This is a genomic window from Paenarthrobacter sp. NPDC089988, from assembly GCF_044748465.1.
GTDB lineage: Bacteria > Actinomycetota > Actinomycetes > Actinomycetales > Micrococcaceae > Arthrobacter.
In genome coordinates, this window is record NZ_JBIVGD010000005.1 from 171,840 (window position 1) to 222,305 (window position 50,466).

At 65.1% G+C, this 50,466-nt stretch carries 39 protein-coding genes, 1 tRNA gene and 1 pseudogene (1 of these 41 cut by a window edge); 23 read left to right on the plus strand and 18 right to left on the minus strand.

What is annotated here, in order from left to right; all coding sequences use genetic code 11:
• A protein-coding gene (locus ACIPV6_RS08985; protein WP_400270532.1) for an AAA family ATPase crosses the window boundary here: on the minus strand, positions 1-841 show its 5' portion. 245 nt of this gene lie to the left of the window's left edge; the window shows 841 of its 1,086 coding nt (coding positions 1-841); the start codon lies at positions 839-841; the stop codon falls past the left edge of the window.
• 173 nt (positions 842-1,014) lie between these two features.
• Here ACIPV6_RS08985 and ACIPV6_RS08990 point away from each other — a divergent pair, with 173 nt between their 5' ends.
• The 5 genes from ACIPV6_RS08990 (at position 1,015) to ACIPV6_RS09010 (ending at position 7,098) form a co-directional block, all read left to right on the plus strand.
• Positions 1,015-1,911 (plus strand): TatD family hydrolase, encoded by an 897-nt coding sequence (locus ACIPV6_RS08990; RefSeq protein ID WP_400270533.1) that lies wholly within the window; start codon positions 1,015-1,017, stop codon positions 1,909-1,911.
• A 292-nt stretch (positions 1,912-2,203) separates the two neighbouring features.
• Positions 2,204-3,349: a transglycosylase family protein gene (locus ACIPV6_RS08995; RefSeq protein ID WP_400270534.1), complete on the plus strand. Its 1,146-nt coding sequence runs from the start codon at positions 2,204-2,206 to the stop codon at positions 3,347-3,349.
• Between the two features lie 26 nt (positions 3,350-3,375).
• On the plus strand, positions 3,376-4,257 hold the full coding sequence (gene rsmA, locus ACIPV6_RS09000; RefSeq protein ID WP_400270535.1) for a 16S rRNA (adenine(1518)-N(6)/adenine(1519)-N(6))-dimethyltransferase RsmA: 882 nt from the start codon (positions 3,376-3,378) through the stop codon (positions 4,255-4,257).
• Positions 4,254-5,237 carry a 4-(cytidine 5'-diphospho)-2-C-methyl-D-erythritol kinase gene (locus tag ACIPV6_RS09005; RefSeq protein ID WP_400270536.1) on the plus strand — a complete coding sequence of 328 codons (984 nt, stop codon included), beginning with the start codon at positions 4,254-4,256 and terminating at the stop codon, positions 5,235-5,237. Before rsmA ends, ACIPV6_RS09005 begins: the two co-directional genes overlap by 4 nt.
• Positions 5,238-5,268: 31 nt before the next feature.
• Positions 5,269-7,098: an ABC-F family ATP-binding cassette domain-containing protein gene (locus tag ACIPV6_RS09010; protein WP_400270537.1), complete on the plus strand. Its 1,830-nt coding sequence runs from the start codon at positions 5,269-5,271 to the stop codon at positions 7,096-7,098.
• Positions 7,099-7,250: 152 nt separating this feature from the next.
• Here the strand turns inward: ACIPV6_RS09010 and ACIPV6_RS09015 are convergent.
• Positions 7,251-7,648: pseudogene (locus ACIPV6_RS09015) on the minus strand (VOC family protein).
• Positions 7,649-7,882: 234 nt separating this feature from the next.
• Positions 7,883-8,578 (minus strand): TetR/AcrR family transcriptional regulator, encoded by a 696-nt coding sequence (locus tag ACIPV6_RS09020; protein WP_400270538.1) that lies wholly within the window; start codon positions 8,576-8,578, stop codon positions 7,883-7,885.
• A 179-nt stretch (positions 8,579-8,757) separates the two neighbouring features.
• On the opposite strand from ACIPV6_RS09020, the gene ACIPV6_RS09025 reads away from it, so the two are divergent.
• From ACIPV6_RS09025 to sufU, 10 genes are all read left to right on the plus strand, one after another.
• Positions 8,758-8,829 (plus strand) — tRNA-Gln (locus ACIPV6_RS09025).
• A gap of 122 nt (positions 8,830-8,951) precedes the next feature.
• On the plus strand, positions 8,952-10,457 hold the full coding sequence (gene glmU / locus ACIPV6_RS09030) for a bifunctional UDP-N-acetylglucosamine diphosphorylase/glucosamine-1-phosphate N-acetyltransferase GlmU (protein WP_400270539.1): 1,506 nt from the start codon (positions 8,952-8,954) through the stop codon (positions 10,455-10,457).
• Positions 10,454-11,434 carry a ribose-phosphate diphosphokinase gene (locus tag ACIPV6_RS09035; protein WP_400270540.1) on the plus strand — a complete coding sequence of 327 codons (981 nt, stop codon included), beginning with the start codon at positions 10,454-10,456 and terminating at the stop codon, positions 11,432-11,434. Before glmU ends, ACIPV6_RS09035 begins: the two co-directional genes overlap by 4 nt.
• A 293-nt stretch (positions 11,435-11,727) precedes the next feature.
• Positions 11,728-12,330 carry a 50S ribosomal protein L25/general stress protein Ctc gene (locus ACIPV6_RS09040; RefSeq protein ID WP_400270541.1) on the plus strand — a complete coding sequence of 201 codons (603 nt, stop codon included), beginning with the start codon at positions 11,728-11,730 and terminating at the stop codon, positions 12,328-12,330.
• Positions 12,331-12,443: 113 nt separating this feature from the next.
• Positions 12,444-13,028: an aminoacyl-tRNA hydrolase gene (pth, locus tag ACIPV6_RS09045; RefSeq protein WP_400270542.1), complete on the plus strand. Its 585-nt coding sequence runs from the start codon at positions 12,444-12,446 to the stop codon at positions 13,026-13,028.
• A gap of 135 nt (positions 13,029-13,163) precedes the next feature.
• The gene (locus ACIPV6_RS09050) at positions 13,164-15,908 is read left to right on the plus strand and encodes a LuxR C-terminal-related transcriptional regulator (RefSeq protein WP_400270543.1); all 2,745 of its coding nucleotides are present in this window, start codon (positions 13,164-13,166) and stop codon (positions 15,906-15,908) included.
• A 35-nt stretch (positions 15,909-15,943) separates the two neighbouring features.
• On the plus strand, positions 15,944-18,604 hold the full coding sequence (locus tag ACIPV6_RS09055; protein ID WP_400270544.1) for an AAA family ATPase: 2,661 nt from the start codon (positions 15,944-15,946) through the stop codon (positions 18,602-18,604).
• A 469-nt stretch (positions 18,605-19,073) separates the two neighbouring features.
• Positions 19,074-21,503, plus strand: a complete 2,430-nt coding sequence (locus tag ACIPV6_RS09060) for an AAA family ATPase (protein ID WP_400270545.1) — start codon at positions 19,074-19,076, stop codon at positions 21,501-21,503.
• 78 nt (positions 21,504-21,581) lie between these two features.
• Complete coding sequence (locus ACIPV6_RS09065) at positions 21,582-22,907, plus strand: cysteine desulfurase (RefSeq protein ID WP_400270546.1); 1,326 nt, start codon at positions 21,582-21,584, stop codon at positions 22,905-22,907.
• Positions 22,908-22,948: 41 nt separating this feature from the next.
• Positions 22,949-23,401, plus strand: a complete 453-nt coding sequence (gene sufU, locus ACIPV6_RS09070) for a Fe-S cluster assembly sulfur transfer protein SufU (RefSeq protein WP_400270547.1) — start codon at positions 22,949-22,951, stop codon at positions 23,399-23,401.
• Positions 23,402-23,439: 38 nt separating this feature from the next.
• Here sufU and nhaA read toward each other — a convergent pair whose 3' ends face one another.
• The 4 genes from nhaA to ACIPV6_RS09090 form a co-directional block, all read right to left on the minus strand.
• Positions 23,440-24,738: a Na+/H+ antiporter NhaA gene (nhaA, locus tag ACIPV6_RS09075; protein WP_400270548.1), complete on the minus strand. Its 1,299-nt coding sequence runs from the start codon at positions 24,736-24,738 to the stop codon at positions 23,440-23,442.
• Positions 24,739-24,887: 149 nt separating this feature from the next.
• Entirely contained in the window at positions 24,888-25,109 is a 222-nt protein-coding gene (locus ACIPV6_RS09080; RefSeq protein WP_400270549.1) for an SCO4848 family membrane protein, read from the minus strand.
• A gap of 1 nt (position 25,110) precedes the next feature.
• The gene (locus ACIPV6_RS09085) at positions 25,111-25,608 is read right to left on the minus strand and encodes a DUF2505 domain-containing protein (protein ID WP_400270550.1); all 498 of its coding nucleotides are present in this window, start codon (positions 25,606-25,608) and stop codon (positions 25,111-25,113) included.
• A 50-nt stretch (positions 25,609-25,658) separates the two neighbouring features.
• Entirely contained in the window at positions 25,659-27,251 is a 1,593-nt protein-coding gene (locus ACIPV6_RS09090; protein ID WP_400270551.1) for an SDR family oxidoreductase, read from the minus strand.
• A 41-nt stretch (positions 27,252-27,292) separates the two neighbouring features.
• On the opposite strand from ACIPV6_RS09090, the gene mfd reads away from it, so the two are divergent.
• On the plus strand, positions 27,293-30,916 hold the full coding sequence (gene mfd / locus ACIPV6_RS09095) for a transcription-repair coupling factor (RefSeq protein WP_400270552.1): 3,624 nt from the start codon (positions 27,293-27,295) through the stop codon (positions 30,914-30,916).
• Positions 30,917-30,921: 5 nt separating this feature from the next.
• A complete protein-coding gene (locus ACIPV6_RS09100; RefSeq protein ID WP_400270553.1) occupies positions 30,922-31,716 on the plus strand; it encodes a metal-dependent hydrolase in 795 nt (264 codons plus the stop codon).
• Positions 31,717-31,796: 80 nt separating this feature from the next.
• Here ACIPV6_RS09100 and ACIPV6_RS09105 read toward each other — a convergent pair whose 3' ends face one another.
• The 3 genes from ACIPV6_RS09105 to ACIPV6_RS09115 all read right to left on the minus strand — a co-directional run bounded on the left by ACIPV6_RS09105 (position 31,797) and on the right by ACIPV6_RS09115 (position 33,736).
• Positions 31,797-32,018: a hypothetical protein gene (locus ACIPV6_RS09105; RefSeq protein ID WP_387433475.1), complete on the minus strand. Its 222-nt coding sequence runs from the start codon at positions 32,016-32,018 to the stop codon at positions 31,797-31,799.
• Positions 32,019-32,071: 53 nt separating this feature from the next.
• Entirely contained in the window at positions 32,072-32,752 is a 681-nt protein-coding gene (gene deoC / locus ACIPV6_RS09110) for a deoxyribose-phosphate aldolase (RefSeq protein ID WP_400270554.1), read from the minus strand.
• 105 nt (positions 32,753-32,857) lie between these two features.
• The gene (locus tag ACIPV6_RS09115) at positions 32,858-33,736 is read right to left on the minus strand and encodes an FAD-dependent oxidoreductase (RefSeq protein WP_400270555.1); all 879 of its coding nucleotides are present in this window, start codon (positions 33,734-33,736) and stop codon (positions 32,858-32,860) included.
• Positions 33,737-34,107: 371 nt separating this feature from the next.
• On the opposite strand from ACIPV6_RS09115, the gene ACIPV6_RS09120 reads away from it, so the two are divergent.
• The 4 genes from ACIPV6_RS09120 (at position 34,108) to ACIPV6_RS09135 (ending at position 39,026) form a co-directional block, all read left to right on the plus strand.
• Positions 34,108-36,483, plus strand: a complete 2,376-nt coding sequence (locus ACIPV6_RS09120) for a hypothetical protein (RefSeq protein WP_400270556.1) — start codon at positions 34,108-34,110, stop codon at positions 36,481-36,483.
• A 4-nt stretch (positions 36,484-36,487) separates the two neighbouring features.
• Positions 36,488-37,144 carry a hypothetical protein gene (locus ACIPV6_RS09125; RefSeq protein WP_400270557.1) on the plus strand — a complete coding sequence of 219 codons (657 nt, stop codon included), beginning with the start codon at positions 36,488-36,490 and terminating at the stop codon, positions 37,142-37,144.
• Positions 37,145-37,791: 647 nt separating this feature from the next.
• Positions 37,792-38,247 carry a hypothetical protein gene (locus ACIPV6_RS09130; RefSeq protein ID WP_400270558.1) on the plus strand — a complete coding sequence of 152 codons (456 nt, stop codon included), beginning with the start codon at positions 37,792-37,794 and terminating at the stop codon, positions 38,245-38,247.
• A gap of 128 nt (positions 38,248-38,375) precedes the next feature.
• Positions 38,376-39,026: a hypothetical protein gene (locus ACIPV6_RS09135; protein ID WP_400270559.1), complete on the plus strand. Its 651-nt coding sequence runs from the start codon at positions 38,376-38,378 to the stop codon at positions 39,024-39,026.
• Positions 39,027-39,088: 62 nt separating this feature from the next.
• Here the strand turns inward: ACIPV6_RS09135 and ACIPV6_RS09140 are convergent, their stop codons facing one another.
• From ACIPV6_RS09140 to ACIPV6_RS09175, 8 genes are all read right to left on the minus strand, one after another.
• A complete protein-coding gene (locus ACIPV6_RS09140; RefSeq protein ID WP_400270560.1) occupies positions 39,089-40,435 on the minus strand; it encodes a patatin-like phospholipase family protein in 1,347 nt (448 codons plus the stop codon).
• A complete protein-coding gene (locus tag ACIPV6_RS09145; protein ID WP_400270561.1) occupies positions 40,432-40,881 on the minus strand; it encodes a hypothetical protein in 450 nt (149 codons plus the stop codon). The genes ACIPV6_RS09140 and ACIPV6_RS09145 overlap by 4 nt, the downstream gene beginning before the upstream one ends.
• Entirely contained in the window at positions 40,878-41,360 is a 483-nt protein-coding gene (locus ACIPV6_RS09150) for a hypothetical protein (RefSeq protein ID WP_400270562.1), read from the minus strand. Before ACIPV6_RS09150 ends, ACIPV6_RS09145 begins: the two co-directional genes overlap by 4 nt.
• Positions 41,357-42,322, minus strand: a complete 966-nt coding sequence (locus tag ACIPV6_RS09155; RefSeq protein ID WP_400270563.1) for an acetoacetate decarboxylase family protein — start codon at positions 42,320-42,322, stop codon at positions 41,357-41,359. The genes ACIPV6_RS09150 and ACIPV6_RS09155 overlap by 4 nt, the downstream gene beginning before the upstream one ends.
• Positions 42,323-42,326: 4 nt before the next feature.
• Complete coding sequence (locus ACIPV6_RS09160; RefSeq protein ID WP_400270564.1) at positions 42,327-43,373, minus strand: alpha/beta fold hydrolase; 1,047 nt, start codon at positions 43,371-43,373, stop codon at positions 42,327-42,329.
• Positions 43,370-45,430, minus strand: coding sequence for a hypothetical protein (locus ACIPV6_RS09165; RefSeq protein ID WP_400270565.1), 2,061 nt, complete (start codon positions 45,428-45,430; stop codon positions 43,370-43,372). Before ACIPV6_RS09165 ends, ACIPV6_RS09160 begins: the two co-directional genes overlap by 4 nt.
• A gap of 6 nt (positions 45,431-45,436) precedes the next feature.
• The gene (locus ACIPV6_RS09170; RefSeq protein ID WP_400270566.1) at positions 45,437-48,280 is read right to left on the minus strand and encodes a GMC oxidoreductase; all 2,844 of its coding nucleotides are present in this window, start codon (positions 48,278-48,280) and stop codon (positions 45,437-45,439) included.
• 76 nt (positions 48,281-48,356) lie between these two features.
• Positions 48,357-48,824 carry a hypothetical protein gene (locus ACIPV6_RS09175; protein ID WP_400270567.1) on the minus strand — a complete coding sequence of 156 codons (468 nt, stop codon included), beginning with the start codon at positions 48,822-48,824 and terminating at the stop codon, positions 48,357-48,359.
• Positions 48,825-48,907: 83 nt separating this feature from the next.
• Here ACIPV6_RS09175 and ACIPV6_RS09180 point away from each other — a divergent pair, with 83 nt between their 5' ends.
• Together ACIPV6_RS09180 and ACIPV6_RS09185 are read left to right on the plus strand one after the other, a co-directional pair.
• Positions 48,908-49,678 (plus strand): SDR family oxidoreductase, encoded by a 771-nt coding sequence (locus tag ACIPV6_RS09180; protein ID WP_400270568.1) that lies wholly within the window; start codon positions 48,908-48,910, stop codon positions 49,676-49,678.
• Positions 49,679-49,718: 40 nt separating this feature from the next.
• A complete protein-coding gene (locus tag ACIPV6_RS09185) occupies positions 49,719-50,312 on the plus strand; it encodes a dihydrofolate reductase family protein (RefSeq protein WP_400270569.1) in 594 nt (197 codons plus the stop codon).
• The last annotated feature ends 154 nt before the right edge of the window (positions 50,313-50,466 follow it).

Sequence of the window (50,466 nt, forward strand, 5' to 3'; positions counted from 1 at the left end):
GGCTGGCGCCCAGCCTCAGCCGTGCACTATCCCTGGTGGCGCGGCCAATAGCCACCGTGTATTCCTTGATGGCCGTGGAGACGTACACCTGTTGGACCGTGGCGATCATGGCCGCGACATCGTTGGCTGTGACAACGGGGGTGACCTTGGCCAAGGGGGAGACGGCCTGGTGCGTCTCCAGCATCTCGATCTCGGCTTCCTGGTCCGGGTAGCCCATGGAAATCCTGGCCATGAACCGGTCGCGCTGGGCCTCCGGCAGGGGATAGGTGCCCTCCATCTCAATGGGGTTTTGCGTGGCCACCACCATGAACGGCAAGGAGAGCTGGTAGGAATTGCCGTCCACCGTGACCTGGTGTTCCTCCATGCACTCCAGGAGAGCCGACTGGGTCTTGGCCGAGGCGCGGTTGATCTCGTCGCCGATCACGATGTTCGCGAAGACCGCGCCCGGCCGGAACTCGAACTGGCGCGAGGACTGGTTATAAATGGACACACCCGTCACATCGGAGGGCAGGAGGTCCGGGGTGAACTGGATGCGGGAAACAGTACAGTCCACCGTCCGGGCCAGCGTTTTTGCCAGCATGGTCTTGCCGACGCCGGGAACATCCTCCAACAGCAGATGCCCCTGGGCCAGCAGCACAGTGAGGGCCAGCTTTGCGGCGTCAGCCTTGCCGTCGATCACCTTGCCAATGGCGGTCAGGATCCGTTCGCTGGCATCGTGGAACCGCTCCGGGTCCATGACCTGCGGCTTGTGCCCGTTGAGGACGGCATCCCGGGGCGCGGCGGCGTATGCCTCGCCCTGGAAGGCAGCGGGTTCAACGGTGACGTGTCGCTTGGACTCCATGGATTGCCCTTCAGCCGTGGCCAACGTCCCCCGTGTGGCCTCCTTGTCCGTTCCAGCCTACCCAGAGTTTGGGTGTGGCTCACATAGTGGCAGGCGAATTTATGTACCAAGAGGAATCCATGCAAAGCGCTGGGGCGGCACGGGCGGGACCGCGGTCCGGTTAAGGTGGGATCATGTGCAACTCCCTCGCTCCTGCTCCCTACCGCAGCAACGTTGACGCGGCCGAGGCCAAGGATTCCCGCAAAGAGTACCCGCCGGCCCCGGAACCGCTGCCCATCCCAGTGATGGACAACCATACGCACCTCGACTTCCGGCATGGCCTGATCGAGGTCAACGTTGCCGACGCCATGGACTCCGCGGAAGCAGTCGGTGTCCAGGGGGCGGTACAGGTTGGCTGCGACCTGGAGTCCTCGCGATTTACCGTGGAGGCCGTGGAGGCCGACCAGCGCCTGCTCGGGGCAGTGGCGATCCACCCCAACGATGCCCCCGTCTACGCTGGCCGGGGCGAACTGGAATCGGCGCTCGCAGAGATCGAGGAACTGGCGCGCCACCCCCGCGTCCGCGCCATCGGGGAGACAGGTTTGGACTTCTTCCGGACGCACGGAGAGGGACTGGCCCATCAGCGGTATTCCTTCCGGAGGCACATCGACATCGCCAAGCGGCTGGGACTCACCCTGCAGATCCATGACCGGGACGCCCATGACGACGTGGTTCAGGTGCTGAGCGAAGAAGGAGCTCCGGAGACGGTTGTGTTCCACTGCTTTTCGGGCGGCGCCGAATTGGCCCGGATCTGCAACCAGAACGGTTGGTACATGTCCTTCGCCGGAACCATGACCTTCAAGAATGCAGACAACCTCAGGGACGCGCTCGCCATCGCGGAGCCGAGCCGGATACTGGTGGAAACTGATTCGCCGTTCCTTACCCCGCACCCTCACCGCGGCCGGCCGAATGCCAGCTACATGGTTCCCTACACCGTCCGTTCCATGGCGGATGTGACAGGAAGTGACCTGGCCGGGCTGTGTTCGCGATTGGCCGAAAACACCGTCAACGCCTACGGAACATGGGCCTGAGAGGCGGCCCTCCCCGCCCCACGGGGTCCCTGGGCTGAATACCCGGTATGCAGATTTCTTGGCCGCTTTATAACAGATCGGTTACTGTGTACAAGAAATAGCCGGGGTCGGGGAAGGCCTCCGGACAGCTGGTTCGGTTATTCCGGACACCCCAGTTGAATGTTTTTGGCGGCACAGATGCCCGCCGTGCGTGTGGGACCAGGCTCTTTGCCTGGCCCCGTTCCTGCGCGGCCGGGCATGTTTGTTCTGTGCTTATCCCCGTGCCCGGATCGTCTGAGAGTTATGGGCAAACGTGATCAAGTTCTTCACAACGGATGGAAAGTTCAGTTTCCTCAAAGTTGGTGCACAGGCACTGGTTTTGGTGGCCTTGGTGGCCGGCGTTGTTGCCTTTGTGGGCAACAACAAGACCGTCACCCTCAACGTTGACGGCAAAGTGAGCTCCATCCAGACCTTCGGCGGCACAGTTGACCAAGTGGTCAAGGCCGCCAAGGTGGAGTTGAAGAACGACGACCGCGTGACTCCTGCCCTGGACACCCGCGTGGAAAACGGTTCGGTGGTCAACGTCAACCTCGCCAAGGCCGTGTCCATCGAACTGGACGGCGCCCGCAAGACCGTGAACACGAACGCCCCCGACGTCGCCGGTCTGGTCAGCGAGCTCGGCGTGGCCAGCTCGTCCGAGATTTCCCAGCCCAAGGACGCTTCCCTGGCCGTTGAGGGTTCGTTCGTTTCCATCTCCACCCCCAAGACCATCAGCCTGGTGGCCGACGGCAAGGACACCAGCACCACCACCACGGCATCAGACGTTGCCGAGGTCCTCAAGGACGCAGGCATCACCGTAGGTGCCAGCGACCGTGTCTCCCAACCGGGCAACGCTCCCGTCATTCAGGACATGGTGATCAAGGTCTCCCGCGTGGACACCAGCAAGACCGCTGACGCCACCGAAGAAGTTCCGTTCGACAGCGTCCGCACGGACAGTGCCGACCTTTACAAGGGCGAAGAAAAGGTGACCCAGAAGGGCGTCGCCGGTTCCGTGGTGAAGACATTCAAGCTGGTCCTGGTGGACGGACGCGAAGCTTCCCGGACACTGGTTTCCAGCAACGTCACCACGCAGCCGGTCACTGAAAAGGTAGCCGTTGGCACCAAGGCCCGTCCCGCAGCCACCCCCGCCAAGGCTGTCTCCGGTGCCGCAACCGGCGCACCGAACGAGGCCATGTGGGACAGGATCGCCCAGTGTGAGTCCGGCGGCAACTGGGCCATCAACACGGGCAACGGCTACTACGGCGGGTTGCAGTTCTCCAGCCCCACCTGGCTGGCCAACGGTGGCGGCGCCTACGCCCCCACGGCAAACCTTGCCAGCAAAGCACAGCAGATCGAGATCGCCAACCGCCTCTACGCCAAGAACGGCCTGCGTGACTGGGGCTGTGCCGGCGCTGCCTGATCCCGCGCAGGCGATACGATACCTAGGTGACTGAACCGAATTCCGAACCCGCCGCCGTCGCGCCTTTGCTGGGCGCAACTGACATCCGACGGTTAGCCGAGGAAATCGGTGTCCGCCCCACCAAGACGCTGGGGCAGAACTTCGTGATCGACGGCAACACCATTCGCAGGATCGTATCTGCGGCCAACATTGATGCCTCCGAAACTGTCCTCGAAGTGGGGCCCGGCCTGGGCTCGCTGACGCTCGGGCTGCTTGACGCGGCGCGCGAGGTTGTCGCCGTCGAAATCGATCCTGTGCTGGCCCAAAAACTGCCAGAGACGGTGCGTGCCTGGCGGCCGCAAGCTGAAGACCACTTCCACCTGGTGCTCTCTGACGCCATGAAGGTGACTGAGCTGCCGGTTGAACCGACAGCCCTCGTAGCCAACCTGCCGTACAACGTGGCAGTTCCCGTTGTCCTGCACCTGCTCCAACACTTCCCGAGCCTGCGCCATGGCCTGGTGATGGTGCAGGACGAAGTGGCGGACCGACTGGCCGCGGGTCCCGGCTCCAAGATTTACGGAGTTCCGTCGGTCAAAGCCGCTTGGTATGGACAGATGCGCAAAGCCGGCGTGATCGGCATGAACGTCTTCTGGCCTGCCCCCAAGATCCATTCCGGGCTGGTTGCCTTCACCCGGCACGAGCCCCCTGCCACGCACGTGACCCGGGACCAGGTCTTCGCCGTGATCGACGCCGCTTTCGCCCAGCGCCGGAAAACCCTCCGCGCCGCCTTGGCCGGCTGGGCAGGCGGCGCCGTCGAGGCCGAACGGTGCTTGGTCGAGGCCGGCGTGGACCCCACTGCCCGCGGCGAAGTGCTGGACATCTCCGCCTACGTACGCATCGCCGAAGCCGGCCACCCAAGGGACGCATGAGCACGGGCACCCGTGGTTTGCCTTTCGTGGGGGAGCGGTTCCACCCGCGCACCGTCCGCGTGAAGGCTCCAGGCAAAGTCAACGTCTCCCTGAGCGTTGGCCCACTGAGGCAAGACGGCTACCATTCCGTTGCCAGCGTGTACCTGGCGGTGTCCCTGTATGAAGAAGTTGCCGCCACGAGCACTGAAACCCCGGGAATAACTGTCAGCATCAGCCCCGGAAGCACCTTGGACCTCGACGGCGTGGATATTCCGCTGGATGAGCGCAACCTGGCCTACAAGGCCGCAGCCCTCATGGCGGAGATGTCCGAGAAGCCTACTGGCGTGCATCTGGAAATTACCAAGCGGGTACCGGTGGCCGGTGGCATGGGTGGCGGATCCGCTGACGCTGCAGCCACGCTCCTGGCCTGCGACGCCTTGTGGGACAGTGGCCTGTCACGCGAAGAGCTTGCCCACGTGGCCTCCGAGCTTGGCGCCGACGTCCCGTTCTCGCTCCTGGGCGGGACCGCCGTCGGGCTTGGCGTGGGCGACAAGTTGTCGCCGGCCCTGGCAAAGGCACAAATGGACTGGGTGCTGGTGTTCGCCGACTACGGGCTCTCCACCCCCGAGGTGTTCCGGACGCTCGATGGCCTCCGCGACTCCGAGGGCAGCGAGATCCCGGAGCCTATGGACGTGGATCCCACCATCTTGCAGGCACTCCGGAACGGCGACCCCGAAACGCTCAGCCGGGTGCTGGTCAACGACCTCCAACGTGCGTCGATTGCCCTCGCCCCGGGCCTGCGGGACACGATCGGGCTCGGGGAGGCCCGGGGAGCGCTTGCCGGAATGGTCTCCGGTTCCGGACCCACCATCGCACTTCTGGCCCGGGATCCGGACTCCGCGGCCGTCCTCGCCGAAGAACTTTCGCACCGGGGCCACACGGCCATGCCGGTCCATGGCCCCGTGCCGGGTGCCCGGATCATCTCCGATACCCTCCTTTAGTACGCATTCCAGCTGTAGAAAGTAGTACCTCTTGGCCCACCTCCTTGGCGGCGAAAACCTGACGGTTTCCTTCGCGACCCGCACAGTCCTCGACGGCGTCACCCTCGGTTTGGAGGACGGCGACCGGATTGGCATGGTGGGCCGCAACGGTGACGGCAAGTCCACCCTCATGCGGCTGCTGGCGCAGCGCTCCACCCCGGATTCCGGCCGTGTGACCAAGCGCGGCGACGTCAACGTCGGCTACCTGGACCAGGGTGACGTGCTCGACGGCGACCTCACGGTTGGCGCTGCAATCGTCGGCGACCGCGCGGATCACGAATGGGCCGCCAACCCGAAGATCCGCGAAATCATGGGCGGCCTGGTGGGCGACGTCGACTGGCACGCGAACGTCCACTCCCTGTCCGGTGGACAGAAGCGCCGTGTAGCACTGGCCAAGCTCCTCATCGAAGACCACGACGTCATCATGCTCGACGAGCCCACCAACCACCTGGACGTCGAAGGCGTCGCATGGCTTGCCCGCCACCTCAAGTCACGTTGGCGTGCCAATCAAGGCGCCTTCCTCGTGGTCACCCACGACCGTTGGTTCCTGGACGAAGTCTGCAACTACACCTGGGAAGTCCACGACGCCATGGTGGACATGTTCGACGGCGGATACGCCGCCTACGTTTTGGCGCGCGCCGAGCGGGACCGGATGGCCGCCGTCGTCGAGAACAAACGCCAGCAGCTCGTCAAGAAGGAACTGGCCTGGCTCCGGCGAGGGGCGCCCGCCCGTACTTCCAAGCCCAAGTTCCGCATCGAGGCCGCCAACGAGCTGATCTCCGACGTTCCGGAACCACGCGACTCGGTGGCACTGAACAAAATGGCAACCGCCCGGCTGGGCAAGGATGTGCTGGACCTCGAGAACGTCTCACTCGATTTCCTCGACGGTGAAGAGGGCCAGAAACTCTTCAACAACATCACCCTGCGCCTTGCCCCGGGCGAACGGCTCGGCCTGGTGGGCGTCAACGGTGCAGGCAAGTCCACACTGCTGAAGCTGCTCAACGGGGACATCCAGCCGAGTGCCGGCAAGCTCAAGCGCGGCAAGACCGTGGTGACCGCCGTCCTGACCCAGGATGTGAAGGAACTCGACGAAGTCTCGGATCTGCGGGTCATTGAGGTCATCGAACGCGAAAAGCGGTCCTTCAACGTGGGTGGCAAGGAATTCACCGCCGGGCAACTCGTGGAGCAGTTGGGCTTCACGAAGGAAAAACAGTGGACTCCCGTCACCGACCTTTCCGGTGGCGAACGCCGTCGACTCCAACTCCTCCGCCTGCTGGTGGGCGAACCCAACGTGCTGATGTTGGACGAGCCCACCAACGACCTGGACACCGATACCTTGGCCGCCGTCGAGGACGTCCTGGATGGCTGGCCCGGAACGCTGGTTGTGGTCAGCCACGACCGCTACCTCCTGGAACGCGTCACGGACCACCAGATGGCGTTGCTCGGTGACGGCAAACTCCGTGGACTGCCCGGTGGCGTGGACCAGTACCTTGAATTGCGGGAAGCTGCGCTGGCTTCGGGTGCCGTTGTGGGTGGATCCACTGCGCCTACCGCAGCTGCCTCCGGTGGTACCTCACCTGCTGCCTCCGGACCCAGCGAGGCCGAGAAGCGCGAGGCACGCAAGGACCTCAACAGGATCGATCGCCAACTGGGCAAGATCGCGCAGCAGGAGGAGAAGCTCCACACCCAGATGGCCGCCAAGTCCGAATCCGGCGACTTCGACGCGCTCGGGGAACTCAATGCCAAGCTGCAGGAGTTGCTGGACGAGAAGGAAGGCCTGGAACTGGAGTGGCTGGAGGCCGCCGAGGTCCTCGGCGAGTAGGACGCTCTCTCACCGAATCGCCCGTTTTGCCGGATGCTCTCTCACCAAATCGCGCGTTTTACCGGGCGCTCTCTCACGGAATCGCGCGTTTTGCCGGGCGCTCTCTCACGAAATCCCCCTTGAGCCCAACGTTCTCTCATCAACGGGCGTTCCTAGCCGCGTTCGTAACCAATCAGCCAGTGCAAGCCATAGCGGTCGATTACCTGACCGTCGCTGGCTCCCCAGGGTTTAGGGCCCAGAGGATCGATGACCTTGCCGCCGTCGGCGAGCCGTTCGAACCATCCGTGCACTTCCGTTGGCGCGGCTGCGCCCAGCAGCGAGAGCATCAGCCCTTCTGTGCGGATGCTCGTCTCCCCTGCCGCCGCGTCTGCGCCCGCTAAGGCAACTGCTCCGCCGAAGACGCCGTGCGCGACTGCATCCTCGGGTCCATCGGTGCGCCCAAACTCTCCGTAGCTGTGGAGGGTGAGTTCGCCGCCGAAGACTCCCTGATAGAAGGCAAGGGCTTCACGGGCAGTTCCGGGGAAAGGACGTAAATCTGCAAGGAAGTCATGCGCCCGATCCTACTTCGTCGGTGAGCGAGGGTTGGGCGCTTTGGGGTGGTTTGGTGGGAGAGGGTTGGGCGCTTTGGGGTGGTTTGGTGGGAGAGGGTTGGGCGCTTTGGGGTGGTTTGGTGGGAGAGGGCTGGGCGCTTTGGGGTGGTTTGGTGGGAGAGGGTTGGGGGTTTGGGGTGGTTTGGTGGGAGAGGGTTGGACGGTTTGGGGTGGTTTGGTGAGAGAGGGTCGCTTTAGGTTTCGGTGCGGAGTTCGGGTTCCTTTTGCAGGCCGGTGAGGCCGTTCCAGGCCAGGTTCACCAGGTGTGCGGCGACGGCGCGTTTGTCCGGTTCCCGGCTGTCCAGCCACCATTGGCCCGTCATCGCCACCATGCCCACGAGCATCTGGGCGTACATGGCGCCATCGGCCGCGCTGAAGCCGCGACGGGCGAATTCGTCCGAGAGCAAGTGCTCCACGCGGGCCGTGACATGGGACAGCAACGTGGAGAACGCCCCCTCGGGTTGTGAGGGCGGGGCGTCGCGCATCAGGATCCGGAATCCGTCGGTGCGTTCCTCAATGTAGCCCAGAAGGGCCAAAGCAGCGCGCTCAACGAGGACCCGGGGTTTGGCGTCGGTGCTGAGGGCCTCGGTGATGGAGTCCAGCAGGATCCGGAATTCCGTGTCCACGACTTGCCGGTACAAGCCTTCCTTGGAGCCGAAGTGCTCATAGATCACGGGCTTGGAAACGCCCGCAGTGGCCGCAACTTCTTCGATGGTGGTGCCGTCCAGGCCCCGTGCGGCAAACAATGCCCGGCCGATGCCGATGAGCTGCGCGCGCCTCTGCTGGCCCGTCATCCTGGCCCTGACGGCCGAGCCTGCCACATGCCGGGTGCGGGGTTCCAGGGATCCGGGGACAGGGGTGTGCAGGGGGAGTCCGGTGCGCTTGCTCACTTGTCCATCATGCACCAAGGGCCGTGGCGGGACGCCGGACGCGCAGTTCACAACCCTGTAAAAGAGGGTCAAGTCGCGAAGCACGCAAAGGTCATGGCAAACTAGTTTCTTGTGTGTGCATCCCGGTGATCCGGGAACGCCTCCGGACCCTGCCGTCCGGACGTGGAAAGCATGCACGGTCCGCTCTGGTGTAACGGCAGCACCCCGGCCTTTGGAGCCGTGGAGTATAGGTTCGAATCCTATGGGCGGAACGGTCGGAAATGCGCTCCACTCTGTACCTGGAACGGCTTGAGCAGTGCCTGGGTCCAAAGCTTGGATGGCAGCATTCCGAAGCCGGAATATCCGGGACAAACCGAGCAAGGAGAGCCAGTACGTGAGCCCCGAAACCACCGGTCCCGCAGCGGTCATCGTCTTGGCGGCGGGTGCCGGAACGCGAATGAAGTCGCGGACTCCCAAGATTCTCCACGAAATCGGCGGCCGTTCCATGGTGGGTCACGCGATCCTCGCCGCCCGTTCGATCAACCCCCAGAAGCTGGCCCTGGTGGTCCGCCATGAGCGCGACCGCGTCGCCGAGCACGTCTCCGTGCAGGATCCCGCAGCCCTGATCGTGGACCAGGACGACATCCCGGGCACGGGCCGCGCTGTAGAGGTTGCCGTGAAGGCCCTGGACGCGGAGGCCGAGCTGAGCGGCACCGTGGTGGTCACCTATGGCGACGTCCCGTTGCTCACCGGCGAACTCCTGGCCGAACTGGTCAGTACCCACGAGGCCGAGGGCAACGCCGTGACCGTCCTGACCGCTGTGCTGGACGACGCCACCGGTTACGGCCGCATCCTCCGTGGTGAAGATGGCACCGTGCTGGGCATCCGCGAGCACAAGGACGCCACGGACCAGGAACGCGCCATCCGCGAGATCAACTCCGGCATCTACGCCTTCGATGCCGCAGTCCTCCGCAAGGCGCTGGAAAGCGTCACCACGGACAACGCCCAGGGCGAGATGTACCTGACCGATGTGCTCGGCTTGGCCCGAGACGCCGGTGGCCGGGTTGCCGCCGTCGTGACCGATGACCGCTGGCAGGTTGAGGGCGCCAACGACCGCATCCAGCTTTCGGCCCTCGGTGCTGAGCACAACCGCCGCATCATCGAGTCCTGGATGCGCGCCGGCGTCACTGTGGTGGACCCCTCCACCACGTGGATCGACTCCACCGTGACCCTCGACGAGGACGTCCGCCTGCTGCCCAACACCCAACTGCACGGTTCCACCACCGTGGCGAGGGACGCCGTCGTGGGCCCTGACACCACCCTCACCGACGTGAACGTCGGCGAAGGCGCCAAGGTGGTCCGTACGCACGGATCCGGTTCCACGATCGGTGCCAAGGCAAGCGTTGGGCCGTTCACCTACCTCCGCCCCGGCACCGTCCTGGGGGAGACGGGCAAGATCGGCGCTTTCTATGAAACCAAGAACGTGACCATCGGCCGCGGCTCCAAGCTCTCCCACCTGGGCTACGCGGGCGACGCCGAAATCGGCGAAGACACCAACATCGGTTGCGGCAACATCACTGCCAACTACGACGGCGAGAAGAAGCACCGCACGGTGATCGGCTCCGGCGTCCGGACCGGTTCCAACACCGTTTTCGTTGCCCCGGTGACCGTAGGCGACGGCGCGTACAGCGGCGCCGGTGCAGTGATCCGCAAGGACGTCCCCGCAGGTGCCCTGGCCGTGAGCCTCGCCGCGCAGCGGAACGCCGAGGGTTGGGTCCTGGCCAACCGCGAAGGCTCCATCTCCGCGCGCCACGCTGAGGCGGCCCTGGAACCGCGGCTCGCAGCCGCCCCCACATCCTCACCATCCCCGGCAACCACAGAAGAGGGCACACAGGCATGAGCGAAATTACCGCACACGGCGAGAAGAAACTGGTTCTCGCCGCCGGAAGGGCACATCCGGAGCTGGCGCAGGAAATCGCGAAGGAACTCGAAACCGAGCTCCTGCCCATCGACGCCTACGACTTCGCGAACGGGGAAATCTACGTCCGTTCGGCCGAGAGCGTGCGCGGCACCGACGCGTTCGTGATCCAGGCCCACCCGGCACCCCTGAACAACTGGCTCATGGAGCAGTTGATCATGATTGACTCCCTCAAGCGTGCCTCCGCCAAGCGGATCACGGTGGTTTCGCCGTTCTACCCGTACTCCCGCCAGGACAAGAAGGGCCGTGGCCGCGAGCCCATCTCGGCCCGACTGGTGGCGGACCTGTACAAGACCGCGGGTGCTGACCGCATCATGTCCGTGGACCTGCACACGTCCCAGATCCAGGGCTTCTTCGATGGCCCGGTGGACCACCTGATGGCCATCCCGCTGCTTGCCGACTACATCCGCACCAAGGTTGAAGCAGACAACATCACCGTTGTTTCTCCGGACACCGGCCGCGTCCGTGTTGCCGAGCAGTGGGCCGAGCGACTGGGCGGTGCCCCGCTGGCGTTCGTGCACAAGAGCCGCGACCTCACGGTGCCCAACCAGGCCGTGTCCAAGACGGTTGTGGGCCAGGTCGAAGGCCGCACCTGCGTGCTGATCGACGACATGATCGACACCGGCGGAACCATCTCCGGTGCTGTCCAGGTGCTCAAGAACGCCGGCGCCAAGGATGTCATCATTGCCTGCACGCACGCCGTGTTCTCGGACCCGGCCGCGCAGCGCCTGGCCGACTCCGGTGCCCGTGAAGTGGTGGTCACCAACACACTGCCCATCCCGGCCGAGAAGCGCTTCCCGCAGCTCACGGTCCTCTCGATCGCGCCGCTGATTGCCCGCGCCATCCGTGAAGTGTTCGACGACGGTTCGGTCACCAGCCTGTTCGACGGCAAAGCGTAGCCAAGGACTGCTCCTGACGACGGGCCATCCACCGCTTGAGTGCGGTGGATGGCCCGTTTTCCGTTTCAGCCCGAACCGCTGGTAAACTTTAGGGGATACCTTGGCGAGGGAGAGCACCCTGGTTGTTGAAACCAGCGGATGTCTCCGTCATCGACTGGGTCTGTAACCTCCTTCGACGAAGGCGGGCCGGCGTTCAAGCCCGGGCCCGCGGGCGTGGAAGGTCACTCCAGACCTCCGCCCTTGCTGATCAACCAACCGCCATCCGGCGGTACACCAGTAATCAAGGAGTACATATGTCTGAGCAGAAGCTCGCAGCAGAACTGCGCACCGAATTCGGCAAGGGCTACGCCCGCCGCGCACGCGTCGCCGGCCGCATCCCCGCCGTCATCTACGGCCACGGTGCAGAGCCCGTCCACGTAACCCTCCCGGGCCGCGAAACCACGCTGGCAGTCCGAGTTGCCAACGCCCTGTTGAACCTGGACATCAACGGCGAGGCACACCTGACCATCGTCAAGGACATCCAGCGCAACGCCATCAAGCAGACCATCGAGCACATGGACCTCCTGACGGTCCGCCAGGGCGAGAAGGTCACCGTGGACGTTCCCGTGCACGTCACCGGTGAAGCTGCTCCGGGTGCCGTTGCCAACCAGGAAGCCGTCACCCTCTCCGTTGAGGCCGAGGCTACGCACCTGCCCACCGCCCTCGAGGTTGACATCGAAGGCCGCGAGGCCGGCGCGCACGTCCACGCTTCCGACGTCGTCCTTCCCAAGGGCGTCAGCCTGCTGACCGAAGCCGACACGCTGGTAGTCAACATCTCCGAGCCGGTTGCCGCTGAAGCTGAAGAAGCTGCTGAAGGCGAAGAGGCTGCTCCCGCAGCCGAAGCAGCCGCTGAGTAGTCTTTGACTGCTTGAGGCTTAGCCTTTCGAAGAGTGGCCGGGTCCCTGCGGGGTCCCGGCCACTTTGCTTTGCCTGACCTGCATTACCCACCAGATTCCCTAGGATGAAAACCATGACTGACACTTGGCTGATCGTTGGCCTGGGCAACCCCGGCAGCGAGTACAGCGGCAACCGCCACAACGTGGGCCAGATGGTCCTGGACGAACTGGCCGCACGCATGGGAGGAAAGTTCAAGGCCCATAAGTCGCGTGCCCAGGTGGTGGAGGGCCGGCTCGGGATCGGCGGTCCCCGGGTGGTGCTGGCCAAGCCGATGACGTACATGAACGTTTCCGGTGGTCCGGTGTCTGCGCTGAGCAAGTTCTTCGATATCGCTCCGGACCACGTGATCGCGGTGCACGACGAGATCGATATCCCGTTCAACACCGTCAAGCTCAAGATCGGTGGGGGCGAGGGCGGCCACAACGGGCTTCGGGATATTTCCAAGGCCCTTGCCACCAAGGAGTATCTGCGCGTGCGCGTGGGCGTCGGCCGGCCCCCGGGACGCATGGACACCGCCGATTATGTCCTGCGCGATTTCGGCACCGCGGAGAAGAAGGAACTCCCGTTGCTGCTGGACGAAGCAGCCGACGCCGTGGAATTGCTCATGGCCCAGGGTTTGCTTGCCGCGCAGCAGAAACACCACCCGGCGCGTTCTTGAGCAAATCTTGAGGAAAGCCTGATCAAAGCCTTACGGTCGTAGGGACCCGTGGCCCTACTAACTGTCGGCGCCCGGCGGTAGTGTGCATGGTACGCAGGGTACGCGGTGGGGACTGTCGGGATGTTGTAGCGAGGGATGCGGGTGTCGGCGGAGTTGCTAAACAGGAATGGGGGAGGCGCAGCGAGGGCTGCGGCTCCCGATCTTGTTGGCGGACCCTCTGATCGGCAAACCTGGTCCCTGCTGGCGCGCAGCCAGGATCTGGCAAGGGCAAACAAGCACCTCGATTCATCCGATTCCTATGGTGTTGTCCTGACCGGCGAACGCGGGATCGGCAAGTCAGGGCTGGCCAGGGCGGTGGTGTCCTCCCTGGGACCGAAGGTCCACAGCCTGCAATTGCGCAATACTTTGGCCAGCGGGCAGACCCCGTATGGCTGCCTGGGTTTTCTCCTGGCCCGGCTGCCCTCGGAGGCAGTGAGTTCACCGACGGGCATCCTTCACGCAGTCACGTCGCTGATCCGTGCCGAAGCCGGAGGACGCCAGACCGTTTTCATTGTGGACAACGCCGGCGGAATGGACCCCATGAGCACGGGCGTGCTGCTCAACCTCATGGCCACGGGCACGGCCAAGGTGATCGCCACCGTCCAGCGTGCCAGCGATCTCCCCGCCGACTTCCACCGCCTGGTCCTTGACGGGCAATTGGGCGAAGTACACCTCAACGCCCTGTCCGAAGAGCAGACAAAGCAGGTGCTTGGCTCGGTCCTGGGCCACTACGTCTCCTCAACCCTGGTGGGTTCGCTGCACTCCGCCGTGGGCGGGAACCCGATGCTCCTGCATGCGCTGCTGGATGAGCAGCGGCATTCGGGCAACCTGGTGCTCAACGATTCGGTGTGGACCCTCCGCGACCGCATCAAGCTCGAAGGCGCCACCGTGGTGGAGGACTTTGTCCGCTCCCGGCTGGCGCGCGAATCCCAAGCCAACCGGACCGTCGTCGAAATCCTTGCTTGTGCACGGAGGGCGACGCTCATGGACCTGGCCGCGATCTTCAGCACCGAAGTCCTGGTGGAGATGGAGGAATCCGGCCTCCTCTCCGTGGACCGCTCCGGGGAGCACTGGGTTTCGCTCCGGGATCCCTATTTGGGCGAGGTCGTGCGGGGATGGCTGAGCACAAGGCGCCGCCGGGAACTGCGCCTCATGCTCCTGGGACCCAAGGAACCCGAGCTCCATGGCCTGGCGCCCCAGGACCTGCTCAGCTATGCGGCCTGGATGCACGAGTGCGAGGACGAGCCCTCGCCGTCGGCATCCCATGCCCTCGCAGCCGGACGCGCTGCCCTGGACGAGTACGATCCCAACTTCGCCATCCAATGCACCGTGTCCCTCGATCCCAAGGACCCCGAATGGGTGGCCGGCCAGCGCCTCAAGGCAGCGTCCTATCTCATGCTGGACCTCCCGCTCCACGCCGCCCAGGCGCTGGATGAGGTGTCAGAGGCGCATCTGGCTGTCCTGGGACCCATCGACTTTGCCGAAATCACGGCCGCGAAATGCCAGGCCATGACGTGGATCGACGGCCGCTCCGCCATGGTCCCGGGAGTGATCACGGAGGCCCGCGAATCCCTCGCCGCGATGGAGGCCACAGGAACGCACACGGACAACGATCTCTCCCGGGCCCGCAACCGCCTCAACCTCTGCAACTACGAGTACCAGACGTACATGGGTGAGTACGCGGACATTGTTGAGGCCCTGGAACTGGAGCATGCCCAGGAACCCGGCGAAGACAGTGAGCACTGGCTGAGGTGCGGCTTCTTCCTGGTGGAGGCCCGTTGCATGCTGGGCCGCGAACTGGAAGCCCAGCAGTTGGCGCGCACCATGTCCAAGCGTTTGCGGGAGGCCGGTACTACCCCCTCCCTGGAGGAAGCCTTCGCCAGACACACCTTCCTGGTGCTGTTGCTGTCCGGACAGTGGCGCAAATGCATCGAGCTGATGCGCCGGGCGCCGTCCAAGCCCTCGCGCCTGCAGTTCCGGGGTGCCGTAACGGAATTGGGCATCGGGCTGGCGTACGCCTATGCCGGCAAACCGTCTTGTGCGATTGAACCCCTGCGTTCTGCCGCGGCGCAGCTCGAACTGCGGCCCGCCATGAACCTCGTGAAAGTGGCCTATGCTGCCACCGCCTTCGCCTACGCCCAGTTGGGGAATGCTTTGGAGGCGGGCCGCTACCTGGACCTGTACCGGACGTGCCGCGGCACCGGAACGTATTTCTCCGAATCGGTGGCGGAATTCTGCGCGGAGATGGCCGGCCGTTGGATGGGCGATCCCGAGGTGAAGCAGCGTCTGCTGACGAAGGTCCAGTTGGATGTGGCCAAGCAGCGGTTCACCACCGCCGGCATTTGCCTCTTTGGTGCCACGGTGGAAGGGACGGACGCCGAGTACCGCCTCCTGGAGGACATCGCGGCCAGCCGCCAGGGGCCGTTGGCCAAGATCTCCAGGGACCTGGCCCGCGGCTCACTGACCCGCAGTTCACGGTCCCTCCTGGCCGCCGCAGACGCCGCTGCGGCCCTGGACCTGCTGGTGGTTGAGGCCCGGTGCGTGGCGATGGCCCTGGACTTTGCCCGCGACGCCGGTGAAACCACCACGGCACGGACAGCCCAGCTCAGGCTCGAACGACTCGAACAATCAGTATCGGCCCTGCCGATCCAACCTCGCAGCGATGCGCCCGTCCTGACCGAGAGGGAACGGCAAATCGCCAAACTTGCTGGAAAGGGTGTCAGCAACCGTGAAATCGCCATGGATATTGGGGTGTCTGTGCGGACCGTGGAAGGCCACCTCTACCAAGTCTTTACCAAGCTGGGTGTCTCCTCGCGGGGCGAGCTCAATGGCCTGCTGTAACGGCGGGAGTCGCCGTCCCAGGGTGAGCGCTGCCCATGCAGGCTGAGCACCTTGTAGGCCGGGAAGCCGAACTGGACCTGGCAACGGAAATATTGAGGCAGGAGGGCGCTGGAGCCGTCCTGCTCCTTGCGGACCCCGGAATTGGCAAGACCGCCATGGCAGCGGAGATTGCCGCCCGTCTGGCCGACGAAATGGTAGTGATGCGGGTCCACGGAAGCCCCGCCCTGTCCGCAGTTCCCTTTGGCGTCCTGTCCCCGTACCTGCTCGACCTGCCGGTGGACCAGGCGACCTCGCCGGTGGCGATCCTGCGCGAGTTCTGGTCGCAGTTCGAAAAACGCCGGGGCAGCGCCGGTGCCCGCCTCCTGCTGGTGGTGGACGACGCGCACGACCTCGACGAAGGCAGCACCCAGATCCTGGCTGAACTTGTCACTGCTGGCTGGGCCCGGCTCGTTGCCACGAGCCGGCCGCGGCCCGGACTGCCTGCAGCCCTGCTCCAGCTCTGGTACGACGGGCTGGCTGAACGGCTGGAACTGCACCCGCTGGAGAAGGAAACGGTCACGGAACTGGCCGAAAAGACCCTGGGTGGCACGGTAATGGCCAGCACCGTGGACGTGCTGCATTCAGTATCCGAAGGCAACCCCTTGCTGTTGCGGTCCCTCCTGGAGGATTCAAAGGCGGACGGCAACCTGGTCCGCCGCAATGGTGTGTGGTTCCTGACCCGCGCGCTGACGGGCAACGGAGAAGGCCTCGCCGAGGTGGTCCGTAACAAGGTCCTCCGGACCAGTGAGGCCGAGCGGGAGGCGATGTACGTCATTGCGTTGGCCGAACCCGTTCCTGCCGCCGTGTTGGACTCGCTGGTGGGCAGGGACACCGTCCGTTCCCTGATGGACAGCCGGTTGGTCCTCACCACGAACGGGGCGGGCAGCCCGCTGAAGATGTGGCACCCAATGTACGGGGAGGCCTTGCGCCAGATCGTTTCGCCAGCCCGCAGCCTGCAGATCCGCCAGAGCATGGTGCAGCACTTGCTGACCGAGCCGGCCACGGCGGAGGGGCTGCTCCGCATGGTGAGCTGGGCACTGGACTGTGGAGCCGACGTCGACGATGAACAGTTGCTGCAGGCGGCGTTCCTGGCCGCGAAACTGCTGCAGAACCCCTTGGCCATGGCCGCGGCGGAGCGCGTCAGGTCAGAGGCGCTGCGTCCCCGCGCCCGCGCCGTGATGGCGATGGTCAACTACAACGACGGCGACTACCGCAGCACCGTCCGCCTGCTGGAGGAAGGTGCCGGGTTCCTGGACGCGGACCCTTCAGGGCCCTTGGGTGCCGGACTCCTGTGGGCAGCGGCCCGCTCGGCTGTGGGGGACAGTTCGGAGGAAATCGTTGCGGATGTGCGCGCCGCAGCGGCGGCCCTGACCGCGCAGCACCCGGCGGACCAGGCATTGGTCAGCGGGATCCAGCGGCACGCCTTCGCCCTGGAACTGGCTGCCCTGGCACACGACGGCCGCTATGCGGAGCTGAGGGAAGGCCTGGACGTCTTTGAGTCCGGGCTGGAACAGGATCAGCCGGACATCGTGATGAGCCAACTGTTCCTGCTGGCCATGCGGTGCGAGCTCCTGATGGTGGAAGGCCAGCCCGTCCAAGCCCTGGATAAGGGACGGGATGCGTTGGTGCTGCTGGACGAGCACAAGGACGACCTCCTCTACCTCAGCGATTTCATCCTGGTCCGCTACGCCTTGGCCGCCCTCGAATCCGGGGACTGGGCTGCGGCGGAGACGGCGTTGAACCGCTATGCCGCCAGCTCGGCCATGGGACTCATCACGTTCGGCGGGGACATCCAGACCCTCAAGGGCCTGTCGCTGCTCCGCCAGGGCCGGTTGGAGCAGGCGGGGCTGGTGTTGACGCCGGCCGTGGAAGCCCTGAAAGTCAAAGACCCGCAGCGGCTTCGCAGGCTCGGTAACGCCTTGGCGTTCTACGCCGCGGCACGCTCGGGGAACACGGACTTGGCCCGGCGGCTGGGCAGGGAACAAAGCGCCGCCGCGGCTGGCGGAGCCTACATTGAAGCCATGGCCCAACTGTTCATGCTCGCCGGCAAGGAGCACCTGGACAAAGGTTCTGGGCTGGAGAAGCTGCGCACGATTGCCGAAGAATCGCCTCTCCACGGACTTCCGGGTGTCCTGCTCCAGAACCTGGTCCTCCGCGCTGAACTGGGGGACCTGGAAGCCATGGAAGCCATCCAGGGCACCGCTTCCACCATGGGCGGATCGTGGGCCAACGGCTGGGAGTCGTTGGCATCGGCCCAGATGGGTGGAGCGGGCGACGGATTCGTGAATGCCGGGAACCTCCTGGCCGCCGCGGGAATGCCCGGTCCTGCCGCGGTGGCCTTCGACAGGGCAGCGAACGCGTTCGACGCCGAGGGCAAACGTCCGGAGGCCAGGCAAGCCGCCGTGCTGCGCGACGTCAGCGAATCCAACCTGGGCGACGCCTTGGTCCATGACCCGCACACCGAAACGGACCGCTCCGTACCCCTGACCCGCAGGGAGCAGGACATCGTGGCGCTCGCAGTTTCGGGGCTTACGGACCGGCAAATCGCCGAGAAACTGATGGTTTCCGTCCGCACCGTGGAGGGCCACCTCTACCGCAGTTACGCGAAGCTTGGCATTCGGCGTCGTGAGGATTTGGGAGCTGCCGTCCGCAGCTGACGGCACCCTTTCCGAGTACTGCCTGGACTGTCCCGTAAACCACTTGTGCGCGCCAGTTCAACGATTTTGCCCATTCAATGGAGTAACGCCTTCCAGTGCGGTGCCCGGACCAAGTAGTGCGCCCCCGAACGACTGAGTACAAGAGAGTACTGCCGCCGAAAATCCCCGCAACTAATCGAGTACCAACTACTGGTGTTCTGCTTTTCGCCACACGGTTAACTGTTCTCAGGAAGAACGGTTAGCCCCAAGCATCGCCGGACTTCCTACCGCAACACCCGCATCGGTGGTCTCGTTGAGCCGATGCTCCGGCCGTCGCAAGACGGTCCGGCCCTGGACGAAGCCGGCGGCGACAGAGTCTTCTGAGACCGAGACTCTCCCCCCAGCCGTCGCCGGCTTCTAGGCCAGGGATCCGCATTCGCGGACCACCAACCCCCTCCCGGACCAAGGGACTGCTGCTATTGGAGTGCGCATGCTGCCGGACCCCTGGCTGGACGAAGACACCGTCTCAGTCGGGCTGAGGCCACCGGCATTCCCGGACCGGAAGAAGCTGCTTGAACTGATCCTCGCAGCCGTACCTTCACCTTCCACCAACGGTATTGTGGTGGTGGGGGACCGGGGCTCCGGGAAAAGCCATTTGTTGCTCTCCATACAAGCCGGCCTTCCTGGGTCCTTGGATGTCCGCACCTTCGCCGGACGGCCCGAGCTTGAGGCAATCCGATTCGGGGCCCTGACCGGCGGCGAAGACGCCCCGGACGAACACGCCGTCCTGCCCGGGCTGCAGGTACTCCGGGCACTCACCCGGACCTTGGGACCTGCCGACTACCTGTACACGCCGTCGGCGGTGCGACGTCGCAGCAAAAAGCACGGGACGCCGTTGCGAAGGGCGCCGCTGGTGCTGCTGGTGGACGATATCCACTACATCGACCCGGCCTCCCTGGCGGTCCTGCTGCAGTTGATCCCCGGTTTCGGGGCCACCCTGGTGGCGACGGCGGACAGCCGGCGTCCCCTGCCCCAGGATCTCTACCAGTTGTGGGAAGACGGGTTCCTGGAGCAGTACTTCCTGCCGCCGTTTACCTTCAATGAGGCCCACGCCCTGTGCCAGGAGGTTTTGGGCGGCAAAGTCCAACGCCGCGCGAGCAGCCTCCTCGCCGTCATGAGTGGCTTCAAAGTCGGCCTCCTGTGCCTGGCAGTGGAAGACGCCCGCCAGGCGGGCCTCCTGGTCCTCCGGGATGGCTACTGGACCCTCGACGCCAGGGCCCACTGCTACTGGCCGCGGGTGGTTGAGCACATCAGGGCGGAGAATGCCAACCGTCCCGAGGAGGAACGCCAGGCGTTGGAACTCATTGCCTTGGGCGAACCCGTGGCCCTGGATACAGTGGAGCGCAGCTTCGGCCAACGGGCAGTGGAACACCTCCTCTCAGCCCAGCACATCCGGTTGCTTCCTGGACGGCCACCCTTGGTCCGGACGAGCTCCTGGCTGCGGGGCGAGGGGACTCGGCTGTCCGTCCCCCGATCGCGGAGCACCGCGTTGCGCCAGGGCGTCGAGGGACCTGCCGTGACCAGGGAGTCCGCGCCCGCCATGCTCCGCTGGATGACGTGGACCCTCGACTCCGGCCTGAACCTGTCCGATGAACTGCTCCTCGCCGCCGGGCCGGCCGCCGACCGGCCCTCCACGGCGGAGCTGGCCCTGCGCGCGGCCGACGCCATCGAAGAACCCGCCCATCTCCAGGAAGCCAGGCTGCTCCGCGCCAGGGCCCTCATCGCCGAGGGACAGCTCAGGGAGGCAACACCTGTTTTGTGGGAATTGGCCGCCACAGGATCGCATGCGGATGTCAGGGACGAGGCCACCCACCGGCTCATGGCACTGAGCCTGCTCGGAGCGGCTGCGGAACCTGACGGGGGACGCGAGGGCGGGTCCGTGGACGCGGCCGGGTTTGTCATGCGGACCATTGAGGAGGCCGGGCGGCTCCTGCTGGCAGGCGCAGCACCGCAGGCCTTGGCCGAATCGTCCGCTGCAATGGCCGCCATCGACCAGGACCCTGCCCTGGAGGTCTTCCGGCCCGGAGTCCTGCTGCGCCACATCGTCTGCCTGCGCCACAACCTGGCATGGGGACCCGCGGATGCCCTGCTGAACTGCCCGGGGTCCTACGCGATGCCCGCCCACATGGCTGTTTGCCTGGACGTGTCCCGCGGGTACGTCCAGCTCAGCCAAGGATTGCCGCGGGCGGCACGGCTGACGCTGCAAGCGGCGGTGGCAGAACTGCCCGACGCCGGCCTGCCGCCTGTCCTGGCGTTCGCTGCGGCCATGCTGGCCTACTGTGAGGCGCTGTGCGGAGATCCTGTCCAGGCCGGGGAGCGCATAGCCCAAAGCCAGGCTGCCCTCCTGGAAACTCCTCCAGGGTTCTTTGGACCGCTCAGTGAACTGTTTGTGGCAGCTACCCAGGACGCCGTTTCGCGGGGGTGGCATGCGGAAGGCGGCAGGCTCTTCGCCCTTGCCGGAGAATTCCATGGGCGAAGCCCTTTGGTCGAAGCCGAGGCGCTCTCCCTCCTGACGCTCAACGCGAGCAGTACCGCCGTCGACGATCTGGTGCTGCAGCGCCGCCTCGCAGAGCTGGGCGCCACTGTCCAGGGACCGGCGGGGATGGCCCTGCAGACCTTCGCCCTGTCCCTGCTGGACCATGACCCGAAGACGCTCGAGTCCGCTGGAAGGACCCTGTCCGCGGACCGCCAGTTCGCCCATGCTGCCGTGTGCTACGCGCGCGCCGCGAACGGCTACGAAGCCCGGACCCGGAGTGCTGCGAGCCGCCGGGCATCGGTCATGATGGAGCGTCTGCGCCGCGCCTTCGAGAGCGAGGCCGTTCCGCCGCTGGGATGGCTTCCGGGTACGGCCGGGCGCTGACGTGCCGGAACGCACACTCCCGCCGGTCTGTGCCGTGGGATAATTGAGTGTCCCTGAAGGCTTTCCAAGGAGCACCCCTTGACCGTCGTATCAACCCCCGCCTCGCTGCAGCACTCCGTGCATGCCATGGACAATGCCGAGGTTTTGCGGATCCGGAACGACTTCCCCGTCCTGGACCAACTGGTGAACGGAAAGCCACTGGTGTACTTGGATTCCGGCGCCACATCGCAGAACCCTCTCAGCGTCATCGAAGCCGAGCAGGAGTTCTACGAGCAACGCAACGCGGCCGTGCACCGCGGCGCCCATTACCTTGCCGTCGAGGCAACGGAGGCTTTTGAGGACGCCCGCCAGACGGTGGCCGATTTCATCGGCGCGCAGTACGAGGAGACGGTGTGGACCTCGAACGCCACCGAGGGCCTGAACCTGGTCAGCTACGCGCTGTCCAACGCTGCGCTGTGGGCTGCACAGGGCCGCGGCAGTTCGGCGTTGAAGGACCTCGCCTTTGGGCCCGGCGACGAGATCGTGGTGACCGAAATGGAGCACCATGCCAACCTGATCCCCTGGCAGGAGCTCGCGTTCCGTACCGGCGCCACCTTGAAGTACATCCCCATCACGGACGACGGCGCGCTGCGGCTGGATGCGGCGGCGGAGATTGTGGGGGAGCGCACGCGCTTGCTCGCTTTCACGCATGCGTCCAACGTCCTGGGAACGGTCAACCCGGTGCATGAGCTTGTGGCCCTGGCCCGCCGCGTGGGCGCGCTGGTGGTCCTCGATGCCTGCCAGTCGGTGCCCCACATGCCCATCGACGTCAAGGAACTGGACGTCGATTTCGCCGTTTTCTCCGGCCACAAGATGCTGGCGCCCACGGGTGTCGGCGTGCTCTACGGCAAGCAGGAACTCCTGGACATCCTGCCGCCTTTCCTAACGGGTGGTTCCATGATCACCACGGTCACCATGGAACGCGCCGAGTACCTGCCGGCTCCGCAACGCTTCGAAGCCGGAACCCAAAGGATTTCCCAGGCGGTGGCGCTCGCCGCGGCGGTGAACTACCTGAGCGAAACCGGAATCGACCGCATCCATGCCTGGGAATCCCAGCTGGGCCAGCGGCTGGTGAAAGGCTTGGAAGCCACTGACGGGATCCGCGTGGTGGGTCCTGCTTCCGGCTCCGGGCGGATCGGCCTGGCCGCGTTCGACGTCGCCGGGGTGCACGCGCACGACGTCGGGCAGTTCCTTGATGATCGCGGCATCGCCGTCCGCGTGGGCCACCATTGCGCCCAGCCGCTGCATCGCCGCTTGGGACTCACCGCCACCACGCGCGCCAGCACCTACCTCTACAACACCACGGACGACGTCGATGCTTTCCTGGACGCTGTCTCCGGCGTGCGGGCGTACTTCCAGGCCTGACGGCCTTCCAATCACACTTCCACGAACAGGCAAGCACCACCATGAGTCTCGACCAGTTGTACCAGCAGATCATCCTGGACCATTCCAAGCAGCGGCACGGCAGCGGCCTCGCCAGCACTGCAGCACCCGAGGGGGCTGCCACGGGCCAGTCCCACCAGCTCAACCCGGTGTGCGGCGACGAGGTGACGCTGCGCCTGGCCGTCGCGGACGGCACCGTCAAGCAGGTCAGCTGGGATGGCGCTGGTTGCTCCATTTCCATGGCCTCGGCGTCGGTGCTCAGCGAAATGGCCGAGGGCATGTCCATCGGCGAACTTCACGCCGTGATCGATAACTTCCGCGAGGTCCTCCGTTCCCGTGGGAAGGTCCAGGCCGATCCGGAGATCCTCGGCGATGCTGCGGCCTTCGAGGGCGTGGCCCGCTACGCGGCCCGCGTCAAATGCGCCATGATTTCCTGGGTGGCTGCCGAGGACGCGCTCAACCAGGCCACCGCCTAGCCAAGACCGCCCCCGCAGCCCACCCCAGCAGCCCGGCGTCAGCCGCGGGCGAAGACGTCAGGCACGCCGTCGCCGTCGTCGTCCCGTTGCTCCTCTGCCGCTACCTGGCGGTACCGGCGGTTGCGGGCCCTCAGCACGACGGCGGCAAGCAGCGCCGAGACCAGGGAACCGGCCAGGATGGCCACCTTGGCGTGGTCGTTGTGGGCCGACCCTGCGCCGAAGCTCAGCTCGCCGATGAGAAGCGAGACCGTGAAGCCGATGCCGGCAAGGAGGGCCAGGCCGAAGAGGTCGATCCAGGCGATGCTGGAATCCAGGCTGGCACGGGTGGTCTTGGTAACCAGGAACGTGGTGCCGAAGACGCCCACGGCCTTGCCCACCACCAGGGCCGTCATCACGCCCAGGGCTACCGGATCCCTGAGGGCTGCCACCATCCCGTCAATGCCACCCAGGGCGACGCCGGCCGAGAAGAACGCGAAGACCGGAACCGCGAAACCTGCCGAGAACGGGCGCAGCCGGTGTTCGAAGTGCTCCGCGAGCCCTTCGGCGGGTTCGCCTTTCCGGCCGCTCGCGAAGACGGGAACCGCGAAGCCCAGGAGCACTCCGGCCACCGTGGCGTGGATCCCTGAGGCATGGACCAAGGCCCACGTCGCCAAGGCAAGGGGGAGGAGCAGGTACCAGCTCCGGATGCGCTTCTGTACGAGGAAAGTGAACAGGGCAAGCGGGACCAGGGCCGCCAGGAGCATGAGGGGCTGCAGACCGGTGGAGTAGAAGAAGGCGATGATGCCGATCGCGATGAGGTCGTCCACCACGGCGAGTGTCAGGAGGAAGGTCCTGAGCGCTGCAGGCAGGTGGGTGTTGATCACCGCGAGTACGGCCAGGGCGAAGGCGATGTCCGTTGCGGTGGGGATGGCCCAGCCTTTGAGGGTCTCTTCGGCCGATCCGAGGTTGAAGAGGACGTAGATCAGGGCCGGGACGATCACGCCGCCTACAGCAGCGGCCACGGGAACAACAGCCTTGGCGGGCTTGCGTAGTTCACCGGCTACGAACTCGCGCTTGAGTTCCAGGCCGGCCAGGAAGAAGAAGACGGCGAGCAGGCCATCGGAGGCCCAATGGCCAAGGCTGAGGTCAAGATGCCAGGGCTCATAGCCGATTTTGAGGTTCAGTAACGCGAAGTAGCCATCCGCGGCGGGAGAGTTGGCCCAGACCAGGGCGATGACCGTTGCGGCCAGCAGCAGTGCGCCACCGACTGTTTCAGTCCGCAGGATCGCGAGGATGCGGCGGTACTCGGGGTAGCTGGAACGGGTGAAGATTCTGTTGGTGCTCGGCGGCTTGGCCACAGGGGCTCCTTCAGTTGGTTCGGGGTATCACAATGACTCCGCCGACCAGACTTCCCGGCACACCAACATCCATCCTACCCAAGTAGGGGACAGCTCCTGTTCCAATGAGGCGTCATTGGAGCAGGAGCTGTCCCCCAGTTGGGTGAGGCTTAGGCGACGAGGCCCACGACGCCGATAATCGCCGTCGCGAGTCCAAGCACCATGGAAATGGTCACCAGGACCACGTGCACGGTCAGGAACTTGGTGGCCTTGCCCGAGGCATCACGGGCGCGCGGATCCTTCATGACGCGCTTGAGGAACTGCGGCCAAACCACCAAGGACCATACGCCCGCCACGATCAGGATGATCGCGGGGAAGGCAGGAAGCTGCACGTTAGTGGCTCTCGAGCCAGGCCTGGGCCTGCTGGGACTGGATGTTCAGGGCCTTGCCAACCATCGGTTCCGCGGCGTCGGCGATCTTGCCACCGAGGAACGGAACGGAGGAGGTCACGTTGCCTTCGAGTTCGATGCGGGTGCTGCCGCCCTCGGCGATCAGGCGCTGCACGGCCGAAACGTCCAGGGGAGCGCCGGAGACTTTCAGGGCAATGGTGCTGGCACGCGAGCCATCGGCAGCGGGAGCGTCCCACTTCTCGGTCTGGGTCACGGTGAGGCTCTCACCGACGAACTTGCGGGCGATCTCCGGCAGGCGTGTAGTGGGCAGCGTACGGACGGTAGTGGTGGTGAACGCGCCGGCGGTGTCTCCGTCGATCGTGAACGATTCCAGGGAGCCGCCCACCAGTTCGCTCGTGTGGCGCAGGAAGTCTTCGTCAACGAAAACAGCAGCTACGCGGTCAACGCTGTGCGGCAGGGTGGTGGATGCACTCAGGGCCATGGGTCCTCCGTGTATTGGTGGTGTTGAAGCTCTTTTAGCTCCCCAACATCCTACGGGGTGTCGGTGGACACTCCTGAACCCGCTTCTTTGCCCACCGTTTCCTGGAGTGTGATAGCTGCCGCCGAGATGTTGCGTGCCATGGACGGAAAAATGAACCCGTGGAACGGGTAGACGCCCAGCCAATACAGCCTTCCCGCCAGTCCCCGCGGGAAGAAAATGGCGCGCTGCTTGTAAAGGCTGCCGCCGCCGTCGGGCTCTACCGCCAACTCAAGCCAGGCGCGTCCCGGGGCCCGCATCTCCGCCCGCAAGCGGAGCAGGTGGCCGCGTTCGATCGCTTCCACCCGCCACCAGTCCACCACTTCGCCGCTGCCCAGGGTCTTGGGGTGGCGGCGTCCGCGGAGCAGCCCGGCACCGCCCTGGAGCTTGTCCAGCCAGCCACGGACCCGCCAGGCCAAGGGGAGCGAGTACCAGCCGTTCTTGCCGCCGATGCCCTCAATGATGGTCCATACGTGTTCCGGCTTTGCGTCGCTGTGGAAGCTCCGTTCATCGAGGTAGACCTTGTAACCGGCCCAGTCGGGGTCGCTGGGCAACGGATCGGCGTCGATGCCGGCGTTGGCCCACGTGGTTTCCACCTGGCCGTCGCGTTCCTTGCCCAGAGCCAGGGCGACGGCGCGGCGGTACGGCGTCAGGCCGCCGTCGGGCTGGGGAATGTAGCGGTCGACGTCGTGCTCCCGCGACACAGCATCGTGCTGCAGTGACTGCACCAATGGGAAGGACATGGACAGCGGAATGGGTGTCACCAGGGCAACCCACAGGCCGGCGAGCTTGGGCGCGGGGACGGGGAGGGCGATCACGAGCCGCCGGGGAAGTCCACGCTCAAGGGCATACTCGTTCATCATGTCCTTGTACTTGAGGACATCGCGGGAGCCGATATCGAACGTCCGGTTGAGCTTGTCCGGAAGCGTCGCCGCGGCTACCAGGTAGTGCAGGACGTCCCTCACGGCAATGGCCTCGATCCGGTTCTTGACCCAGCTCGGTGCAGGCATCACCGGCAAGGTATCAGCCAAGTGCCGGATCATCTCGAAGGACGCCGAGCCGGAACCGATCACCACCCCGGCCTGGAACACGATGGAATCCACGCCGGACTCCAGGAACACCCGGCCCACCTTCTCGCGGGACCGCATATGCGTGGACAGCAGTTCGTTGTCCGGATGCAGTCCACCGAGGTAGACGATCCTGTCCACCCCCGCCGCCTTGGCTCCCTCCGCAACCAGCCGGGCCATGGCTTCCTCCTTGGCCTCGAACCCGCTGCCGGAGGCCATGGAGTGCACCAGGTAGTAGAGCACCTCCACGCCTGCCATGGCCTCTTCCACGCCGGCGGCATCGTCCAGCGAGTCCTGCACGATCTCGACCTGATCGTGCCAAGGGACATCCTTGATCTTCTGCGGCGAACGGACCAGCACTTTGACGCGATGTCCGGCCTCGAGGAGTCGGGGTACCAGCCTTCCGCCGATGTAGCCGGTAGCGCCGGTGACAAGGACGGTGCGGCTGTGGGTGGGGACGGAAGGCTGCAAAGGGAGCTCCTGGGGCTGGAGGGAGGGGTAGGCTGGAATAACCCGGCGTTCATTCGAATTTCCGGGCATTTGTGTTGCCTGCCCTTGGAACCACCCTAGGAGTTTCAGCCATGAGCCTCAACGGTCTGCGCCGCGCACTCGCGGAAGACAAGAGTTTTGCGCGCGTCCGCACCGAGGCCGGGCGGCCCTTCGACTCCCGGAGCACGGATTACCAGATCAGTGCTCCCACCGGCATGCGTTCCGTGCTGCTCGCCGAAATGGCCGACGCCCTGGCCACCGAAAGTTCCGCGGGCCCGGTGGTCCTCGCGGTCACGGCTACGGGCCGCGAAGCCGAGGACCTCACCGCAGCGCTCGCCTCCTACCTTCCTGCCGAATCCGTGGCGGCATTCCCCAGTTGGGAAACCCTCCCGCACGAGCGGCTCTCGCCCCGCTCGGACACGGTTGGCCGCCGGCTCTCCGTCCTGCGGCGGCTGGCGCACCCGGAAAGCTCGACGGCGGCCCCCCTGCGCGTGGTGGTGGCGCCGGTCCGCGCCGTGGTCCAGCCCATCGTGGCCGGCCTTGGCGATTTGGTCCCGGTGACGTTGAAGGTTGGCGAAGAGCGGTCCTTCACTGAGGTGGTACGGGCCTTGTCGGACGCCGCCTACGCCCGCGTGGACATGGTGACGCACCGTGGCGAGTTCGCCGTGCGCGGTGGCATCCTGGACGTCTTTCCGCCCACCGAGGACCACCCGATCCGCGTGGAGTTCTTCGGCGACGAAGTGGACCAGATGCGCTGGTTCGCCGTCGCCGACCAGCGCTCGCTGTCCGCCCCTGGAATCCACCACCCCACGGAACTGCATGCCCCGCCGTGCCGGGAAATCCTCATCACGCCGTCGGTCATGTCCCGGGCGGCCAAGCTGAAGGGGGACATGCCTGCCGCGGCGGACATGCTGGAGAAGATCGCCGGCGGCATCGCGGTGGAAGGCATGGAGTCCCTGGCCCCGGTCCTGGTGGATGCCATGGTTCCGTTCGTGGACCAGCTCCCCGCGGGCTCGCTGGCCGTGGTGATCGAACCCGAGAAGGTCCGGACCCGCGCGCACGACCTCGCCGCAACCAACGAAGAGTTCCTTGAGGCTGCCTGGTCAACGGCGTCCGACGGCGGTGCGGCGCCCCTTGACCTGTTGTCCCGCACCTCCACCGACCTGCATGCCGCCAGTTTCCGTTCGCTCACCGACACCCGCTCCTCGGCGCTGGAGAACAAAGTGTCCTGGTGGTCCATCACCTCGCTGGCCACCGACGAGGACCTGGTGTTGGACATCGACGTGCTCAACCTCCATGCCCGCGAACCCCGCGGCTACCAGGGCGAAGTGGCCGAAATGCTGGACTTCATTGGCTCACGCGTCAGGGACCAGTGGCGCGTGGTGGTGGTAACCGACGGTCCCGGACCTGCGCAGCGACTGGTTGAGCTGTTCCATGACGCCGATATTCCGTGTGCCCGGGTTGACTCCCTGGATGACGAGCCGCAACCCGGCATCATCGAGGTGACCTGCGCCGCCGTCGGGCGTGGTTTTGTGCTCGATGGCCTGAAGATGGGCCTCCTGACCGAAGCGGACCTGCTGGGCCGCGCTTCGGCGAGCTCCACCAAGGACATGCGGCGCATGCCGTCCAAGCGTCGCAACGCCGTGGACCCGCTGCAACTGCATGCCGGGGACTTCGTGGTCCACGAGCAGCACGGCATCGGCAAATTCGTGGAACTGATCCAACGCAAGGTGGTGGGAACATCCGCGTCCGACTCAGGGCTGCGCGAGTACCTGGTGCTGGAGTATGCCCCGTCCAAGCGGGGTGCCCCCGGGGACCGCTTGTTCGTTCCCACGGACCAGTTGGACCAGGTGACCCGCTACGTTGGCGGTGACACCCCCGCGCTGAGCAAGATGGGCGGCGCTGACTGGGCCAGCACCAAGTCCAAGGCCCGCAAGGCCGTCAAGGAAATCGCGGGCGAACTGATTCGCCTGTACTCGGCCCGCATGGCATCCCGCGGGCACGCCTTCGCCCCGGATACTCCGTGGCAGCGCGAGCTCGAGGAGGCCTTCCCTTACGTGGAGACCCCGGACCAGCTGACCACCATCAACGAAGTCAAGGCTGACATGGAGCGCGAGATCCCCATGGACCGGCTGGTCTCCGGCGATGTTGGATATGGCAAGACCGAAATCGCCGTCCGCGCCGCGTTCAAGGCCGTTCAGGACGGCAAACAGGTGGCGGTCCTGGTGCCCACCACGCTCCTCGCCCAACAGCACTATGAGACCTTTACCGAGCGGTTCTCCGGCTTCCCGCTGCGCGTCAAGCCACTGTCCCGTTTCCAGTCCAGCAAGGAAGCCAAGGAGACCGCAGAGGGCGTCAAGAGCGGCGCCGTGGACGTGGTGATCGGCACGCACCGGCTGCTGTCCAAGGACTTCGAGTTCAAGGACCTCGGCCTGGTAATCGTGGACGAGGAACAGCGGTTCGGCGTGGAGCACAAGGAAGCGCTCAAGAAGATGCGCACCAACGTGGACGTGCTGGCCATGAGCGCCACCCCCATTCCGCGTACCTTGGAAATGTCCCTCACGGGCATCCGGGAGACGTCCACCCTGGCCACGCCGCCGGAAGAACGCCACCCCGTGTTGACCTACGTGGGACCGTTCACCAACAAGCAGACCTCGGCAGCGATCCGCCGTGAACTCATGCGCGAAGGCCAGGTGTTCTTCGTGCACAACCGGGTGTCCTCGATCGAGCGGATTGCCGCGCAGATCCGCGAACTGGTCCCCGAAGCCAGGGTGGAGGTGGCGCACGGGCAGATGTCCGAGAGCCGCCTGGAAAAGATCATCGTGGACTTCTGGGAGAAGAGGTTCGACGTGCTGGTGTGCACCACCATCATCGAGACCGGCCTGGACATCTCCAACGCCAACACGCTCATTGTGGACGGCGCGGACAAGTACGGGCTGTCGCAGCTCCACCAGCTCCGTGGCCGTGTTGGCCGTGGGCGGGAACGTGCTTACGCATACTTCCTGTACCCCTCGGAGAAGCCGCTGGGCGAGGTGGCCCTGGAACGCCTCAAAGCCGTGGCCGCGCACAACGAACTCGGCGCCGGCATGCAGCTGGCAATGAAGGACCTCGAAATCCGCGGCGCGGGCAACCTCCTGGGCGGCGAGCAATCCGGCCACATCCAGGGCGTCGGCTTCGATCTCTACATCCGCTTGGTGGGGGAGGCCGTGGCAGAGTACCGCGGCGAGGCCGAGGAGAAGGCCGCCGAGATGAAGATCGAGCTGCCCGTCAACGCGCACTTGCCGCATGACTACGTTCCGGGAGAGCGCTTGCGCCTGGAGGCCTACCGGAAACTGGCCGCAGCCATCACCAACGAGGCCATCGACGAGGTCCTGGCCGAGCTCGTGGACCGCTACGGTGAGCCGCCGCTCCCGGCCAAGAACCTCATTGCCGTGGCCCGCTTCCGGGTGGGGGCCCGCGAAGCCGGCCTGTCCGACGTCGCACTCCAAGGAAACTTCATCCGCTTCTCGCCGGCGCAACTGCCCGAATCAAAAACCATGCGCCTCAATCGCATGTACCCGGGCTCGCAGGTCAAGCCGGCGCTGGACGCCGTGCTCATCCCGAAGCCGAAGACCGCCCGGATCGGCGGCCGGGACCTCCAGGATGCCGAAATCCTGGAATGGGCCAACAACGTTATTGAAGCGATTTTCACCGATGTACCCGTAAAGGCTGGCTGACTTCAATGATGGGAGGACACCACGCCGCGTCGGGAGCCGCGGCGTGGATCGCCATTGCCTCAACCGGCCCCTACGCCCTGGGCTGGTACCCGCTGGATTCCACCGGCATCCTGATCGGCGCCATGGCGACGGCGGGCACCGCGCTGGTGTGCGACTGGGATCATCGGCACAGCACCATCGCCAATTCGCTGCCGCCTTTGTCCAACGCGATCGCCGTGGGCATTGAGAAGGCCAGCGGCGGGCACCGGCAGGGAACGCATTCGCTGCTGGGAGCGTCTGCCTTTGTGGTGTTGGCGGCCATGGCGGCCCAATTCCAGATGGTCACGCCCGTGGGGAAGTTGTCCGTGGGCGCGGGGCTGCTGTGCATGTTCATGATCAACCTCGCGGCGAAAGCGCTGAACCTGTTTCCCAAGTCCGGGTGGATCACCAACTGGCTCTTCGCACTGGCCATGGCGGGGCTGGTGACCTGGTTCGCGCCGGCCCAGTGGGGTTGGCTGCCGCTGTCCATGCTGACCGGCGTCGTGGTGCACATCGTGGGGGACATGATCACGGTGGGCGGCGTGCCGTTGCTGTGGCCGATCGTCATCAAACCGCCCAAATTCCTGCGGAAGTCGGCCATCAGCGGGATCTGGCGTCCCAACGGGGCCTTTTCCCTGCCGCTGCTGGGCCGGGCCGGATCACGCCGCGAATGGCTGGTCCTGATTCCGGTCAGCGGCTACGCGATGGTGGGCATGGGGGCAGCGGCCTGGGCATTGGCCCAACAGCACTGGCCGGCGGTCCTGGCTGCCCTCGCGCTCTAGTTAAAGCAACGCGGGGTCACTTACGGCCCATCCCGAGGGGGATTATGGGCTGTAAGTGACCCCGCGTTGCCTTTAAGCGTTTAGTTCTCGCCAGCCGAGTCCGAGCGGCCGAGGACGGTCTGCGGAATCCAGAAAGCCAGGGCGAAGAGGCCCAGGCAGACGGCCATCGGCCACGGGTTGTCCAGTGTCAGGAAGGACAGGGAGTAGATGGCGCCAAGGAAGAGGACGATCATCACCACGAACAGCACGATGCTCGTGCCGAGGTTGTTCTCGTTTTCAATCGGGGCAGTGTTCTTGGACAATTCATTCCTCCTCGGCCCCGCAGGGCTCAAATCCGTGGCGGCGGCCGGAAGCCTCAGTAGTCGGATGAACCCTGTTCACCCTTGACGATGGCAATTCCGGAACTCGCTCCGATACGTGTTGCACCAGCAGCAATCATAGCCTGTGCATCGGCAAGGGACCGCACACCGCCCGAGGCCTTGACGCCCAGTTCAGGGCCGACCGTCTTGCGCATGAGGGCTACGTCTTCGGCTGTTGCGCCGCCTCCGTTGAAACCGGTGGAGGTCTTGACGAAGTCGGCACCCGCTTCCACCGCCGCTTCACAAGCGATCACCTTCTGGTCATCGCTCAGGAGCGCGGTTTCGATGATGACTTTCAGGATAGCCTCGCCCGTGTGCACAGCCTCGGCGACGGCGGTGATGTCCTCCACCAGCGCACCCTTGTCATTGGCACGGGCAGAGGCGATGTTGATCACCATGTCGATCTCATCGGCGCCATCCAGTACAGCGCCCCTGGCTTCGAAGGCCTTGACGTCGCTGGGCGTGGCGCCGAGCGGGAACCCCACCACGGCGCACGTCAGGACGCCGGAACCCTTCAGGGCGTTCTTGACGGTCTTGACCCAGATCGGATTGACGCACACGGACTTGAAGTTGTACTCGGCGGCCTCGGCACACACCTTGAGGACGTCGGCCTCGCTGGCCTCGGGCTTCAACAGGGTGTGGTCGATGTACGAGGCGATGCCGGCTTGGTTGCTCATGGAATCCTTCCGTGCCGGGCGTGGCCGGCCCGGTGGCCGCAGGGTTGTCACTGCCCGTCAAAGGACCATCTTGCCACACCGGCCACCGGCACCGGCGGGAGGTTGTCAGGCGGCTGCCTGGACTTCTGCCGTGGCAGCGGCAGCGCCGCCACGAGCTGCAGACAGCAGCCCCGAAGCACACAGCATGGCCGAGGATTCCGCGGACAGGAGGAGCCCCAACCGCAGCCCGTCGCACGACGCTGCGTCGCCGATCGCCCAGATGCCCGGCACCGACGTCGCAAGGTCGCGTCCGACGGCGATACCGCCGTCGCGCGCCAATTCCAGGCCCGCGCTGGCGGCGAGCTCGGTGCGCGCGGTGCGCTCCTCCGCCAGGACCACCAGGTCGCCGTTCATGCTGCTGCCATCCTCGAACAGGATGCCGGTGGCCGGCAGCGGGGAACCGGCCAGGGAAGGTACGACGGCGGACGGCCGCAACGTGGTGCGCACGGGACGGACACCCCTGGCCCGGAGCACGGCTTCAGCTTGCCCGGCGGCAGGCCCGGTTCCCACGAGGATGCCCAGCGGACGGCGGCCAACAACCCGGGTGACGTCCTTAACCGCTTCGCCGATGGGGCCGGCGTCGTCGATGGTGGAGTAGTTCAAGCCACAGTAGGCACCGGTAACCGGGGGCAACGACGGTGCTGAGCCGGTGGCGATCACGAGCTGGTCGTAGGCGAAGTCCATGCCATCGACGGTGGTCACCACCCTGGCGTTCGCGTCGATGTAGCTGGCTGCCTGGCCGAAGCGCACCGAGACCTTGGGCAGTTCGGCGAGTTCCAGGAGGGCGTCGGAGCACTCGTCGCGGTTGCTGAGGACCGTGATGGTGCCGTCGAAGGTGCGTTGCCCCTGGGGGCGTGGGCCACCCTTGCCTGCGAGCCTCCGCACCAAAGCCTGGGCGGCCGGACCTGCGCCGGCGATGACGATGTGGAGGGAAGGTGAGGACATGGTGGGCCCTTTCGCTGATGACCTGTTCGGTGCTTGTGGGATCAGCCTAGGACGCCGGTTTTTCGCGGGTGTTTCACCCCTGTTGCCATCTTTGGTGGTTCCGTAGCGTGGTGTTTACCGGGCGGTAATAACGTGCGTCACATTCCCTGTATTTCCCGTGGGCCTTGCACATCACGGCCTGTGGATAACGACACCTAGACACCTTCTCGCACCACCTAATTTTGGGTTTTTAGCACCTAATTTCCTCTGTTTCGGTCTAGGGAGAGCCTTTTTCGCCACCTAGTCGATTTTTTGTGTGCTCACAATGACCCCGGCTGCGGGACCACTTCGGTCACGGGCTGCCATTTCGGTTGTTTATTCCAGGAGCGCTTGTGACGTCCACTGACACTTCGTCGGGGTTGAATCCTTCGGGCGGCTTCGCGTTGCCTGATGTTGATTCCTTGGATGCTGCGGCGCGGTCGTTGAGGCAGCATGCCGGGGATTACCTGACGGACTTCTGCACAACCACCGCATTATGGCGGCAGCTCTCCACCTCGTACAAGACCGATGAGTCGGCGACTGTGTTGTCAGCCTTTGATCATCTGACCCCCACGGCGCAGCGCGTCCAAAGCACAGCGGCGGCCTCGGCGACAGCCTTGGAGACCTTCTCCACCACTTGCCGGGACTTGAAGCTTCGTTTGGAGGCCTATAGCCGGGCCGTGCACACCCTGGATGCGGACATCTCCGTTTTTCCCACCAGCGTCGAGGTCACCCACCGGGTCAAGGACGACGAAATCACCACCACGGTCACCCAGCACTGGAGCGGGGACGCTGACCTGCACGCCCGGCGCGAGCGGCTCGCCTCCGACATCAAGGCCATCCACGACGACTACCTGAATGCGCAAAACACCTGCGCACAAGCACTTGCAGTCATCTTCGGCGGTCCCGTCTACGCGGCCTCGGCGCCTATTGGGCCGGACCTGAAATTCGGGAACTGGGTGGACACGCTCCTCTGGGACGCCGGAACGTACACCGGCATCAACCGCCCCCAAGACGAACAACCCTGGGGCAACCAAACCATTCCCTACCGGCCCAACGGAGGGCTGGGGCTCCTCCAAGGGATCGGCGCAGCGTTTATCGAAACCGTGGACGGCATCTGGTCCCTGAGCGGAACCCTGAATCCGATCAAACGCGACCTGGCCTGGGGCGGAATTAACACCACCATCGGCGCCGCTGGAACCTTGGCCGGAGCCAGCATTCCGTGGCGGGACGAGGAGACCAGGAAACGCGAAGAGCCCGCGGTCAAGGAAGCCCTGGACCTCTTCACGTCCATCGGCCCGGCCTTCATCCACCTCGAAGAAAACGAGACCACCGCGTCGTGGGCGGCCGGGGCATCCATATTCAACGTCTCCAGCCTCTTCCTCGGCGCCGGAGCAGGCGCAGGAGTTAAGGCCTCCAAAATCGTCTCCTCAGCAGGGATGGCCGCAGGACGCCTGTCCCTCGCGACGATCGACAGCGCCAAATACGCGGCGTTCGCAGCAAAGCTCGCCGCCTGCTCCCACCTGCTCCTCAAAACCGCGGACTTCCTCGACAAGCCCGGCTCCTTGGCCCTGAAGGTTTCGGACATCCTCGCCCCCAACACCACCGCCAAGGTCCAGGACGCCCTCACCAAGGCACGTGTTGGAACCTGGAACCTCGTCACCAATGCTCGCGCGGGCGCCGCAGAGGCTGTGTCGGCGGCCAAGAATGCGACAGCAAAGGGACTTTCCGTGCTGGCCGAAGGCCTGCGCGCAGCAGATGCTTCACTGCCAGAAGCCGTTTTCCCTGCCCCGGGCGGAGCTCTCACCCGGACTAGCCACACCCACCATGCCTCCAATTGGTTGGAAACCCAAGCCTCGGCGATCCGGGAGAACAACCCACCCCCGTTCGTTCCACCCCACGGGACCAGCCCGGCACATCCAGCCGAGCCGGCGGTGCTCCCGGACCACTTCGTCGTACCCGACAGGGTCGATAACACCATCATCCTGAAGCACGGTGATGGACTTTTCCCGGTCAGCCGCAGGGAAAATTTCGCGGCACGAACCAACCTGAAGCCGTTCACCGAGTACGTCATCGAGCACCGCAGCCTGATGAAGGACTCCCAGGGGATCGTCACGAAGCCCACCCTGGAAAAGTTCTACACCGACGCCACTGGCACCGTCAGGGTCGTCGACACTTATGGCGGCGTCAGAGGGGCGTGGTCCCTTGAGCTGAACAAGCCTCTGCCAAACGTCACCTACAACGTGGTGGTGGAAGTGGATGGTGGACTCCAGAACACGTTCACTCTTGTCATGGACCGGAACGCTGAGCTCGCCTCAGCCAAAGGTCACATCGTTTCGACACTCGTCGGAGACAGTAACCGCAACGGACACCAGCAGCGCAAGGCAGGCCGCCTTGGAGGCCCCGGCTACGACGGGGGCCACGCAGCACCATCTGGCCTGGGCTTCATCGGCGAAGGCGCAGGCGTCTTCCCCCAACACATGTGGCAAAACCGCGGTGTGGGCATACCCAACGACGATCACAACTTCCACGAAGTCGAGATGAACGTCATCAACAAGGTCAAGCGTAAATTGACCGCCAGAGAACCTGTGGATCTTACGTGGGAAATGAAACTCGAGCCCGGGCCAACGCCGGGCCTACCCCGTCAGATGAGGCTGCGTTTCGCATTTGACGGCCAGGAATCTACTACCGCGAGGTTCAACAACCTCGCTCGTCCCGAAGTAGGTTGAACTAATGGACACTCTGAGGCTCAATACGGACCCGTTTGTTATTGCCGGACTGGAACGTCTGGCTGCCGAAGCCTTTGGGGCCGCCGGATTCGCAAAAGAAATGGACGAGGTTGTTCGTGTCCTTGTCCACTACCGAACACGAACTTTCGCGCAAGGACACATGGTTGTTGGTGGCAAGAACTTTTACAGGCACCAGAGCTTCGATAACGACTTCTCAATGGAGGCTTTCGACTATTGGCTGGATGATTGTCGGGAACGGGCATATGTTCAGGGAGCAGGTACGTGGACGACGGCAGAGGTTCATGTATTTCCCAATGCCCGTGGACGCTTGGAAGTTTTCGACGAAGAGCACCTGCGGCGCATGAGCGACGGTGACTGGTATCCCGGGGGTGAACCCGCCGATGCTAAGCAGTGGGCCCAGCAGCTACTGGCCTACCCAAGAACCGTCGATAACATCCCGGCGTGGATGTGGGACATCTTCCGCGCCGAAGGCGTAACCCCGCCCGTCTACAACCCACGATTCAACTCGGTTGACTGGAACAACCGGCGCCGCCCGGTCACGGACCGCGGAACCGACTTCTCAGTGGAGCCCACCATCATCGACCCGTCCAAGGAACCCGGGAAGTTCGCGAGGTTCAGCAAGAAGCTCTTCGGTAAGTGACCCGGACCAGAACGACAGCCATGCCAGCCATTTGCACCTCTCGTCCACCTGCACCGGGCACGAGCCGGGTAATCGCCCACCGCGAAGTCAGAACGGTAGTCGCCAAAGACCGTGCTGGGTCAGCACCCCAAGAGTCTACGACGGGGGCCACGCAGCACCATCAGGTCTGGGATGCATCGGCGAAGGCGCAGGCGTCTTCCCCAACACAGTTGGCAAAACCGCGGTGTAGGTATACCAAACGAGGATCACAACTTCCACGAGGTTGGGATGAACGTCATCAACACAGTCAAACGCAAACTCGGCGCAGGAGAACCAGTCGATCTCACGTGGGAAATGCGGATGATTCCGGGGACTAGGTCGGGGGTCCCCAGTAAGGTGGAATTGGAATTTCGATTCGGGCAAGGTCGCCTACGTTCAAGACATTTAACAATTAGTTCGAGAGCTGGTTGAAAATGACTGTTTACGACTTAGCGGACGATGCATGGATTGTCGACGGCCTGACGAGATTGCGGGAAGAGGCCTTCGGAGACGTTGGTTTCGCACGAGGCATGAAGAAGGCACGAGCGACCCTTGTGCATCACGTCGCGGGAACGTCCTGGCACGGAACAATCGAGAGTGCCGACCGATCAACATTTATGACAGGCGACATGCGCTTTTCGCATGCGGCGTGGAACGATTGGCTGGAGACGTGCAGGGTCTTGGCCTATCAGCCGGGTCACGGGACATGGACAACAGCTGAAGTTGTGGTGTTTCCGGACTCTGCCGGCGAAGCAAGTTTCTTCGATGAAGAGCATCTGGAACTTGATGCCGACGGTGAGTGGTATCCAGGCCAACGCCCTTCGAATGCGAGCGCATGGGCCCACGAACTGTATGCGTTTCCCCGAACAGTCGACAACATCCCGCCCTGGATGTGGGACATCTTCCGCGCCGAAGGCGTAACCCCGCCCATCTACAACCCGCAGTTCAATTCCGTGGACTGGAACAACCGGCGCCGCCCGGTCACGGACCGCGGAACCGACTTCTCAGCGGAACCCACCATCATCGACCCGTCCAAAGAACCTGGGAAATTCGCGAAGTTCAGCAAGAAGCTCTTCGGTAAGTGACCCGGACCAGAACGACAGCCCCGCCAGCCATTCGTACCTCTCGTCCACCTGCACCGGGCACGAGCCGGGTAGTCGCCCACCGCGCAGTCAGGACCGGAGTCACCTAAAAACGAGGAAGGACTGAGGCGTTGAGCATTGACGACCTTGCCGCGCTACCGCTGGTCCGAGAAGGACTCGCGAACCTGCACGGAGAAGCCTTTGGTTCCGGCGGCTTTGCCTTGGGCATGGATGAAGTCATAGACGTGGTCATCAAATGGCCCTCTTCAACATATAGGCGAGGACGTATGATTTCAGGCTCAACGGTCGTTCGGCGCGAGCGTGAAGCGAAGTACACGCGTGAAGCGCTCAGTCTGTGGCTGGATGACTGCAGGTCTGTTGCCTACGTCCCCGGAATTGGCACGTGGACAACGGCCGAGGTGCACGTGTTCGCCGACCGCCCGGGCCATGTGAATTTCTTTGACGAAGAACTTCTGGATCGCGCGCCGGATGGTCATTGGTATCCCGGTGCACGTCCGTCTGGGGCGGCAACGTGGGCCCAGCAGGTACTGGCTTACCCAAGAACCGTCGATAACATCCCCGCGTGGATGTGGGACATCTTCCGTGCCGAAGGCGTGGCCCCGCCCATTTTCAACCCGCAGTTCAATTCCGTGGACTGGAACAACCGGCGCCGCCCGGTCACGGACCGCGGAACCGACTTCTCAGTGGAACCCACCATCATCGACCCGTCCAAGGAACCCGGGAAGTTCGCGAGGTTCAGCAAGAAAGTCCTGCGCCGTTGACGCAAGCGCCGTTGACGCAAAGTTGATGCAGGCATGGGGTGACACGACGGCGGCGGGACCATTCAGTACCGGCGCAGCAGTTCCCGCAAGCCGTTCGCCGCAAACCCCGCCACGGCCGCAGCACGGTCCACGACTCCGTGTGCGCCCACGGGTTCAATCGAGGCCAGAAGCCCCGCGGCATCTGCAAGGCTCATGGCCAGTTCGGCCCTGGCATCTCCGATAGCGATGGTTGCGCGGCGCGAATCTGACCACGCGTCCAGGCCCGGATCATCGTGCAAGGTGCGCGTGACGGCGAGATCCTGCCACCCGCCGTCGAGCCATATCCGGCCCCGATAGGTGACCTCTGCCGCGTCCGTTTCCAGGCGACCGTCGGCAACAAACGCCCTCCCGCCAAAACCGGGATGGTCCACGTAACCGGTGACCTGCGGGGGTTCACCGGAGGCCACGGTGGGAAGCACCACCGTTGCCCGGAACGTGAGCGGGTCGTCGCCGATCCTGCCGCGCAGGGTGTCATTGAAGCGCAGACCCGGCGCGGGGTCTGTCATGGCCGTGCAACTGGAATCCTTGGCGAGGCCCTCCGCCGTCATGGAGTCCAGGTATGCCCGGGCGTCACGGTAGCCCATGCCCATCAGGGTGTCTGCGTCCACGCGGCCCAGGTAGAACTCGGGATCCAGTGGCAGCGGGTGCGCAGGACGGATCACGTGCAGTACAAACTCGCGCCCCACGGCGGCAGCGGCCTCGAAATCTGCAAGCAAGGCACCCATGGCGCTCATTTCGATCATGTGCACGTACTGCTCCAAGGGCCCGTCGCCCCAGTACGGGGAGTTCCCGATGCACCAAATAAGCCAGACTTCGGTGGCTCCGCGGCGGAGCGCCTCAGCCACGTTGGCATCGCGCATCCACACGGCGTCGCTCCAGATCTTTCCGTCGCGACGGAGCGGTGTCAGGAAAATGGGCAGCGACATTCCCGCCGCCATCAGTTCGGCGTCGATGTCCTTGGCGTCGATCGCGTGGCACCGTTTTTCGATGAACTCCACCACGTTGAAGGAACCTTCGACGGCGCCCGGTTCCGCCGCGCGCCCACGGATGGTGGCGTCGTTGATCCCCAGGGCGGGGAAGACTTTGTCCAGGATGCCGTCGGCATCACCAACCGCAGGCAGCGACCACGGTCCTTTGAGGTAGTCGCCAACCGGGAGGGCAGAGCCGAAATCCTTGACGTCCACGCCGGACCAGCCCTGGCACATTTCCCTCGCGGACACTCCGGAGAGCAGCATGCCCGCGGTCAAGATGCCCCCGGAGGCGGCGTCGACGTGGTGGAACTCGAGGCCTTCCTCCTCGAGGGCGCGCATCACGCCCGCCTGCCAGGCCACGCGCATGCCGCCGCCCGCAAGGACCAGGGAGCGTTTCACTGTTGCAGGCCCGGGCCGGCACCCAGCCGGCGCCAATAGATGAAGAGGAGCACCGCCGTCGCCAGGTCAAAAAAGGCGACCAGCAGCGCAATCGGCGAGAACACTCCGTTCAGCACCCCGATTCCCACCGCACCGAAAGCACCCGCCTTCTGCACGCCGGACCACAGGACAACTTCCGGGGACGGCACCGCATTGAGCAAGGTGTGGAGGAGGAGTCCGCCAACCACCACCATGAACATTCCCACGGTGCCGAACAACTGGCGGGCCTCCGGCGTGGGATCGGCACCGAGCAATTGGAGCAACGGCCCGCCAAAAGGAACCTCCACCACGCCCGTGATCACCGTGACGACGGCAATGGCCGCGAGGACCGCGCGCAGCGGATCTGCGATGGCCCAGGCCACCGTGCCCGGAGGGTGTGGCTTGCGGGATTCAGCGTGGGCGCTCATGAGAAGGACTCCAGGAGCCGTCCTCGGTCCACCAGCAGCCAGACCATGGCCGCCCACGTGAGCGTGGAGACGTAGAAGCGGATGTCGTTGAGGAGCATCCACCGTTGCAGGAGTGCGCGCAGTTCAGCGTCGTCCTTGAAATCGCCGCCACGGATGCGGACATTGATGGGGATGATGATGCCCTGCCCCACCACGGTCAGCGTGATGATGCCCACCAGGCAGATGATCGCCGGGATGAGACGGATGGTGCCCCACTCGGACCACACCAGGATGCCGCCGGAGATGAACATGATGGGCACCACCACGGTGAAGAATTTGGTGGCTGCCCGGGTGGGGATGCCGAAGTGCATGTCCACGTTGTCCCTGGCCAGCGACCGCCAGGTGGGGTAGAGGAAGAACTTGAGGACCCACATGGTGCCCACGTACATGGTGGCGCCAAAGAGGAAATACAGCGCGTTGATGAGCAGGAGCCAGTTCACAGGGCACCGTCCGCGGCCCGGTCTGCCGCGCCGGGCACCCTGCTGCGGTCCGGGGGCGTCAGCCATTCCTGTCCCTGGCCAAGGTCCGTGACGCTGTCCAACATGTCCCCGCCACGGATACCGGCGGCCCCGGCTTCCGTAGGAGCGGTAAGGAACCAGGCTTCGTAGTGGTCGTCCAGGACGCCGTGGGCCTGTGGCAGCCAGGCGGTGAAGATCGGCTTGCTTTCCACCTGGAGCTTCTTCAAAGGTTCGACGCCGGGCGCGTCACCGAGGATGAGCCGGGCCTTGGCCTGCGCGCCGAGGGCGATGTCGCCTGTCGCTTCGAAGTAGATGTCCGATTTCCAGAGCATGTTCCGGAACGCACAGTAATTGGAGGCCGCGAGTTTGAGCGGCAGCCCAAGGGGTTCCGGCCGTTCGATCTCGATGTAGCAGCCCAGTTGGCCGTCCTTGTCGTACTGGGCGGAGACACTGGAATCCGTGACGACGAAGTCCAGGTTGGCCTGGTGCTTGGGCATGCCCCAAATGCCCTTCCCGCCCTTGACCGAGATCTCCGTGCTGACGGGGAGGTCCACCACGAACTGGCCGAGCTTGAAGGTTTTCTGGAAGAGCAAGGGGAGGATGGGCGGTGCCGGGCGGCTGCCGTGTGTGATGGCAATGGCCAGGGAGTATTCGATGTACTTGCCGATGTCCGTGGATTTGTAGTTGACCACGGTTACCACCAAGAGCCCTTTGCCGCCCAGGCTGAATGGCCGCAGTTCCGTGCCCGGGAGCACGGAGGCGGCGGCCCGTTTGTTGATGGGGAAAGCGGCCATGAGCACAGGCGAGTCGTCGGAGTTTACGGGCATGAGGTACTTGATGCCGTCGGCCTGGGCATACTGCCCCCGGAGCCGCTCCTGGCGTCTCGGTACCGGCGAGGGCATGAGCTTGAGCAGCGGAGTGACCAGTTCGGTGAGCGTTTTCATGGGTTCAGCTCCTGCTGCCGTTGAGTTCACTGAGTATGACCGGGAAAGTGTCCTGCCAGGCGTGTTCTCCGAAGAACACGTCCAAGTGGCCGTAGCCGGGGATGAGGTGGAGGGAGTCCTTTCCTGGGCGGTGCCTCTGGAAGAACTCGTAACTGCGTTGCTGGCTTTCAGGCAGGAAGCACAGGTTGTCCATGCCTGCGATGAAGGCGAACCGGGCATCGGTTTGGGGAGCCTCGGACACGTAGTTGTCCGGCAATTCCGGATGGTCGCCCGCCGCCACCATGTGCCCGGCTTTGATGCTGCGGCCCATCTCTTCGAAGAACGTGACCGGAACCTCTGCGAATTCGCCGCTGAGCCACTCGTGCGTGGCCTCGTCCAGGTTCTCGTGCGCCCACAGCGCCGGGCGGCCGCTTCCGTAGGTGAAACTGACCATTTTGCAGACCGTGTTGTCACACTCGTGGTGCGTGGCCTTGACCAGCCCGCGGATGGCCCGGGTGAAGTAGCCCTGCGACTTGTAGCCCCAGGCGGGCGACAGGTAGGGCGTGAAGACCTTCACCACTGGCGTGAGGTAGTCGATCTTGAGCCGCGAGAAGGCCGGCACCACGGGGTGGAGGGAGACGGCGTTGGACACGATCGTGTCCACTTGCGGCAGGAGCCCGGCCACCGCGGACATGGTGAACGATGTGGATCCCTGGCAGTGGATCACGGCTTTCATGGTTTCGGCGCCCGTGGCCTTGAGGACATGCTCGACGGCGGCGGGATGGTCGTAGACGGCGGCGTCGGCAAGCGTCCAGGACAGGGGATCGAGGTCGATGGATGCCCGCCAGTTAAGCATCCACACGTCCCATCCGTCTTCGAGGAGCACGTCCACGATAGTGGTCCGGATCGGCGGCCGGAACAGCTCGGCGCGGACACCCGATCCGTGGACCAGCAGCACGGGACCCTTGCTGGTCTCGGCCGGCGAGGTTACATGGACCAGGCTGAGCGGGGTATTGTCCCGGGCACGGAACGGGATGACCTCGGTCCGGTGCTCGGCACGGGTGATGATCATGGTGCGGTTCCCTTCCGTGCGATGATGATGGGTTCTTCAAGCAGCCGCACGGCAGGCAGGCCGGACTCCGGAACCAGCCGCGCGCCGTCGTTCGTGTCCTGGAGCCGCCAGTCGCGGCAGATGGTGTCAACCACCAGCGGGTAGACGGTCAGGGTACCGTCCGCCGCGAGGTGGAGGCGGAGGAAGCCCTTGTGGTCCTCGATGGATTGCCCTGACATCTTCCACGTGGACACCTCACCGCTGGGCGTGGACAGGATGAACAGGGCGAACGCCTCGCTGCCCAGCACCCAGCCGCCCGCATGGACCAGCGCTAGGGCCAGCAGCACCACCACGACGTCCGGCCACCCGCGGGGCCACGGAACCAGGATCACGACGGCGGCACTCACCGCGAGCGCGGACAGCTGGTAGAGCACGCCGCGGGTGAAGACCACGATGCCGGTCTTGGCGATGCCGAGCATGCGGGCCGTGAGCACCGTGATTCCGAGGAGGAACGGCATGGCCAGGACCAGGAGCACGATGAGCAGGAGGGTGTTTCCGTGGGTCAGTCCACGGAGGCTGCCCACGAAGGATTCCCCGCGGAAGGCGCTGAAGACAGTCCAGGCCGTCAAGGCGGCCACCACGTGGACGAACCCCATGGAAAGCCCGAAGCCGGGGTTGCGGGCCGGCAGCCACGAGGGCGAGAAGGGGTTGGCCAGTCGGGGACCCAGGAGGTGGGAGTCGGACTGGCCGGGGTAGATGGTGGAAGCACGGGCGAAGCGTCTGCCTGTTGCCGGCGTTTGGCTGCCGCTGGGAACGCTGGATGATTCACCGGGTTCGGCGGGGGCCGGTAGGAGGAGCTCGTCCGGCAGCCAGTGGGCGTCGGAGAGGTAGGCCCCGCCGAGGCCGCAGGTGATGAGTTGGGTTTTGGCTGGTCCCGTCGCGGTTCTGTCTTCGTAGCGCGAGTAGTGGTGGAGGTCGCCCGTGAGCCAGAGCCGGACGTTCGCCCCGGTGGATTCGAAGTGGCCGGTAGCGGGGTTGAACCGGCGGCGCAGGTAGTCCTGTTCGAAGAAATTTGCCTGGCGGAATTCGTTGGGTCTTTCGGCGGCGTGGGCTGCGTCCGCGTCAACCCAGATGGGGGAAGCGACGCAGAGGATGATCGCGTCCCCGGGCTGCAGCTGCAGTGTGACGTTGCGGTAGAAGTAGTCCAGTTGGGGTTCGTCGATGTATTGGCCCAGTTGGCTGTCGAGTCCCAGCAGCCACCAACCGGGCGTGCCGCTGCGTCCAGGGGCCGGGCCTTCGCCAGTGAGCCTGAGGGCGAAGTAGCTGCGGGATTGGATGGTCCGCCAGGCTCCGATGTTCCGTTGCCGGGTGAAGGTGCGGATGAACGAGGTGAGGCCGTCGTACCAGTCGTGGTTGCCGGGGAGCGCGAGCATGACTGGAACCTCGTTGCGTGGCCCGCTCTGCGTTGAATCCGCCGGGTTTGGGGCGTTGTGCGGGCCCCGCAACGCAGGATTCCGCTCGGGGAACGCGGTCCTGTAGGGTCCCACCATCCGGTTTTCGTAGGCCGCCGGGGACGCGACTGGGTAGACCTCGTCCCCGCCCAGCACAAGGACGTTGCCGCGGGGTAGTTCCTCTCCTGCCACCGACAAGGCGTCCTGCGCCAGCAACGACGCCACCGTGTAGGTTGCGTCGAAGCCGTCCCCGAGGTCTGCGGTGAAGTCGAGCCACAGATCCTTGGCAGGGGCAGCGCGGTCCGCGGCAGCAGTGCGGCCTTGGTTGGCCGCGTGCTCCGCGGTCCCGGCAAGCTCGCCTGCCGCAAGTTCACCCGGGCCGGGAAGTCCGCGGCTCGTGACCGGAGGCTGGGCAGGTTGGCCGGGGATTGGGAGCTTGTCCAGACGCAGGAGGTCGCCCGGGAAGCCGCCTTCCAGCTCGCGTTTGTCGCCGAAGTCCGCGAAAACCGTGGCCGCCATGACCTTCAACGCCGTCCGGGCCAGGGACATGGGTGCGAGCCACCGGACCGCGGGCTGGGGAGTGAAGCCCAAGAGGCCCCTGTGTTGGGCGAGCTCCCAGCTTTTCATCGCGTCTCAGCGGCCTGGACGATTCGGAGTGCGGGAAGATCTGAGCGGGAATGGCACACGCCGGATGCCGCGCCCGTAGACCTGCCACAACTCGCCTGCGAACAGCTTCACGAAGGCCGCCAGACCGGCAGCCGGCGCCGGGCCCTCCGCCCGGAACGTCGTCAATTGCTTCGCGAAAGCGAGCGGCCGGATGTACAGGATGCCGGCCCCAACCACGCCTGGGTCCGCCGCCACGGAGCCGGAATCCGTCTCCTGGGTGTCAGCGTCCGACGGCTTGGTGTCGGCGTCCGGCGGCACGTGCCCGCGAAGGATGGTCGCGTACAGGATGGTAGTGTCCGGCCAGAGGTCGAAGCCCGCCTCATTGTGGATCTGCTTGTAGCCGGTAAACGTGAACGGCGTGCCCCCGGGATCGCGCAGCCACAAACGGTACAGCATGCGCCGGGCGGGGCGCCCGTCCTTGGACTCGTCCTCCACGAACAGGTTGAACCAGCCACGCTCCACGGGCATGCGGCCCCCGAAATAGTCGGCCAGGACGTACCCCTCTGCCTTGGCGGGATGGCTCGGATCCGCGACGAACGCCTCCATGTCCTCGGCAATGATGGTGAGCTCGAACATGATCTTCCGGCTCCGGTCCCGGCCCAGCATGCGGCCCTTCTCCGCGTCGGAAACGCCGGGACTGAACCATCCATGCATCTGCTCGGTGAATCGAACCGAGGTGGCGGGTGGCGGAGCCGCGGCGGGCGGTGTCAGCCCGCGAGCGCGCCCTTGGGAAGCGTCGGTGCCGCCAGGAGCCGGGCCCGCGGCGGGCGGTGCCAGCCCGCGAGGGCTCGCCTGGGGAGCATCGGTACCGCCAGGAACCGCGCCCGCGGGCTGTTCCTTGCGCGCCCCTTTGCCTTTGGTAGCGTCAGGCGCCAGTGACCGCGGTGCGCTCGCGCCGACGTCGACGACGGCGCCCGCCGCCTCTGCCTGCAAGGTCACCGGACTGCCGTGGCCCGGGTCGGCAACTTCCGCCACTGCGTCCTCCCCAGCCGCGTCCTCCGCCGCCGCGTCAGAGGGCGCGATCCCGCGATGCCCGGCAGGCCGGCGTCGTTCACTTGATGGACCGCCGTCGAGGATCCGCGCACACGCCCGCTCGGCAAACGCCGCGATGGTCAGGGAAGGGTTGGCGCCCACGGGGCCGGGCATCGCCGCCCCGTCCACCACGAACAACCCGGGGTAGCCGAAGACTTCGCCGTAGGAATCGCAGACGGCCTCGCCCGGATGCCGCCCGGACGGTGCCCCGCCGATCGGATGCACGGTGATGACGCGCTTGGCCCACCACAACGGGTTGTCCACGAAGTTCCCGTCCAGGTCCTTGGCGATGGACTCCATGGTTGCCCGGACACGTCCGAAGTACTCCTTGGACGTCGCCATGGTCCACGCAATGGCAAGTCGCCCATCGTTCAGGGTCATGACGCCGTCGGGAATGTCCCGGCCCATGCCCAACAGCGGTACCGAACTGGACGACAACCGGCCATCGCCCAACGCCGCTGCAAGGTCCGCGGACACGTTGGAGCGGCCTGCCTCGAACAGCCTGTCCTTCAGCAGTTGGCCGGCAACCCGGGCGGTGCGGATGGCAGCAGTGCGGAGTTGCGCTGTTTCCATGAGCCAGTTGATGAAGGCGGGATACCCTGCGTCCTCAACGTAGTAGCCGCGACCGTCGCCGTCGTCGTCATTCGCATCCGGAACCCTGATCGCCGTGGTGATCACCGGCCCCCGGCTGCCGGTGAGGGTCCGCACACCGGGGCGGGACCCGTTGGTGGCCGGTGTCTTGGCGTCCATGATGAAGGTCAGGAGGTCTCCGTTGCCGCTGAACCGGGTGCCCAGGGTTTCGCTCAGGGCGGGGAGCGAGCCACGGTTGCGCAGGAGCAGGAAATTGGTGCCGAACGTGCCCGCCCCGAGGATCAACCGTGAGCAGTGGATGATCTGCTCGGTGAGGAGTTCGCCCTGGTTCTCGGGATGGTGGACCACGTAACGGACCTCGTACCCGCCGCCGGGCAAGGGCCTGATGCCGCGGACATCATGGAAGGTGCGGACATCTGCACCTTTCGCGGCCGCCGCCGAGATGTAGTTGTGGTCCAGCGTGTTCTTGGCGCCCGCGTTGCAGCCGATATCGCATTCGCCGCTGAGCGTGCAGGTGGTCCGGACGGTGTGGGGGCCGTGGATGCTCCCATACTCCGGCAGAGGCAGCGGGTGGTTGGTCCGCGGGTCTCCGCCCGGGGTTGGCGCGAACGTCACGGCGATCGGTGGGCGGCTGATGGACAAGCCCAACGTCGCGGCAGTGCTTTCCATCGCCAGGGTCTTGGCCGTGTCCTTCCACGGATAGGGGACCGGCTGGAGCATGGCCTCGGCGGCATCGTAGTAAGGGTCCAGGTCTTCGCGGGTGAAGGGCCAGTTTTCGTAGCCGCCGCCCGGGATGGGGGACTCGTTCACGAACCACTTTTCATCCTTGCGCAGCAGGACGTTCGCGTAGATGAGCGAGCCGCCGCCCAAACCGCTGGACACCAACCCTTCAGTGCCGCGGAAGGTCCAGGCGTCGAACAGCCCGTACAGGCCACGGTCCGGATCCCAGAAGTTCCGGCCCATTTCCGACGGCGACCGGGCGAAACTCCCCGGCGGATAAGGCTTGCCGCGTTCCATGAGCACCACGGACTGCCCGGCCTCGGCCAAGCGAAGCGCAGCCACCGAACCGCCGAAGCCCGACCCCACCACCACGGCGTCGACTTTCTCAGGGGGGCTGCCGTGGCGTGCCGAATCGATGCCGGGCTCCTGCCCCGGATTCCCAGTGTTCGCGTACCCCAGACGAACCATGGCCGTTCCCCTCAAACGAGAGCTGACCTGGAGTTACCCGAACGTGGCCGGGCGATGCCTCCGCGGATTATGGCCCTTATGTTCCCACCGGTCCGGGAATCTGTCCATGAGGTGGAGTAATCCGGGTGTAGACCATGTCGAAGTCGTGCTCCAGCGGTCCGCCGGGATACGTGCCACGCTCCAAGTGCGCGGTGATGGTCTTCCCGTCGTCGCTGAAGCGGCCCACGAAGCGTTGCGGCCAGTCGGGACCGTCCCGGAACAGCGTCCACACGCCGTCCCGGAGCGTCATGTCATAGATCCGGGCCACGCCGCGCGAATCGAAGTAGTGCTGCTGGAACGCCCCGTCCGAGCCGGTGGCTCCGATCACGGAGACCGTGTTGGGGTACTCCGGTCGCTGCACCGTGGAACGCTGGATCAGGAAGCCGCCGCCTTCCAGCCACTCGAACGTGGTCCGGCCCTGGGTCTCCGCGCTGGGAATGGTGGTTTCCCACTCGCCGACCAGGATGTTCAGTTGCTCCAACGTGGGTTCCGGTTCGCGTGCCATGTCAGTCCCTTTGTGGATGTGAAGTCGCGGATGTGAACAGGTTCAGCGTAGGACCCTCGGCATGTACCGCATAGGGTCGAATCATGGATCATCCCTCTCAGGTTGCCGTCATCACGGGTGTTGGAAGGCGGCGTTCGATCGGCGCTGCATTGGCCGCAGGCTTGGCACGCGATGGCTGGAACCTCGTCCTCAACCATTGGAAACCCTACGACGACCGGCTCGGCCTTGAGGCGTCACCCGACGATGCCACCGCCATTGCCGCCGAATGCCGCGAACTCGGTGCCGCCGTCGAACTCGTCCCGGGCGACCTCAGCGATCCCTCCGTGCCCGCCGCGCTCATGGCTGCCGGGCAGTCGATGGGGACCGTGACCGGACTGGTCATGTCCCACTGCGAGTCGGTGGACAGCAGCATCCTGACGACCTCCGTGGAAAGCTGGGACCGGCATTTCGCGGTCAACTCGCGGGCCACCTGGCTGCTCATCAAGGCGCTCGCGGAGCAACTGCCCACTGTCCCGGCTGGTGAGGTGGGTGCGCGGATCGTGGCGCTGACCAGCGACCATACCGTCCACAACCTGCCGTACGGCGCCAGCAAAGGCGCGCTGGACAGGATCGTGACGGCGGCAGCCGTGGAGTTGGCGGACAGGGGAGTGCGCGCCAACGTGATCAACCCGGGCCCGATCGACACCGGCTGGATGGACGACGCCGTTCGCGGCTGGGCGGTAGGGGCCACTCCGGCGGGACGCCTGGGCACACCCGCGGACACGGCCAAACTGGTGCGGTTCCTGTTCTCCGACGCCGGCTCATGGATCAACGGCCAGGTCCTGCACAGCAACGGCGGCTTCAACGTGTCCTGAACCCGTGACCATTCCGTTGATCCGGTGGCAGGATGGGCGCATGAGCCAAGTTACCTGTGATCTCACCGTGTCCCTTGACGGCTTTGTAGCCGGTCCCAACCAGTCCATGGAGCAACCTTTGGGTGCCGGTGGCGAGACATTGCACCGCTGGCAGTTCCAGGAGCGCGATACCAACGCAGCGGAAGTGGCCGGGATCCTCGAAGCCGGCGCGTACATCATGGGGAGGAACATGTTCGCCGGTCCCGGCGAAGGGATCTGGCCGGCCGATTGGCGCGGCTGGTGGGGTGAGGAGCCGCCGTATCACGCTCCGGTCTTCGTCCTGACCTCCCACGCCCAAGAGCCCTTGGCCATGGAGGGCGGCACCACGTTCCATTTCGTGAAGGACCCCATTGAGTCTGTGCTTGCCCGGGCCCGCGAAGCTGCCGGCGGGAAAAACGTCGCGATTGCCGGTGGAGCATCGACGGCCCGGCAGTTCCTGGCGGCCGGCCTCATTGATGAGCTTCGGCTCCACGTTGCCCCTGTAATCCTGGGAAGCGGAGAGCGCTTGTTGGACGGCGTGGGCGAGCTGAAGCTTGAGCCCTTGGAGGTGCGGGGGACCCGGCTGGTTTCACACCTTCGCTACAAAGTGGGCTAAGGCCCCTTGTGGACCGGCGGCGCTGAGTTCGTGGGAGAGCGGCGAAGTCGCCGCAAGCTCGGTATGTATCAAGCTGTTTGTGACAGCGTGGTGGGTTGTTTGTGGTTGATGCCTGCGCTTGGTGGGATTCCGGGGGCGGTGGGCCTTCGGCGGT

Bases quoted from the DNA above. Each gene is read 5' to 3' on its own strand.
- ACIPV6_RS08990 (WP_400270533.1), top strand. From the start codon at position 1,015: ATGTGCAACTCCCTCGCTCCTGCTCCCTACCGCAGCAACGTTGACGCG.
- ACIPV6_RS09005 (WP_400270536.1), top strand. From the start codon at position 4,254: ATGAGCACGGGCACCCGTGGTTTGCCTTTCGTGGGGGAGCGGTTCCAC.
- ACIPV6_RS09035 (WP_400270540.1), top strand. From the start codon at position 10,454: ATGAGCGAAATTACCGCACACGGCGAGAAGAAACTGGTTCTCGCCGCC.
- ACIPV6_RS09040 (WP_400270541.1), top strand. From the start codon at position 11,728: ATGTCTGAGCAGAAGCTCGCAGCAGAACTGCGCACCGAATTCGGCAAG.
- pth (WP_400270542.1), top strand. From the start codon at position 12,444: ATGACTGACACTTGGCTGATCGTTGGCCTGGGCAACCCCGGCAGCGAG.
- ACIPV6_RS09050 (WP_400270543.1), top strand. From the start codon at position 13,164: ATGCGGGTGTCGGCGGAGTTGCTAAACAGGAATGGGGGAGGCGCAGCG.
- ACIPV6_RS09055 (WP_400270544.1), top strand. From the start codon at position 15,944: ATGCAGGCTGAGCACCTTGTAGGCCGGGAAGCCGAACTGGACCTGGCA.
- ACIPV6_RS09060 (WP_400270545.1), top strand. From the start codon at position 19,074: ATGCTGCCGGACCCCTGGCTGGACGAAGACACCGTCTCAGTCGGGCTG.
- sufU (WP_400270547.1), top strand. From the start codon at position 22,949: ATGAGTCTCGACCAGTTGTACCAGCAGATCATCCTGGACCATTCCAAG.
- ACIPV6_RS09085 (WP_400270550.1), bottom strand. From the start codon at position 25,608: ATGGCCCTGAGTGCATCCACCACCCTGCCGCACAGCGTTGACCGCGTA.
- ACIPV6_RS09090 (WP_400270551.1), bottom strand. From the start codon at position 27,251: ATGCCCGGAAATTCGAATGAACGCCGGGTTATTCCAGCCTACCCCTCC.
- mfd (WP_400270552.1), top strand. From the start codon at position 27,293: ATGAGCCTCAACGGTCTGCGCCGCGCACTCGCGGAAGACAAGAGTTTT.
- ACIPV6_RS09100 (WP_400270553.1), top strand. From the start codon at position 30,922: ATGATGGGAGGACACCACGCCGCGTCGGGAGCCGCGGCGTGGATCGCC.
- deoC (WP_400270554.1), bottom strand. From the start codon at position 32,752: ATGAGCAACCAAGCCGGCATCGCCTCGTACATCGACCACACCCTGTTG.
- ACIPV6_RS09115 (WP_400270555.1), bottom strand. From the start codon at position 33,736: ATGTCCTCACCTTCCCTCCACATCGTCATCGCCGGCGCAGGTCCGGCC.
- ACIPV6_RS09125 (WP_400270557.1), top strand. From the start codon at position 36,488: ATGGACACTCTGAGGCTCAATACGGACCCGTTTGTTATTGCCGGACTG.
- ACIPV6_RS09130 (WP_400270558.1), top strand. From the start codon at position 37,792: ATGCGCTTTTCGCATGCGGCGTGGAACGATTGGCTGGAGACGTGCAGG.
- ACIPV6_RS09145 (WP_400270561.1), bottom strand. From the start codon at position 40,881: ATGAGCGCCCACGCTGAATCCCGCAAGCCACACCCTCCGGGCACGGTG.
- ACIPV6_RS09155 (WP_400270563.1), bottom strand. From the start codon at position 42,322: ATGAAAACGCTCACCGAACTGGTCACTCCGCTGCTCAAGCTCATGCCC.
- ACIPV6_RS09160 (WP_400270564.1), bottom strand. From the start codon at position 43,373: ATGATCATCACCCGTGCCGAGCACCGGACCGAGGTCATCCCGTTCCGT.
- ACIPV6_RS09165 (WP_400270565.1), bottom strand. From the start codon at position 45,430: ATGAAAAGCTGGGAGCTCGCCCAACACAGGGGCCTCTTGGGCTTCACT.
- ACIPV6_RS09170 (WP_400270566.1), bottom strand. From the start codon at position 48,280: ATGGTTCGTCTGGGGTACGCGAACACTGGGAATCCGGGGCAGGAGCCC.
- ACIPV6_RS09175 (WP_400270567.1), bottom strand. From the start codon at position 48,824: ATGGCACGCGAACCGGAACCCACGTTGGAGCAACTGAACATCCTGGTC.
- ACIPV6_RS09180 (WP_400270568.1), top strand. From the start codon at position 48,908: ATGGATCATCCCTCTCAGGTTGCCGTCATCACGGGTGTTGGAAGGCGG.
- ACIPV6_RS09185 (WP_400270569.1), top strand. From the start codon at position 49,719: ATGAGCCAAGTTACCTGTGATCTCACCGTGTCCCTTGACGGCTTTGTA.